At 74.4% G+C, this 57,671-nt stretch carries 46 protein-coding genes (1 of these 46 running past the window's edge); 12 read left to right on the top strand and 34 right to left on the bottom strand.

What is annotated here, in order from left to right:
* On the top strand, positions 1-899 hold the 3' portion of the coding sequence (locus AMK13_RS39820) for an APC family permease (RefSeq protein WP_049651684.1). It extends 505 nt beyond the left edge of the window; only the last 899 of its 1,404 coding nucleotides appear in the window; its start codon lies beyond the left edge, outside the window; its stop codon occupies positions 897-899.
* A gap of 69 nt (positions 900-968) precedes the next feature.
* On the opposite strand, the gene AMK13_RS39815 is transcribed toward AMK13_RS39820, so the two are convergent.
* The 6 genes from AMK13_RS39815 to AMK13_RS39790 form a co-directional block, all read right to left on the bottom strand.
* Positions 969-2,216 (bottom strand): hypothetical protein, encoded by a 1,248-nt coding sequence (locus tag AMK13_RS39815; protein WP_074006410.1) that lies wholly within the window; start codon positions 2,214-2,216, stop codon positions 969-971.
* 58 nt (positions 2,217-2,274) lie between these two features.
* A complete protein-coding gene (locus AMK13_RS39810) occupies positions 2,275-2,814 on the bottom strand; it encodes a SigE family RNA polymerase sigma factor (RefSeq protein WP_074006409.1) in 540 nt (179 codons plus the stop codon).
* Positions 2,815-2,957: 143 nt separating this feature from the next.
* Positions 2,958-4,193, bottom strand: coding sequence for a type VII secretion-associated serine protease mycosin (gene mycP / locus AMK13_RS39805; protein WP_241853233.1), 1,236 nt, complete (start codon positions 4,191-4,193; stop codon positions 2,958-2,960).
* Positions 4,194-4,291: 98 nt separating this feature from the next.
* A complete protein-coding gene (locus tag AMK13_RS39800) occupies positions 4,292-4,582 on the bottom strand; it encodes a WXG100 family type VII secretion target (RefSeq protein WP_049657362.1) in 291 nt (96 codons plus the stop codon).
* A 120-nt stretch (positions 4,583-4,702) separates the two neighbouring features.
* Positions 4,703-5,008 (bottom strand): WXG100 family type VII secretion target, encoded by a 306-nt coding sequence (locus AMK13_RS39795; protein ID WP_063780319.1) that lies wholly within the window; start codon positions 5,006-5,008, stop codon positions 4,703-4,705.
* 185 nt (positions 5,009-5,193) lie between these two features.
* Positions 5,194-6,876, bottom strand: a complete 1,683-nt coding sequence (locus AMK13_RS39790) for a type VII secretion protein EccB (RefSeq protein ID WP_049657366.1) — start codon at positions 6,874-6,876, stop codon at positions 5,194-5,196.
* Between the two features lie 186 nt (positions 6,877-7,062).
* Between AMK13_RS39790 and eccE the strand changes: the two genes are divergently transcribed.
* From eccE to AMK13_RS39775, 3 genes are all read left to right on the top strand, one after another.
* Positions 7,063-8,496: a type VII secretion protein EccE gene (gene eccE / locus AMK13_RS39785; RefSeq protein WP_079272941.1), complete on the top strand. Its 1,434-nt coding sequence runs from the start codon at positions 7,063-7,065 to the stop codon at positions 8,494-8,496.
* Positions 8,496-9,263, top strand: a complete 768-nt coding sequence (locus AMK13_RS39780) for a hypothetical protein (RefSeq protein WP_049657368.1) — start codon at positions 8,496-8,498, stop codon at positions 9,261-9,263. The genes eccE and AMK13_RS39780 overlap by 1 nt, the downstream gene beginning before the upstream one ends.
* A gap of 134 nt (positions 9,264-9,397) precedes the next feature.
* A complete protein-coding gene (locus AMK13_RS39775; protein WP_074006408.1) occupies positions 9,398-11,554 on the top strand; it encodes a MinD/ParA family ATP-binding protein in 2,157 nt (718 codons plus the stop codon).
* 75 nt (positions 11,555-11,629) lie between these two features.
* On the opposite strand, the gene AMK13_RS39770 is transcribed toward AMK13_RS39775, so the two are convergent.
* From AMK13_RS39770 to rimP, 10 genes are all read right to left on the bottom strand, one after another.
* The gene (locus AMK13_RS39770; RefSeq protein ID WP_074006407.1) at positions 11,630-12,574 is read right to left on the bottom strand and encodes a bifunctional riboflavin kinase/FAD synthetase; all 945 of its coding nucleotides are present in this window, start codon (positions 12,572-12,574) and stop codon (positions 11,630-11,632) included.
* 65 nt (positions 12,575-12,639) lie between these two features.
* A complete protein-coding gene (locus AMK13_RS39765; RefSeq protein WP_074006406.1) occupies positions 12,640-16,287 on the bottom strand; it encodes a hypothetical protein in 3,648 nt (1,215 codons plus the stop codon).
* Between the two features lie 190 nt (positions 16,288-16,477).
* The gene (gene truB, locus AMK13_RS39760; protein WP_074006405.1) at positions 16,478-17,407 is read right to left on the bottom strand and encodes a tRNA pseudouridine(55) synthase TruB; all 930 of its coding nucleotides are present in this window, start codon (positions 17,405-17,407) and stop codon (positions 16,478-16,480) included.
* A gap of 35 nt (positions 17,408-17,442) precedes the next feature.
* Positions 17,443-18,546 (bottom strand): DHH family phosphoesterase, encoded by a 1,104-nt coding sequence (locus AMK13_RS39755; RefSeq protein ID WP_079272940.1) that lies wholly within the window; start codon positions 18,544-18,546, stop codon positions 17,443-17,445.
* 2 nt (positions 18,547-18,548) lie between these two features.
* Positions 18,549-18,989: a 30S ribosome-binding factor RbfA gene (gene rbfA, locus AMK13_RS39750; protein ID WP_049658664.1), complete on the bottom strand. Its 441-nt coding sequence runs from the start codon at positions 18,987-18,989 to the stop codon at positions 18,549-18,551.
* Between the two features lie 153 nt (positions 18,990-19,142).
* Positions 19,143-19,439: a DUF503 domain-containing protein gene (locus AMK13_RS39745; protein WP_030289887.1), complete on the bottom strand. Its 297-nt coding sequence runs from the start codon at positions 19,437-19,439 to the stop codon at positions 19,143-19,145.
* 148 nt (positions 19,440-19,587) lie between these two features.
* Positions 19,588-22,731: a translation initiation factor IF-2 gene (infB, locus tag AMK13_RS39740; RefSeq protein ID WP_074006404.1), complete on the bottom strand. Its 3,144-nt coding sequence runs from the start codon at positions 22,729-22,731 to the stop codon at positions 19,588-19,590.
* Between the two features lie 229 nt (positions 22,732-22,960).
* Entirely contained in the window at positions 22,961-23,254 is a 294-nt protein-coding gene (locus AMK13_RS39735) for a YlxR family protein (protein ID WP_074006403.1), read from the bottom strand.
* A gap of 76 nt (positions 23,255-23,330) precedes the next feature.
* Complete coding sequence (gene nusA, locus AMK13_RS39730) at positions 23,331-24,332, bottom strand: transcription termination factor NusA (RefSeq protein WP_049659751.1); 1,002 nt, start codon at positions 24,330-24,332, stop codon at positions 23,331-23,333.
* 55 nt (positions 24,333-24,387) lie between these two features.
* Complete coding sequence (gene rimP / locus AMK13_RS39725) at positions 24,388-24,924, bottom strand: ribosome maturation factor RimP (protein ID WP_074006402.1); 537 nt, start codon at positions 24,922-24,924, stop codon at positions 24,388-24,390.
* A gap of 284 nt (positions 24,925-25,208) precedes the next feature.
* Between rimP and AMK13_RS46250 the strand changes: the two genes are divergently transcribed.
* Complete coding sequence (locus tag AMK13_RS46250; RefSeq protein WP_274538716.1) at positions 25,209-26,153, top strand: ferritin-like domain-containing protein; 945 nt, start codon at positions 25,209-25,211, stop codon at positions 26,151-26,153.
* Positions 26,154-26,520: 367 nt separating this feature from the next.
* Positions 26,521-27,438 carry an aminoglycoside phosphotransferase family protein gene (locus tag AMK13_RS39715; protein WP_074006401.1) on the top strand — a complete coding sequence of 306 codons (918 nt, stop codon included), beginning with the start codon at positions 26,521-26,523 and terminating at the stop codon, positions 27,436-27,438.
* 38 nt (positions 27,439-27,476) lie between these two features.
* Here the strand turns inward: AMK13_RS39715 and AMK13_RS39710 are convergent, their stop codons facing one another.
* From AMK13_RS39710 to dxr, 5 genes are all read right to left on the bottom strand, one after another.
* The gene (locus AMK13_RS39710) at positions 27,477-28,025 is read right to left on the bottom strand and encodes a GNAT family N-acetyltransferase (RefSeq protein ID WP_049651295.1); all 549 of its coding nucleotides are present in this window, start codon (positions 28,023-28,025) and stop codon (positions 27,477-27,479) included.
* 78 nt (positions 28,026-28,103) lie between these two features.
* A complete protein-coding gene (locus tag AMK13_RS39705; protein WP_049651309.1) occupies positions 28,104-28,979 on the bottom strand; it encodes a GNAT family N-acetyltransferase in 876 nt (291 codons plus the stop codon).
* Positions 28,980-29,187: 208 nt separating this feature from the next.
* Entirely contained in the window at positions 29,188-30,348 is a 1,161-nt protein-coding gene (ispG, locus tag AMK13_RS39700) for a flavodoxin-dependent (E)-4-hydroxy-3-methylbut-2-enyl-diphosphate synthase (RefSeq protein WP_049651296.1), read from the bottom strand.
* A gap of 143 nt (positions 30,349-30,491) precedes the next feature.
* The gene (locus AMK13_RS39695; RefSeq protein WP_049651297.1) at positions 30,492-31,796 is read right to left on the bottom strand and encodes a M50 family metallopeptidase; all 1,305 of its coding nucleotides are present in this window, start codon (positions 31,794-31,796) and stop codon (positions 30,492-30,494) included.
* 69 nt (positions 31,797-31,865) lie between these two features.
* Entirely contained in the window at positions 31,866-33,107 is a 1,242-nt protein-coding gene (dxr, locus tag AMK13_RS39690) for a 1-deoxy-D-xylulose-5-phosphate reductoisomerase (RefSeq protein WP_049651298.1), read from the bottom strand.
* Between the two features lie 68 nt (positions 33,108-33,175).
* On the opposite strand from dxr, the gene AMK13_RS39685 reads away from it, so the two are divergent.
* The gene (locus AMK13_RS39685) at positions 33,176-33,844 is read left to right on the top strand and encodes an NAD(P)H-binding protein (RefSeq protein ID WP_074006400.1); all 669 of its coding nucleotides are present in this window, start codon (positions 33,176-33,178) and stop codon (positions 33,842-33,844) included.
* Positions 33,845-34,081: 237 nt separating this feature from the next.
* Complete coding sequence (locus AMK13_RS39680; RefSeq protein WP_074006399.1) at positions 34,082-34,930, top strand: IS5 family transposase; 849 nt, start codon at positions 34,082-34,084, stop codon at positions 34,928-34,930.
* Between the two features lie 28 nt (positions 34,931-34,958).
* Here the strand turns inward: AMK13_RS39680 and AMK13_RS39675 are convergent, their stop codons facing one another.
* The 3 genes from AMK13_RS39675 to AMK13_RS39665 form a co-directional block, all read right to left on the bottom strand.
* Positions 34,959-36,401: an aldehyde dehydrogenase family protein gene (locus tag AMK13_RS39675; protein WP_049651300.1), complete on the bottom strand. Its 1,443-nt coding sequence runs from the start codon at positions 36,399-36,401 to the stop codon at positions 34,959-34,961.
* Positions 36,402-36,581: 180 nt separating this feature from the next.
* Positions 36,582-38,150: a PucR family transcriptional regulator gene (locus AMK13_RS39670; RefSeq protein WP_049651301.1), complete on the bottom strand. Its 1,569-nt coding sequence runs from the start codon at positions 38,148-38,150 to the stop codon at positions 36,582-36,584.
* A 153-nt stretch (positions 38,151-38,303) separates the two neighbouring features.
* A complete protein-coding gene (locus AMK13_RS39665) occupies positions 38,304-40,373 on the bottom strand; it encodes a hypothetical protein (RefSeq protein ID WP_074006398.1) in 2,070 nt (689 codons plus the stop codon).
* Positions 40,374-40,618: 245 nt separating this feature from the next.
* On the opposite strand from AMK13_RS39665, the gene gabT reads away from it, so the two are divergent.
* Both gabT and AMK13_RS39655 read left to right on the top strand, forming a co-directional pair.
* Positions 40,619-41,959: a 4-aminobutyrate--2-oxoglutarate transaminase gene (gene gabT, locus AMK13_RS39660; protein WP_049651302.1), complete on the top strand. Its 1,341-nt coding sequence runs from the start codon at positions 40,619-40,621 to the stop codon at positions 41,957-41,959.
* A 482-nt stretch (positions 41,960-42,441) separates the two neighbouring features.
* Positions 42,442-43,104 carry a phosphatase PAP2 family protein gene (locus AMK13_RS39655; protein WP_241853232.1) on the top strand — a complete coding sequence of 221 codons (663 nt, stop codon included), beginning with the start codon at positions 42,442-42,444 and terminating at the stop codon, positions 43,102-43,104.
* On the opposite strand, the gene AMK13_RS39650 is transcribed toward AMK13_RS39655, so the two are convergent.
* Complete coding sequence (locus tag AMK13_RS39650) at positions 43,077-43,409, bottom strand: DUF2218 domain-containing protein (RefSeq protein WP_049651304.1); 333 nt, start codon at positions 43,407-43,409, stop codon at positions 43,077-43,079. The two genes, AMK13_RS39655 and AMK13_RS39650, sit on opposite strands and share 28 nt — an antisense overlap.
* A 169-nt stretch (positions 43,410-43,578) precedes the next feature.
* On the opposite strand from AMK13_RS39650, the gene AMK13_RS46245 reads away from it, so the two are divergent.
* Positions 43,579-44,100: a MarR family winged helix-turn-helix transcriptional regulator gene (locus AMK13_RS46245; protein WP_049651305.1), complete on the top strand. Its 522-nt coding sequence runs from the start codon at positions 43,579-43,581 to the stop codon at positions 44,098-44,100.
* On the opposite strand, the gene AMK13_RS39640 is transcribed toward AMK13_RS46245, so the two are convergent.
* Positions 44,015-44,956, bottom strand: a complete 942-nt coding sequence (locus AMK13_RS39640; protein WP_074006416.1) for an EamA family transporter — start codon at positions 44,954-44,956, stop codon at positions 44,015-44,017. The genes AMK13_RS46245 and AMK13_RS39640 overlap by 86 nt on opposite strands.
* Positions 44,957-45,125: 169 nt before the next feature.
* On the opposite strand from AMK13_RS39640, the gene AMK13_RS39635 reads away from it, so the two are divergent.
* On the top strand, positions 45,126-46,031 hold the full coding sequence (locus AMK13_RS39635; protein ID WP_049651306.1) for a LysR family transcriptional regulator: 906 nt from the start codon (positions 45,126-45,128) through the stop codon (positions 46,029-46,031).
* Between the two features lie 90 nt (positions 46,032-46,121).
* On the opposite strand, the gene AMK13_RS39630 is transcribed toward AMK13_RS39635, so the two are convergent.
* From AMK13_RS39630 to AMK13_RS39595, 8 genes are all read right to left on the bottom strand, one after another.
* Entirely contained in the window at positions 46,122-46,886 is a 765-nt protein-coding gene (locus AMK13_RS39630) for a ZIP family metal transporter (protein ID WP_049651307.1), read from the bottom strand.
* 314 nt (positions 46,887-47,200) lie between these two features.
* Positions 47,201-48,967: a restriction endonuclease gene (locus tag AMK13_RS39625; protein ID WP_074006397.1), complete on the bottom strand. Its 1,767-nt coding sequence runs from the start codon at positions 48,965-48,967 to the stop codon at positions 47,201-47,203.
* A gap of 114 nt (positions 48,968-49,081) precedes the next feature.
* On the bottom strand, positions 49,082-50,878 hold the full coding sequence (locus AMK13_RS39620; protein ID WP_143204766.1) for a hypothetical protein: 1,797 nt from the start codon (positions 50,876-50,878) through the stop codon (positions 49,082-49,084).
* Positions 50,879-51,356: 478 nt separating this feature from the next.
* Positions 51,357-52,013 (bottom strand): YigZ family protein, encoded by a 657-nt coding sequence (locus AMK13_RS39615; protein ID WP_049659555.1) that lies wholly within the window; start codon positions 52,011-52,013, stop codon positions 51,357-51,359.
* Positions 52,014-52,184: 171 nt separating this feature from the next.
* Positions 52,185-53,474, bottom strand: a complete 1,290-nt coding sequence (locus tag AMK13_RS39610) for a DUF6986 family protein (protein ID WP_107418987.1) — start codon at positions 53,472-53,474, stop codon at positions 52,185-52,187.
* A gap of 109 nt (positions 53,475-53,583) precedes the next feature.
* On the bottom strand, positions 53,584-55,185 hold the full coding sequence (locus AMK13_RS39605) for a DUF2637 domain-containing protein (RefSeq protein ID WP_074006395.1): 1,602 nt from the start codon (positions 55,183-55,185) through the stop codon (positions 53,584-53,586).
* Between the two features lie 246 nt (positions 55,186-55,431).
* Positions 55,432-56,097 (bottom strand): response regulator transcription factor, encoded by a 666-nt coding sequence (locus AMK13_RS39600; protein ID WP_049659962.1) that lies wholly within the window; start codon positions 56,095-56,097, stop codon positions 55,432-55,434.
* Positions 56,049-57,458, bottom strand: a complete 1,410-nt coding sequence (locus AMK13_RS39595) for a sensor histidine kinase (RefSeq protein WP_241853231.1) — start codon at positions 57,456-57,458, stop codon at positions 56,049-56,051. The genes AMK13_RS39600 and AMK13_RS39595 overlap by 49 nt, the downstream gene beginning before the upstream one ends.
* Positions 57,459-57,671: the final 213 nt, after the last annotated feature.

Here is a 57,671-nt window from a genome sequence, read left to right as displayed (position 1 = left end):
TCCTGGTCCTGGAGGTCATCGCGGCCGGCGTGGTCTCGGTGCTCGGCTTCGCCCACACCAACAGCGACGCCCCCAGCCTGCTGCACGGCGTGGTCACCGGGGACGGCGGCGCCACCACCACGGTGAGCGTCGGCGCCATCGTCGGCGCGCTCGGCATCGCCCTGTTCATCACCCAGGGCTTCTCCACCGCCGTCTACCTGTCCGAGGAGCTGGAGAACCCGCGCCGCAACGTCTCGCGCACCGTGCTGTGGACGCTCGGCATCTCCTCCGCGATCATCCTGGTCCCGGTCGTCGCGATCACCGTGGGCGCCCCCGACCTGCAGACCCTGGCCTCCGGCGACATCTCCGGCATGGTCACCGCCTGGAGCAACTCCGCGGTCGGCACCTTCATCAGCCTCTGCGTCGCGCTGGCCATCATCAACGCCGGCATCGTCATGGTCATCCAGAACTCCCGGGTGCTGTTCGCCTCCGCCCGCGACAAGGCCTGGCCGGAGCCGGTCAACAAGGCCTTCGGCACCCTCGGCCGGTTCGGCTCGCCGTGGATCGCCACCCTGGCGGTCGGCCTGCCCGGCGCCGCGCTCTGCTTCGTCAAGGGCGAGCTGCTGAGCAACATCACCGGCGTCGCCGTCACCGGGATGTACCTGCTGGTCGCGATCGCCGCGCTGCTCTCCCGCCGCGGCCACCACAAGCACGCCTCCGCCTGGCGGATGCCGCTGTGGCCGGCCGTCCCGGTCGTGCTGATCGCCGTCCTGGTCTACGTGATGACCAAGCTGGACACCGAGCCCCTGCTGTGGACCGGCGGCATCACCGCCGCCGCCACCCTCTACTGGCTGTTCTACCTGCGCCCCCGGCAGGACACCCGCTGGGTGATCAGCCTCCCCGAGGACCAGCAGGACTGACCCCCACCCCTCCCCCACACGGCGGTGCCCCGGGCCTCCCCCAGGCCCGGGGCACCGCCGTCTCCCGCGCTACTTCTTCGGCGTCCACTGCGGGCTGGTGGCGACCGCCCGCAGCTCCGCCTCGGTCAGCAGCGGATCGCCCTTCGACACCAGCGTGACCAGGACCTCCACGCCGTCCGGCCGCATCGCGTCCACGACCTGCACCCCCTTCGGGACCTTGGCCGCCGCGCCGCGTGCCAGGAGCCTCGTCCCGTCCGGCAGGGTCTCCGCGCCCTGGTACGCCTCCGGCCCCGGCCGGTCGTCGGGGGCCTTCGCCCAGTTCTCGACCGTCAGCGTCAGGGTCCCGGTCCGCCCGCCCCCGGCCAGCTCGAAGTCCGCCCGCAGGTCCCGGCTCCTGCGGTCGGTCACGGTCACCCCGGCGGGCAGCAGCCCGGTCAGGACGGACTCGCGGTCCTGCAGCGACAGGCCCGGGTCGATCGCCTCGGTGTCGACGCCGTCGAACCTGAGGGCCGCGACGACCCGGTTCCAGGACGGGTCCGTGACGACGGCCTTCAGCTGGTCCGGCGTGAGCGGCGGGTTGGGCCGGCTGTCCGGCGCGTCCTTCTCCTGGGGCGAGTTCCACTCGCTGAGGCCGATCAGCCCGCCGTCCGGACGGGCCACCGAGGCGCGCCACTCCTTGGTGGTGGCCCGGTGGTCCGGGTACTCGTAGCCCTGGGTGAGCATGAGCTTCGACCCGTCCGGCAGCACGGTGACGGCGCAGGAGTCCAGCGAGGCGAGCTTGAGGTCCGTCGGGCAGGTCTGCGGCTGGACGTCCTTGGGGCGGTGCTTCTGGATGCTGAGGCCCATCAGCGACCGGCCCTGGCCGTCGTCGAACACCAGGTTGGCGTCCGCGTACATCCCCTTGTTCTCGTCGGTTCCGTGCCCCTTCGCGTCGGACACCTGGCCCTTGGGCAGCAGGGCCTGGAAGGTGGCGACCACCTCGTCCCCGGTGATCACCACCGGGGCGGAGGACTTCACCGAGGTCGGGGTGGCCGAGGCGGTGGCGCCTTCGCCGCCGGCGGTGGCCGCCGGGGCGGAGGCCGCGCTCACCGTGCCCGCGTCCCTCGCCCCCGGGAAGCCCAGGTACACCGCGCCGGTGCCCACCAGGGCCAGCGCCGCCGCCCCGCCCACCACGGCGGCGGTCGAGCGGCGGCGCCAGCGGCCGCGGCCGCGCCGGTAGCCGCCCGCGACCAGGTCGGCCTGGCCGGGGCGGAAGCCTTCGCCCGTACGGGTGAGGGCATAGAGAAGATCGTCCTCGAACTTGTCCGGTTCGGACATGGGTGTTCACCGTCTCCTTGCGTCGCGGGTGGTGGTGAGAGGTACCGGGCGGCCGGCCTCAGCGGGCGGCGAGCTCGGCCAGCGAGTCGCCGAGCAGGGTGCGCAGCCGGGCCAGGGCCCGGGTGGTGCGGGTACGGACGGCCCCGGAGGAGACCCGCATGGCCTCGGCGGTCTCCTCGACGCTGCGGTCCTCCCAGTAGCGCAGCACCAGGACCGCGCGGTCCTTGGGCGGCATCCGGCCGAGCGCGTCGAGGAGGGTCAGCCGCAGCGTGCGGTCGGCGTCCTGCCCCTCCGGCTCCGGCAGGGCGTCGCTGGGGCGCTCGCCGCTGGAGCGGCGGCGCTGCTGGGCGAGGAAGGTGCGCACCATCACGGTGTGGGTGTAGGCCGCCGGGTTGTCGATCCGGCCGCGGCCGGTGAAGGCGCTGCGCCGCCACAGCACGTACATCCGGCTGAGGGCCTCCTGCACGAGGTCCTCGGCGTAGTGGGTGTCGCCGCTGGTGAGCAGGCAGGCCGAGCGGTACAGGTGGCCGGTCCGGCCGGAGACGAGTTCCAGGAACTCCGCGTCCTTGGCCTCCCGGCCCGCCCCGATCCACCCCATGCGCCCTGCCCCCCGCGGTCCGCCGTCCCTGACACTTCATCGATGCGGCGGGCGGGCTGCGGTGTTACAGGGGTTCCGGCGGTTCTTCGACGCGCCGGCCCGGTCGGGCCCCGAGCTGGCGGGGGTCGGGCGTGAGTCGGGCGTCAGTCGGCGGACTTGCGGCGGTGGTCGCGCAGCACCGTGCCGCCGCCGATCAGCAGGGCGACCAGCAGCGCGCCGACGCCGAGGACGTACGTCGCGGTGCGGCCGTCCCGGTCGGCCTGGGTCTCGCCGAGACCCACCGGGCGCGGCACGATCGGCGCGGCGGCGAGCTGCACCGGGGCGTCCGGGGTGGGCGCGAAGGGCGCGTCGTCGGGGGCCTTGGTGACGGCCCTGACCGGGTCCACCACGCCCCAGCCGGTGAAGTTGTCCGGCTCGCGCTGGGTGCGCTGCGCGGTCTGCTCGATCCAGGCCCGCACCTGGGCCGCCTTCCAGTTCGGGTGGGCGCTCCACAGCAGCGCGGCGAGCCCGGAGACGTACGGGGCGGCGAAGCTGGTGCCGTTGTCCACGCACTGGCCGCTCCCGGGCACGGTGGACAGCATGTCGACACCGGGCGCGGCGACCTTCACGAAGCCGCCGTACTGGGAGAACGGCGCGCGCTCGTTGTTGCGGTCGGAGGCGCCGACGGCCAGCACGGTCGGGAAGGCGCCCGGGTAGGTGTCGCCCTCCTTGCCGTCGTTCCCGGTGGAGGCGACCACCACGATGTTCTTCGCCTCGGCGTAGTCGATGATGGCCTTCAGCTCCTGGTACCCGCCGAAGCGGGCGTCGCCCGCGCCGCGCACGTCCTGGGAGATGTTGATGACCTTGACGCCGGGCTGGTCGGCCGCCTTCCTGATCGCCGTGACCAGGGTGGAGACGTCGCCGTTGCCGTCGCTGTCGTTCTGCCGGATCGAGAAGATCCTGGCGTCGGGGGCCAGTCCGACGAAACCGGTGGCCTTCCTGGGGCCGGCCGCGATGATCCCGGCCACCTTGGTGCCGTGGCCGACCGGGTCCTCGATGGACTTGCCCGGGATCGCCTCCTTGGTCTCCCGGTTGACCAGCAGGTTGGGGCCCTCGTCGACCTTTCCGCTCAGCTGCGGGTTGTTGACGTCCACCCCGGTGTCGATGACCGCGACCGTCACGCCCGCGCCGGTGGTCTTCCCGCCCTGCCACAACTCGTCCAGCAGCAGGCGCTGCAGCGACCACGGCACGGTCGGCACGTCGGGCGCCGGCTTGGGGCAGTCGCCGGCCGCGGCCAGTCCGGGCCCGCCCTCGGCGTACGCCGGGGCGGCGAGCGGGCCGCCCAGCACCGCGAGCGCGGCGAGCGCCGCGGCCGCCTTCCGGTACCCGTGTCGGGACACCCTGCCACCCCTCATGTCGTCCACCCGTGTCGCGCGTCGGGGGCGGGTGCCCGGAATCCGGGTACCCGCCCCCTGCTGTTCCCTACGGAACCCGAACGTCAGCCCCAGAGCTTGGCGTTGGCGTCCTCGGTCGTCCGGTAGCTCTGCGCGGCCTGGTCCAGCGAGGTCGCGATCTGCGTGCAGGTCTTCTGCAGGTCGGCGGCGCGGGCGTCCCACTGGGCCTGGTGGGCCTGGTAGCCCTCCTGGGCCGCACCCTGCCAGCTGGAGGCGATGCGGGTGACGTTGCCCTTGAGGTCGTTCAGCAGGTGGTCGATGCGGCTCGCCGAGGCCTTGACCTCCTCGGACGCGTGGTGAACGGTCTCGAAGTTGACGAGAATGTGGTCGGACACGTTGTCTCCCTAGACGAGGGTGCGGAGCGCCACGCGGTCAGTGGCGGGCGCTCCGCGGAGCGGTGGATCGGGACAGAACGGCGGTCGGCGCGGGTGCGACGATCAACGCGGAAGCGGTGATCAGCCCTGGGCCGAGGAGAACATCGCCTTCTGCTCCTCTTCGGTGCTCGCGTAGTGCTTGGTGGTCAGCTCGATCGCGTGCTTGATCGCGGTCAGCGACTCCTTCAGCTTCGCGATGTCCTCGTTGACCCGGTTCTGCAGGGTCGTGTAGGCGCTCGCGGCCTGGCCCTGCCAGCCGCCGGTGATGCCGGAGACCGTGCTGATCAGCTTGGTCCGCTCGGCCTCGATCTTGCCGATGGCCTCTTCGATCTGCTTGGCGAACGCCAGCATCTCCTGCGCCGTCATCGTGAACTGACCCTGAGCCATGCTCCACCGTCCCCCATGAGACAACATTTTGCGTGCACGGAGGGCCCGCGAGGGGCCCCACCGTGCCATCACCCGTGTGATGTCCAGCAGCACTGTAGTCGGCACACGCAGCTCGCCCAACACCGAGCACAGAGTAGTTACCAGACCATGACACTGCGGCCAATTCGGTTGCCGCGCTTGGCCGGTCAGGCGTTCTGCGGCTGGGCGGCGCTCTTCGCGGTCAGCGGCGGACCGGCCGGAACCAGGTTCGACCACTCCTTCGGCACCGGCAGCGGCTGGACCCCCTGGTAGCCCAACCGGGCCTGGTTGCCGCCCGGTTCCTCCTGCTGGCCGGGCTCCTGGGACGGCGCCCCGGGGGCCGGCGTGGCCGTCGGCTGCGGCGTCGGCTGCTTCGGCGGGGCGCTCTGGCCGGGCTGCGGCGAGGCCGTGGGACGCTGGCCGCCGTCGCCGTTGGACGGGACGGAGTAGCGCAACCCGGTCTCGGTGATCAGGAAGTCGGTCCCGGAGCCGGCCGCCGCGTGGTCCAGCGAGCGGTAGAACAGCCCGTGACCGGGGGTCACGTAGGCGGCCCCGGCGCCGTTGTTGTACGGCGCGGGGTACGTCGTCCCGGCCCAGACGCTGCGCTTGGCGGTGGCCCCGTCCGCGGCGACGCCGTCGTAGGTGCTGCACACGACCATCCGGGCGTCCTGGCGGTCCTGCCAGTTGTTCACCGGCGCACCGGTCTTCAGCGGCCAGTCCGGCGCGGTGCCCTTCAGCGCGACGTCGCCGCCCCACTGGGCGTTGTCGGCCGGGATCATCTCGTCGCTGCGCGGCTTCTTGTCCTGGTCGTACTTGTAGAGCATCTGGTACGCCGGGTTCTGCCGGATCAGCTCCGCCTGGAACGGGGTGACCAGGAACAGCTGCTCCTTGCCGACCACGTAGTGGCGGTCCTGGTAGTGCACCAGCCGGCCGACCCGGCGGTCGGCCTGGTTGCCCAGCTCCACCTTGGAGTTGGCGCCCTGGCTGTCGGCCACGCCCTCGACCTGCGGGAAGGTGATCGGGGTGGCGGTCACCAGGGTGTCCAGCCAGTCCCGCTTGACCCGCTGCGGCACCGCGTTGGGCCCGAACACCGCGGTGATCAGCGCCTTGCGCTCCTTGTCGTCCGACTGCGGGGTGCCGATCTCGTGCTTGCGGCCCTGCGCGTCGACCAGGAACACCGCCGCACCCGAGGCGGCCGGCTGACCCGCCGCCGGCGCGGCCGAGATCTGCTGCTCGTCGGCCTGCTGCACCAGCATCAGCTGGTCCGGGCCGAGCATCCGGTCCTTGGCCGCCAGCGCCGTCGCGTCCGCCCCGGCCGCCACGAACACCGCCTGGTTGACGGTCTCCTGCTTGTCGTCCGAGCCCGGGCGGTCGCACACCGCCCACTTCATCGGCTTGTTCGCGTTGTCCGTGGTCGGCAGCTTGTCCGGCGCGTACGGGATGCCGATCGTCGGCCCGTGGTTGGGGTAGCGGTCGAGCACCCCGTCGTCCACCACCACGACCTTGGCGCCCGCGGGCAGCACCAGCCGCGCCGAGGACATGTTGAGGACCTGGTGCAGCCGCTTGGTCTTGTTGTCCTGGTCGGTGAGCACCACGTACCGGGTCGTCGACTGCTTGCCCTGGATGATGTTCTTGCCGTCGTCCCACTTCACCGGCGCACTCGGCTTGAAGACCCCCCAGAGCCCGAAGCCGGCCACCACCACCGCCCCGGCCAGCACACTCGGCAGCACCGCCTTCACCGGACGCGGCGCGTCCTCGTCGCTGCCGCCGCCGGCGGGCAGCAGGAAGGCGCCCACCGTGCGCTTGCGGGCGAAGGTGTACGCGTTCAGCTCGTCCCGGCGCGATGCCATACCTCGTCGTCCCCCTAGTCAGACGTTGTCGGGCGTTGTCAGACCGACCTGCCCCGTGGTCACCCGCCGGGCACGAACCGGCGCGAACCCTCTACGATGCGGCAGCAGACGGTGAGTACGGTACGGGTACGGTCCGCGACACAGCCAGCCGGGCCGCGAGAACGGATCAGAGAGGGCCACCGGGGGATGCCAAGCCAGACCGCTCCAGGACGCCGCCGCAGTGCGGGCGGCGGGAGGGCGCGCCGGGCCGGCCGGGCGCAGCACAGCACGCCGACGGCCGAGACCGGGACGGGGACAGGACCGGGGACGGGGCCCGACCGGCCGCAGCCGACCGGCACCGGGGGCGGCGGCGCCGTCCAGGTCCGGATCAACCCCCGACCGGGGCTGCTCGGCGGGCGGTTGAAGCTCCAGCAGCTCGTCCTGGTCGAGGTCGCGGCGGCCCTGGTCGCCGTCGGCTGGACGATCAGCCGGACGGTCGCGGCCGGCTTCGGCGCCGTCGCGCTGGTGCTGCTCGTACTCGCCCTCCTCCCGGTGCGCGGCCGCACCGTCCCGGACCTGCTGCGGGTCCGCGCCGCCCTCAAGTCCCGCCGCAGGCAGGCCCGGACGCTGCTGCCGCCGGCCGGCACCGACCCGGCGCTGGCGCCCGCGCTGGAGCTCGAACCGGGGCTGCGCACCTGCACCCACGCCACCGAGGCCGAGTTCGGCGGCCGCCCGGTCCGCCGGGAGACCGGCATGGTCGGCGACGGGACCTTCCTCACCTCGGTCCTGCTCGTCCAGGCCAAGGACCAGCCGCTGCGCCCGGTGCGCACCGCGCTGCCGCTGCCGCTGGACGTGGTCTGCTCGGCGCTCACGGTGGACGACATCACCCTGGAGTCGGTGCAGCTGGTCCAGCACACCCAGCCCGCCCCCGCCCAGCACCTGCCCGAGCAGTCGCTGGCCGCCCGCGCCTACCGCGAGCTGCCGGACGGCACCTCCACCCCCGGACTGCGGCTGACCTGGGTCGCGCTCAAGCTCGACCCGGAGCGCGCGGCGACCGCCGTCCGGGCCCGCGGCGGCGGCGAGGAGGGCGCCCGCAAGGCGCTGCAGCGGGTCACCGACCAGCTGGCCGGCCGGCTCAACAGCGCGGGCTTCAACGCGACCGTGCTGGACGAGCGCGAGCTGATCGCCGCGCTGGCCATCGCCACCTGCGCCAACCCGATCGCGGTGGCCGGCCGCCAGGGCACCGGCAGCGGCGGCGGCACCACCCGCCGCACCCAGGAGGGCAACCGGTTCTGGCGGATCGACGACCGCTGGCACACCACGTACTGGATCTCCCGCTGGCCGCAGCTCAGCCGCCCCGGCGGCGCCCCCGGCCGGATCGCCGCGCCGGACCTGGTCAACCTGATCACCGGCTCGCCGGCCCTCGCCAGCACCTTCAGCCTGACCGCCGGGCACGGCACCGGCGGCTCGGTGACGGTCAGCGGGCACCTGCGGGTGACCGGGCGCAACGAGAGCGAGGTCGGCCAGGTCGGCCGCCAGGTGGAGACCCGGGCCCAGAGCACCGGGCTCGGCCTCGTCCGGCTCGACCTGGAGCAGGCCCCCGGCATGCTCGCCACCCTGCCGCTCGGAGGGGCTTCCTGATGGCGTACCAGACCTATCCCACCGTCGGCCCGCAGCCCGGCGCCGAGCAGCGCCGCACCAGGCCGCGGATCCTGCCCGGCTTCGGACTGCGCGGCCCGCGCCGGGAGAAGCACGTCCTGGAGGCGGCCGACCTCGCGGCGCTGGCCTTCCCGGTCGGCGACGACGGCGTGGTCATCGGCGTCGACCCGCAGGGACTGCCCGCCGTGCTCGGCCTGTTCCGCCCCACCTCGTACGACCTGGTGCTCGTCGGCGGCATGTGGACCGCGCAGGTCATCGCGCTGCGGGCGGCCGCGATCGGCGCCCGGGTCGCGGTGGAGACCGCCCGCGGGCAGCTGTGGGGCCCACTGGCCCAGGCCGCCGGCGGCGGCCAGCCCTGCGTGACGGTCCACCAGGTCGGCCGGCTCGGCCCGCAGGGCGCCTCGGTGGCCTCGCCGGTCCTGGTGGTGCGCGACCTCGGCGCCCGCCCGCCGCGCAGCCGGCTCTCCGCCGCGCCCTGGCAGACCACCCTGACCCTGCTGCCCTACCTGGGCCCGAACGCCTCCCGGGTGCTGAACGCGGCCGACCTGGTCGGCGTGCAGCGGATCTCGCCGCAGGAGGCGGAACTGACCGGCCGGGTGCTCTCGCTGCCCCCGGAGGACGTGGCCGCCCTGCCCACCCTCGGCGACGACCTCACCCTGTGGGCGACCCGGATGCGGCGCCAGTACGTACGGGCCGTGGCCGGGCAGGCCGAACAACAGGTGCTCGGCGGGCCGCGCCGGATGGACTGAGCAGCGGCTCGCCGCACCGGGCGGGCCGTCGGGGAACCGAAGCCGCCTTCAACGGGGGTTGCCGTACGGCCTAGTCTTTGATGCGGCAACGGCACCGCTGAACAAGCGGCGGCGAACACGAGGGAGCCAGAAAAGTGAGCAGCGATCGGGACGGCGTCTACGTCGGCGACAACGCGGCGGAGGACGACGACGACTGGTCGGACGCGCCTGACTACACTCCCCCGTCCTGGTACGTGCAGACGGAGCCCGCTTCGGCTCCGGCCGCTGGGGCTCCGGCCGCTTCGGCTCCGGCTGCCGGGGCTCCGGCTTCGGCCGACGCCCCGGTGCCCGCCGCCGCTCCGGCGCAGACCCAGCAGGCCCCGGCGCAGCAGGCCGCTCCGGAGCAGCGGCAGGCCCAGGCTCCGGTGCCCGGCCAGGCCGCCGCCCCGGCGGCGGAGGCCGCGCCGGCCGCCGTCCCGGCCCCGACGCCCGCTGCCACGCCCACGCCCACGCCCGCCGCGCCGGTCCCGCCGGTGCAGGCCGAGGCGCAGCACGTCCCGTTCCCGGCGGCCGCCCCGGCTCCGCCGGTCGCCGAGCAGCCGCAGGCCGGTGCCCCGGCCTGGCCGACGCCGGAGGCCGCGGCGCAGCAGCCCGCGCCGCAGCCGTACCCGGCGCCCGCCCCTGCTCCCGCGCCCGTCGCGCCCGCGCAGCCGCAGAACTTCGCGCAGCCGCCGGTCCAGCAGGCCCCGCCGCAGCACCCCCAGGACCCGTCGGCCACCTGGGACCCGCAGGCCGCGTGGGCGGCCCAGCAGGCCCAGCAGGCCCAGCAGGTCCAACAGCCGCAGCAGCCGCTGCCGCTGCCGCTGCCGCCCCAGCACGCCGCCGCCCCGCAGCAGCCCGGCCCGGTGCCCCAGCCCGGCCCGGTGGACCCGCGCCAGGGCGGCTGGCCGCAGCCCGCCGCGTACCAGCAGCCGGTCCCGCCCCAGCCCGGCCCGCAGGCCCAGCCCGGCCCGCCGCTGCCGGGGCAGCCGCTGCCCGGCCAGCCGTGGCAGCAGCAGCCGCAGGCCCCGCAGCCCAGCGCGTTCCAGCAGGCCGCCGCCCCGCAGCAGACCGCGCACGGCGCGCCGCTCGGCTACACCGCCGCCGTCGAGCTGTCCTCGGACCGGCTGCTGCGCAGCCAGCCCAAGCAGCAGCGCCAGCAGCCGCGCTTCCAGTTCGGCGGCAAGGCCGCGGCGGCCGAGAAGGCCCGCAAGCTGGAGATCATCCGCACCCCGGTGCTGAGCTGCTACCGGATCGCCGTGATCAGCCTCAAGGGCGGCGTCGGCAAGACCACGACCACCACCGCGCTCGGCGCGACCCTGGCCAGCGAGCGCCAGGACAAGGTGATCGCGATCGACGCCAACCCGGACGCCGGCACCCTGGGCCGCCGGGTGAAGCGCCAGACCGGCGCGACCATCCGCGACCTGGTGACGGCCATCCCGCACCTGCGCAGCTACATGGACATCCGTCAGTTCACCTCGCAGGACCTGAACTCGGGCCTGGAGATCCTGGCGAACGACGTCGACCCGGCGGTCTCGACCACCTTCAACGACTCGGACTACCGCCAGGTGATCGACGTGCTGGGCCGCCAGTACCCGATCATCCTGACCGACTCCGGCACCGGCCTGCTGTACAGCGCGATGCGCGGGGTGCTGGACCTGGCCGACCAGCTGATCATCGTCTCCACCCCCAGCGTGGACGGCGCCTCCAGCGCCTCGACCACCCTGGACTGGCTCTCCGCGCACGGCTACGCGGACCTGGTCCAGCGCAGCATCACGGTGGTCTCCGGGGTGCGCGAGACCAGCAAGATGATCAAGGTCGAGGACATCGTCGCGCACTTCCAGACCCGCTGCCGCGGCGTGATCGTGGTGCCGTTCGACGAGAGCCTGGCGGCCGGCGCCGAGGTCAACCTCGACATGATGCGGCCCAAGGTCCGGGAGGCCTACTTCGAGCTGGCCACCCTGGTCGGCGAGGACATCATCCGGGCCCACCAGGCCGCCGCCGCCCAGCAGGCCGGCTGGCAGCAACAGGCCCAGGCCGGCTACCCGCAGCCGGGCGGCCCCCAGCCGTACGCCGACCCGCAGCAGCAGGCCCAGCCGTACCCGCAGCAGGTCGGCCAGCCCGCCCCCGGGGCGCCGTGGGCCCCGCCGCCCGGCCAGGCCCCGCCGCCCCCGCCCGGGTACGGCTACCCGCAGCAGCCCGCCCCCGGGGCGCCCTGGCCGCAGCAGCCGGGGCCGGGCTACGGCTACCCGCCGCCCCCGCCCCAGCAGTGACAGCGACGGAAGGGGCCCACCGACCTGGTGTCGGTGGGCCCCTTCCGTCGTCGTACGGCGCCAAGACGCCGTCGCTCAGATGCCGTCGGTCAGCTCGCGGGCCCGCTTGACGTCGTCGGCCATCCGGTCCAGCAGCGCGTCGATGGAGTCGAACTTCTCCATCCCGCGCAGGTAGGCCAGGAAGTCCACGGCCACGTGCAGCCCGTACAGGTCCAGGCCGACCCGGTCGATGGCGTAGGCCTCGACGGTGCGGGTGGTGCCGTCGAAGGTCGGGTTGGTGCCGACCGAGATCGCCGCCGGCATCCGCTCGCCGTCGGCGGTCAGCCAGCCCGCGTACACGCCGTCCGCCGGGATCGCGCTGTGCGGCACGGTGTCGACGTTGGCGGTCGGGTAGCCCAGGTCGCGGCCGCGCTGCGCGCCGCGCACCACCACGCCCTCCACCCGGTGCGGACGGCCCAGCACCTCGTTGGCGCCGGCCATGTCCCCGGTCTCCACCAGCCGGCGGGTCAGGCTGGAGGAGAACGGCTCGCCGTCCCCGGCCGTGCCGCACACCTGGAGGTCGACCACCTCGACCTCGAAGTCGTCCGCCCGGCCCAGCTCGCCGAGCAGCTCGACGTTCCCGGCCGCCCGGTGCCCGAAGCGGAAGTTGGGGCCCTCGATGACGACCCGCGCGTGCAGCGCGTCCACCAGTACCTGCCGGACGAAGGTCTCCGGGGACTCCTGGGAGAACTCCGTGGTGAACGGCAGCACCAGCACCGCGTCCACGCCCAGCTCCGCGATCAGCTCGGCACGGCGCGGGTGCGGCGCGAGCAGCGGCGGGTGGCTGCCCGGGCGGATGACCTCGCGCGGGTGCGGGTCGAAGGTCACCACGACCGCCGGGACGCCCAGTTCGCGGGCCCGCTCGACCGCCCGCCCGATGATCAGCTGATGTCCTCGGTGCACCCCGTCGAACGAGCCGATGGTGACGACGCTGCGTCCCCAGTCCCCGGGGATCTCCTCCAGGCCACGCCAGCGCTGCACCTGACCGCTCCTTGTTCCGTACGGCGCGTACCCTCTGTACGCTCAAACGCTCAAAACCCGAACCCCTATAGCGTGCCATGCGCCTGCCCCGGCTCAGGCACCGGAATACGGGTTGAGCCCGCCGAGGGCCCCGCGGCCCGCCCGGAGACGGCCCGCTCGGCCTCCGCGGCGGCGTACTGCGGGTCCCGTCCGGCCGCCGCCAGGGCCCGCATCCGGGCCAGCCGGGGGCCGTCCGGGGCGGTCGGCGCGGCCCCGGACGGCCACCGGGCGAGCAGCCGGGCGAAGGCCGCCGACCGCCCGGCACAGCGCACCAGCAGCTCGTCCGCGCCCGGCAGCCCGGTGCCGGCCCGGGCCAGCACCGCCCGGGCCCGGGCCGGGTTCTCGGCCGCGCAGTGCTCGGCGAGCCGCTCCACGGCGACGGTCAGCACCGCCGGGTCGGTCTCGGCGGCGAGCAGGGTGTCCAGCAGCTCGCAGCGCAGCGCGTCCGCCGCCGGGTCGGCCACCGGGACGGACAGCACCTCGGCGAACGGCCGCCGGACGGCCGCGCTGCGGGCCGCCAGCGCGGCGCCGATCAGCACCCGCAGCTCCAGCCGGTCGGCCGGGCCGGCGGCGGCGCACGCCAGCCGGCGGCCGAGGTAGTCGACGGCGACCGGGCCGGCCAGCCCCGGGTTCCCGCGCAGCAGCCCGGCGGCCAGCTCGGCGCCCCGCCGCACGGCCGCCGGGGCGGTGGCGTCGGCGAGCACCCGCAGCGTCTCGGCGGGGGCCGCGCCGGGGGCGGCCGAGCACTCGGCGAAGGCCACCAGGACGGGTTCCGGGTCGCTCTCCAGGGCCGGGGCGAGCGCCCGCGGGGTGAGGAAGGCGTCGCCGCCGGCCCGCAGCAGGGCGAGCGCGGCCGGCAGGTGCTCGGCCCGGGTCGCCGGATCGCCGACCAGCAGCGCCAGCGCGGCCCCGTGCAGACCGGGCTCGTCCTCGCGGGCGAGCAGGGTCAGCGCGGTGTACCGCAGCAGCTCGACCCCGGCTCCGGAGGCGTACGGGGCGGTCCGCAGCGCGTGCACGGCCGCCGCGACGTGCCGTTCGGGCCGCCGGTCGTGGCTCCAGCGGTCCACCGCGCGGCAGAGCGCGGACGGCTCCTCGGCGGCGAGCACGGTGAGCAGCGCGTCCGCCCGCGGGTGCGCGGCGGCGGCCAGCGCGTCGGCCAACTCGTCCAGGGCGAGCCGCCGGTGGGCGTACAGCAGGTCGTGGGCGAGGTCGGCGACGGTGCGCCCCGGGCGGCCCGGCAGGCCGCGCGGGTCCTCGAACCAGGCGCAGAGCAGCGGGAACACCCCGACCGGGTCGGCGCGCAGCCGCTGGGCCACCACGGCGAGGAAGCGCTGACCGGGGCCGTCGGCGGCCACCAGGCTGCGCAGCAGGGCGAGTTCGGCCTCGACGGGCAGGCCGAGGCCGGTCCAGAAGGCCGGCCCGAAACGGCCGAGCCCGGCCGCCGGGAGCGCCACCGCGCCCGTCCCGCCCGCCCGTTCGGCGATCCGGGCCGCCATCTGGTCGAGCAGCGCCCGGTGTTCGGCCGGGTCCGGGCCGGCGGCCAGGCCCTCGGCGAGCAACCGGGCCGCCCACCAGGCGGGTTCGCTGCCCGGCGGGCGCAGGTCCAGGGCGCGCCAGATCCGGTGCAGCCACGGGTCCAGGGCGCCGGCGCCCCAGGTCTCGGCCACCCGGCGCAGTGCGGCGGCGACCGGGCCGATCCGGTGCCGGGGGACGGCGTCCGCCCCGGCGGCCGTCTCCGCCGTCTCCGCCGCCGGGTGGCCGCCGGGCTCCGCCGGCTCGTCGGCGGGCCACGGCGGGGTGTCCTCGGCCTCGCCGAGCAGCAGCCGCAGCGCCGCGTCCAGGTCCAGGTGCCGGCCCTGCAGCCAGTCCGCGAACTCCCCGTGCGCGAAGCGGAACCCGGGCCCGGCCGGGACGAACAGGCCCTCGGCGAGCACCGCCGTGGCCCAGCCGCCCTCGACCGGGAACAGCTCCTCGAAGGCGGCCCGGTCCAGCCCGCCGCCCGACCGGCCGCCGAGCATCCGCCGGGCCGCCTCGTGCACCCGCCCGGCCACCGCCGCCGCGAGCCGGCGCACCCGCCGGTGCCGCGGCCCGGCCGGCCGCACCGCGCCCCGGCGGTGGGCGCCCGGGCGGCGCGGCCGGCCGTCCTCGGCCAGCCGCTGGGCCACCCGCAGGCAGCGCAGGTCCAGGAAGGCGTCGAACAGCTCGCCGCGGCGCACCGGCCCGTCGCGCAGCCCCTGGGCCCACAGCTCCCCGGCCAGCCGGACGGCCAGCGGGTGCCCGCCGTCCCCGGCGGCGGCCGGGTGGCCCGGCGGCAGCCCGTACCGGCGGCGCACCCGCTCGGCCGCCTCGGGGGGCAGCGGGCCGAGCCGCTGCCCGGCCAGGCTCGGCCCGTCCGGGCCGCGGCCGTCCATCCGTACGGTGGGGGCGCTGCCCAGGTCGCCGTCCGGGTGCGGTTCGGCGGTACGGCGGGGGCCGGGCGTGCCGCTCCCCCAGGTCTCGGCCGCGAGCCGCTCCCAGAGCTCCTCGCCGCAGGCGGTGACCAGCCGGGCGCCGCAGCCGGTCAGCCACTGGCCGGCGCCGCGCAGCCAGCGCGCGTCCACCGCCAGCGGGGCCTCCTCAGGGCCGTCCAGGACCACCAGCAGGGGCCGGCCCGCCGCCGCGCACAGCGCCGCCACCGGCTCCGGCGCAGGCGCCGGGGTGCCGAGTCCGGCCGCGGCGGCGGCCAGCGCCCGCTCCAGCGGCTCGGCGAGCGAGCGGTCCCCGGCCCGCAGGTCGGCGCCGCGCAGCCAGAGGGTGGGCAGCGGGTGGGCGCCGCCGTGCCGGCGGGCGGCCAGCGCGGCCAGTTCGGTGGTGCGTCCGCTGCCGGGGGCGCCGACCAGCGCGGTGACGGTCGCGGCCGGCTCGTCCCCGGCGAGGCCGTCCGGCCGGTCCACCCGGTCGGCGGCCAGGTCGGCCACCCGGGCCGGCCCGGCACCGGCGGCCGTCACCTGGGCGGCGGTCAGCCGCAGCACCCCGGCCAGGTTGAGCGCCGGGCCGTAGCCGGGCACCGCCGCCGCGTTGCTCGCCAGCAGCCCGGCCAGCACCCCGGCGGCCGCCGTCCCGTCCGCGGGGCCCGCCCCCACCGCCACGGCCGGCAGCGCCCCGCCGTGCCGGGGGTCGCGCAGGGCGGGCGCGGCCAGCGCGACCACCGCCCCGCTGCGGGCGTCCAGCACCGGCGAGCCGGCCGGCACCGCGACCCCGCCGACCACCGGCACGTCCAGCAGCAGCACCCCGCCCAGCCGGTGCCCGCCGTACGCCGCGCCGGTGACCCCGAGCAGCCCGCAGCGCAGCGCGACCACCCGGCCGTCCTCCCCCGCCAGCGCGGGCAGCAGCACCTCGTGCCCGGCCGCGACGGCGGCCAGCGGCAGCGGCGGCACCGGCAGCCCGCCGACCGCCTCGGTGCGCAGCAGGGCGAGCCCGTGCCCGGGCAGCGGCAGCACGGCGTCCGGGCCGAGCACCCTGGTCTGCCCGCCGGGGGTGTGCAGGACGACCCGGTCCAGTCCGGCCACGCTCTCGTGTGCCGTCAGCACGCCCCCCTGCGGGTCGGCGACGAACCCTAAGCCGTGCAGCCGCCCGTTGAGGTCGCGGATCCGCAGCAGGTACCGCCCCGGATCGCCCTCCAGAAACCCCGGCATCCCATGCCCCCTCGACCGTCGCTCGCCCGCCGCCCGGAGCCTGCCCGCGCGGGAGGCGGTCCGACCGCGCCCGCGCCGCTCACCACGGGCGTTCACTCCGCGCGCTCCCTCGTGCGGGTGAAAGGGGGTCCGGGAACGGGGAAGCCCCCGTCGGGACGATTCCCGACGGGGGCTCCGAACAGCGGGGGCGTCAGCCGACGAAGACCGCGACCGGCTTCGCCTGCCCGCCCTTCTCCTCGACCAGCGCGAGGAAGCGCCCGTCCGGCCCGAACACCGCGATCGGCCCGTCCACGCCCATCCCGGGCGCCTTCAGCCGGGCGCCGTGCGACAGCTTCTCCGCCGAGGCCTCGTCCAGGTCCCAGCGCGGGAAGGCGGCCGCCGCGGCCTCGCCGATCGGCAGCACCTCGAGACCCTTGGCGGACTCGCCGGTGACGTCGGCCTCCAGCTGCTCCAGGGTGCGCGCCGACTCCACCCCGTACGGCCCGACCCTGGTACGCCGCAGCGCGGTCAGGTGCCCGCCGACGCCCAGCCCGGCGCCCAGGTCCCGGGCCAGCGCCCGGATGTAGGTGCCGGAGGAGCACTCGACGGTGACGTCCAGGTCGATCACCGGCGTGCCGTCCTCGGCGACCGCCGCGCGCTGCCCGTGCACGGTGAAGGAGTGGATCGTGGTCGGCCGGGCCGCGAGCTCGAACTCCTCGCCCTCGCGCACCCGCGCGTACGAGCGCTTGCCGTCGATCTTGATCGCGCTGACCTTGGACGGCACCTGCATGATCTCGCCGGTGAGCGCCGCGATCCCGGCGTCGATCGCCTCCCGGGTGACGGCGTCGGCCGGGGCCGAGGCGGTGACCTCGCCCTCGCGGTCGTCGGTGACGGTGGTCTGGCCGAGCCGGATGGTCGCCTCGTAGGTCTTGGCGGTGAGCATCAGGTGGCCGAGCAGCCGGGTGGCCCGCTCGACGCCGATCACCAGGACGCCGGTGGCCATCGGGTCCAGGGTGCCGGCGTGCCCGACCTTCCGGGTCCCGGCCAGCCACCGCAGCTTGGCGACGACCCCGTGCGACGTGATGCCCTCAGGCTTGTCGACGATCACCAGGCCGTCCGGGCCGGTGCCTTTGCGCTTCATCGGGTTCTTTCTCTCAACAACAACAGCAGAGATGATCAACGTACCGGTCGCAGGGCGCCCCGGAACCGCTCGACCACCGCGGCCACGTCCTGCCGGACGCTGAATCCGGCCGCGAAGACGTGCCCCCCGCCGCCCAGTTCGGCACAGGCCGCGGCGACGTCCACCGCGCCCTTGGAACGCGAGGAGCCGCGCAGCGTGCCGTCCGGGTCCTGCTTGAGCACCAGCGCCACCTCGGCCTCGGCCGGGCGGCGCAGGATGTCGATCAGCCCCTCGATCTCCTCGACCGTGACGCTGAACAGCGCGAGGTCCTGGTACGGCACCCAGGTCCACACCAGGCCCAGCCCGTCCGCCGCCTCCGGCTCGTAGACGGCCCGGTCGAGCGCGCCCGCGAGCACCTTGAGGTAGCCGAAGGAGGAGGTGTCCCACAGCTGCCGGGCGATCAGGTCGTGCCGGATGCCGGTGGCCAGCAGCCGGGCGGCCAGCTCGTGGGTGGCGGGCGTGGTGGCCCGGTACTTGAACGAACCGGTGTCGGTGGCGACACCGGTGTAGAGGCAGGTGGCCAGCTCCTGGTCCAGCTCCACGCCGAGCCGGCGCAGCAGTTCGTCGACCAGCACGGCGGTGGCCGGCGCGGTCGGGTCGATCAGCTGGTGGGTGCCGAAGCCCGGGTTGGAGGCGTGGTGGTCGAGCACCACCAGGACGGGCGCGGCGAAGGCCTTGGCGTGCAGCAGGCCGAGCCTGCTCTCCGCGGCCACGTCGAAGCAGAGCACCAGTTCCGGCACGTCCGGCACCTCGACGGCCGGCACGATCAGCTCCTGGCCGGGCAGGAAGGCCAGCGACTCGGGCACGACCTGCGGGTCGTCGCCGAAGGAGACCCGCACCTGCTTGCCGAGCGCCCGCAGCGCCAGCGCCGCCGCCAGCGAGGAGCCCAGCGCGTCGCCGTCCGGGCAGATGTGGCAGATCAGGTCGATCGAACGGGCCCGCCCGATCTCCGCCACCACCTGCTGCCAGAGCAGCTCGAACCCGCTCTCCTCGGCCCGCGGGCCCGGAAGCGCCACGAGGGCACCCTCCACCGTGCTGGTGGAGGACGCCCCCGTGGTCGATCCGGCTCGCGAGGCGGCCTGCGCCGGCTCACCCGCCATGACTACTCGTCCTCGTCGTCACGCTCGGCCGCCGGAACCCGGTACGGGTCCGCCTCGCCGGCGTAGCTCGCCCCCGCGGCCCGGGTGCGCACGGCGGCGTCCGAGTTGCGGGCCCGGTCGAGCAGGTCGTCGATGTTCCGGGCGTTGTCCGGCAGCGCGTCCGCGACGAAGGTCAGCGTCGGGGTGAAGCGCACCCCGATCTTGCCGACCTCGGAGCGGATCACGCCCTTGGCGCTCTCCAGCGCGGCCGCGGTGGCCTCGCGCTCGGTCTCGTCACCGAAGACGGTGTAGAAGACGGTGGCCTCGCGCAGGTCCCCGGTCACCCGGGTGTCGGTGATGGTCACGAACCCCAGTCGGGGGTCCTTGATCCGCCGCTCCAGGGTCTGGGCGACGACCACCTGGATGCGGTCGGCGAGCTTGCGCGCCCTAGCGGTGTCGGTCACGTTGCCTCCTCGTGCAATGGGCCCGGTACCCGGGAGAACTGCGCACCCGTCGGGGCCCACGCCCCAAAGTACCGGCCCGCGCCCGGCCTTGCGGGCGCTCTCGGTCCTGATCCGTGTGAGAACGGCGACTTCCGTCGGCCGGCTCCACGGTCCTCATTCGTCGTCGTCGTTGTGGTACCGCCGCCTCGCGGAGAGGAGCTGTACCTCGGGGCGGCCGGCGACCAACCGCTCACAGCTGTCCAGGACCTCGGTGACGTACCCGGCTTCGCCGGAGACCACCGCGAGGCCGATCTCGGCCCGGCGGTGCAGGTCCTGGTTCCCGGTCTCGGCAGCGCACACGCTGTACTTGCGCTGCAGTTCGGCCACGATGGGCCGCACGATCGAACGCTTCTCCTTGAGCGAGTGGACGTCGCCCAGCAGCAGGTCGAAGGTGAGTGTTCCCACGAACATGTATGACAGGTCTCGCCGACCTGGAAGGCCTCGGGGAGCAGCCCGGAAACGGGCTGGCGCCACTGTGTGACTACCCCGGACCCTACACAGCGAGACCGGGGCCGGTCGACGGAAATACCACCCGTCGACCGGCCCCGGCTGACACCGACTAGGCGCGCGGCTTCTCGCGCATCTCGTAGGTCTCGATGATGTCCTCGACCTTGATGTCGTTGAACGACCCCAGGGTGACACCGGCCTCGAAGCCCTCGCGGACCTCGGTCGCGTCGTCCTTGAAGCGGCGCAGACCCTCGATGGTGAGGCTCTCCGCCACGACCTTGCCGTCGCGGATGAGGCGGGCCTTGGCGTTGCGGCGGATGATGCCGTCGCGGACCAGGACACCGGCGATGTTGCCGAACTTGGAGGAGCGGAAGACCTCGCGGATCTCCGCGGCGCCGAGGCGCACCTCCTCGTACTCCGGCTTGAGCATGCCCTTGAGGGCGTTCTCGATCTCCTCGATCGCCTGGTAGATGACCGAGTAGTACCGGACGTCCACGCCTTCCTTGTCGGCCGCGGCGCGCGCACGGCCTTCGGCGCGCACGTTGAAGCCGATGATGATGGCGTCCGAGCCCATCGCCAGGTCCACGTCGGACTCGGTGATGGCACCCACACCGCGGTGCAGGACCCGGAGCTCGACCTCCTCGCCCACGTCCAGCTTGACGAGGGCGTCCTCGAGGGCCTCGACCGAACCGGAGACGTCACCCTTGATGATGAGGTTGAGCTGCTCGATGGAGCCGGCGGCGATGGCCTTGTCCAGGTCCTCCAGGGACACCCGGACCCGACGCTGCGCGAAGGCGGCGTTGCGGTCGCGGGCCGAGCGCTTCTCGGCGATCTGACGGGCGGTGCGGTCCTCGTCGACGACGATGAAGCTGTCGCCGGCGCGGGGCACCGAGGTCAGACCGAGCAGCAGCACCGGACGGGACGGGCCCGCCTCGGCGAGGTTGTTGCCGTTCTCGTCCAGCATGGCGCGGACGCGGCCGTAGGCGTCGCCCACGACGATCGAGTCACCGACGCGGAGGGTACCGCGCTGGACCAGGACGGTCGCCATGGCGCCGCGGCCCTTGTCCAGGTGGGCTTCGATCGCAATACCCTGCGCGTCCTGCTCGGGGTTGGCCCGCAGGTCCAGCGAGGCGTCCGCGGTCAGGACCACGGCCTCCAGCAGCTGGTCGATGTTCAGGCCCTGGCGCGCGGAGATGTCGACGAACATCGTGTCGCCGCCGTACTCCTCGGCCACCAGACCGAACTCGGTCAGCTGACCGCGGACCTTGGTCGGGTCGGCGCCCTCGACGTCGATCTTGTTGACGGCGACCACGATCGGCACACCCGCGGCCTTGGCGTGGTTCAGCGCCTCGACCGTCTGCGGCATGACACCGTCGTTGGCCGCGACCACCAGGATCGCGATGTCGGTGGACTTGGCACCACGGGCACGCATGGCGGAGAACGCCTCGTGACCCGGGGTGTCGAGGAAGGTGATCGGGCGCTCTTCGCCGTTCACCATCGTCGCCACCTGGTAGGCACCGATGTGCTGGGTGATGCCACCGGCCTCGCCGGCCACCACGTTGGACTTGCGGATCGCGTCCAGCAGGCGGGTCTTACCGTGGTCGACGTGACCCATGACGGTGACGACCGGCGGGCGCGGGGCCAGCTGGTCCTCGTCGCCCTCGTTGGCACCGAAGTCGATGTCGAACGACTCCAGCAGCTCGCGGTCCTCGTCGTCCCGGCTGACGATCTCCAGCTGGAAGCCCATCTCGCCGGCCAGCAGCTCGAGGGTCGCGTCGGAGACCGACTGGGTCGCGGTGACCATCTCACCGAGGTTGAACATGACGGAGACGAGCGCGGCCGGGTTGGCGTTGATCTTCTCCGCGAAGTCCATCAGCGAGGCGCCGCTCGACAGGCGAACGGTCTGGCCGTTGCCGCGAGGCAGCATCACACCGCCGACGGACGGGGCCTGCATGGCCTCGTACTCCTGGCGCTTCGCCCGCTTCGACTTGCGACCGCGAGCCGGGCGACCGCCCGGGCCACGACCGAAGGCACCCTGCGTGCCACCACGGGCACCCGGGCCACCGGGGCGACCGCCGAAGCCGCCGGGACGGGGGCCGAAACCGCCGCCACCACCGGGGGCGCCGCCACCCGGACGCGGACCGCCGAAGCCGCCGCCACCGGCCGGACGCGAGCCCGGACCGGCCGGACGACCCTGGAAGCCGGGACGGGCACCGCCGGCGCCGCCCGGACCACCCGGACGGCCGCCGGGGCCACCCGGACCACGGCCACCGGGGCCCGGACGCGGGCCGGCCGGACGCTGCGGCATCATGCCCGGGTTCGGGCGCGGCATGCCGGACGGGGACGGCGCGCCGGGGCGCGGACCGGCCGGACGCGGCATGCCGTCGGGACGCGGGGCGCCACCCGGACGGGGGGCACCGGCACCCGGGGCACCGGCGGGACGCGGACGGTCGCCACCGGGACGCGGCGCACCGGCACCCGGAGCGCCGGCGGGACGCGGACGGTCGCCACCGGGACGCGGCGCACCGGCACCCGGGGCACCGGCGGGACGCGGACGGTCGCCGCCCGGACGCGGACGGTCGCCACCCTGGGCACCACCCGGACGCGGAGCACCGCCCTGACCACCCTGACGGCGGTCGCCGGGGCGGCCCATGCCGGTGGCGCTACCCGAGGTGAACGGGTTGTTGCCCGGACGCGGACCGGCCGGACGCGGGCCCGGACGGGCACCGCCGGAGGCCTGGCCGCCACTCGGGCGCGGGGCCTGGGCGGCGGGACGCGGGGCCTCGGCCGGAGCCGGCGAGGAGAACTCGGCCGCGGGCGCGGCCGGAGCCGCCGGAGCGGCGGGACGCGCGGCCGGGCGCGGGCCCGGAGTCGGCGCGCCCGGCTTCGGGGCACCCGCTCCGGCCGCGGGGGCCGCAGGGGCGGCAGCCGGCGCGGAAGGCGCGGCGGCAGCCGGGGTCGGACGGGGACCAGGGGTCGCGCTGGGGCGCGGACCCGGGGTCGGAGCGCCCGGCTTCGGGGCACCCGAGCCGGCCGCGGGGGAGGGCGCCGCGGGCTTCCGCGGGCCCGGCTTGGCAGCGGAACCACCACCGGTGGGGGCCACACCAAGCGCGTCAGTCAACTTGCGTACGACCGGCGCCTCGATCGTCGAGGACGCCGAACGGACGAACTCGCCGAGCTCGGTGAGCTTGGCCATGACGGCCTTGCTCTCCAAGCCAAGCTCCTTGGCGAGTTCATAAACCCGGACCTTAGCCACTTCACTCCTGTCTATGAGTCCGGGGGTCTCGTCCGCCGGACTGTCGCTACTTCATGGGCGTACCCATCGCGTACTCATCGCGTACTCATCGAGAGCTCATCGCAATCTCGACCTACTTCCACATCGCGAGGTACCTGACTGGTGGCACGGCGCGCGGCTGCCCGAGCGCTGTGCTTGTTGCGGTGGTTCTCCGCCGCGCGAGCGGCGAGTGTCGCGGGAGGCCGCCCGGCTAGGGGGCTCCGCCCACCAGCTCCCCGATGAACCCGCGGAGCCGCTCGGTGTCGAGCGCGCCCTGGAGCCGGAAGGCCCGGGGGAACGCCCGACGGCGGACCGCGAGGTCGAGGCAGGCCGGATCGGGGTGCAGGTGAGCTCCCCGGCCCGGGAGTGCGCCGCGGGGATCAGGGACGCACTCGCCCTCGACCGCCGTGACACGCAACAGCTGGTGCTTGGCCGCTCGCTTGCGGCAGCCCACGCAGGTGCGTTCCGGGCGTGCTCGGACATGCGTCCGGCCAGACGAAGGCAAGTCTACCCCTCCGAAGCGACATGGCGCCGCCCCGCCGATCCCGGAGGACCGGCAGGGGCGCACACGACAACGATGATTACCGGGCCTGCGATTCCTCGGCGGGGACCTCGGTGTCCGGCCGGATGTCGATCCGCCACCCGGTCAGGCGCGCGGCCAGGCGGGCGTTCTGCCCCTCCTTGCCGATCGCCAGCGACAGCTGGTAGTCCGGCACGATCACCCGGGCGGAACGCTGGGCGGCGTCCACGATCTCCACGCTGGTCACCCGTGCGGGCGACAGGGCGGCGGCCACCATCTCCCGGGGGTCCTCGGACCAGTCGACGATGTCGATCTTCTCGCCGTGCAGCTCGCCCATCACGGCGCGCACCCGGGAGCCCATCGGGCCGATGCAGGCGCCCTTGGCGTTCAGGCCCTGGCGGCGCGACCAGACCGCGATCTTGGTCCGGTGGCCGGCCTCACGGGCGATCGCCGCGATCTCCACGCTGCCGTCCGCGATCTCCGGGACCTCCAGCGCGAACAGCTTCTTCACCAGGCTGGGGTGGGTGCGCGACAGCGTCACCGAGGCCCCGCGCACGCCGCGGCGCACGGCCACCACGTAGCACTTCAGGCGGGTGCCGTGCCGGTAGTCCTCGCCCGGGACCTGCTCCTGCGGCGGCAGGATGGCCTCCAGCTTGCCGATGTCGACCAGCACGTTCTTCGGGTCGTTGCCCTGCTGGACGACACCGGTGACGATGTCGCCCTCCTTGCCCGCGTACTCACCGAAGGTCTGGTCGTCCGCGGCGTCGCGCAGACGCTGCATCATCACCTGGATGCCGATGCTGGACGCGATCCGGCCGAAGCCGCTCGGGGTGTCGTCGAACTCCTTCGGCTCGACGCCCTCGTCCAGCTCCGCCGGGTCCTCCATCGCCCACACGGTGACGTGGCCGCTCTTGCGGTCCAGGTTCACCCGGGCCCGCCGGCGCGAGCCCTCGGTGCGGTGGTACGCGGTGAGGAGGGCGGACTCGATGGACTCGACCAGCAGGTCGAAGGGGATGTTCTTCTCGTTGACCAGCGTGCGCAGGGCACTCATGTCGATGTCCACGGCTACGCCTCCTCGTCTTTCGTCACGTTCGTCATGGTCGTACGGCACCGGGGGTTCACTCGGCGCCGTCCTCCCCCTCGTCGAAGTCCGCGGCCTCGTCCAGGAGCTCGTCGTCCTTGCGGTTGAACTCGACCTGGACGCGCGCCCGGGCCACCTCCGCGTACGCCAGACGGCGCTCCTTCGGACGGCCGCGTCCCTTCACCGGCTGCACCTCGACCAGTGCGCCGTCCTCGTCGGCCTCCAGCACCCGGGCGACGATCTCCCCGCCGTCCTCCAGGTGGATCTTGGCCAGCCGACCCTCGGCGCGCTGCCAGTGCCGGGGCAGGACCAGCGGACGCTCCGCACCCGGCGAGCCGACCTCCAGCAGGTACGCGTCGTCCCCCATCAGGTCCGACTCGTCCAGGGCCTCACCGACCACCCGGCTGAACTCGGCGATGGCGTCCATGTCCACGCCGCCGTCGGTGTCGACGTCGATCTGCACCTGCCGACGGCTGCCCGCCCGGGTGACCCTGACGTCCTCCAGATCCAGTCCGGCCTGCTCGGCCAGCGGCTCCAGCAACGCTCGCAGCCGGTCGGTGTGGGTGGTGCTCATCCGGGTGGACTCCTCGGCCGCGTCTGCTGTTGTCAGAAGGTCGCCCCGCGCCCCCGGTGTGCCACACCGGGTCACGGCAGCTCGGCCCAAAGCCTATCCGGTCAAGCCCCCAACCACCGATTCCGGACCTCCGCCGACCACGCCCACGCCACCCACTGCGAGCAAGCTCACACCCGGCACGGCATCCCCGAACCGCACCCGGGAACGTGGGGATTCTGTAATCATTCACGCCAACGAGGGCAGGCGGGGAGGCCGTCCTCCCGTACCCGCCCGGAGTGATCCCGATGCAGCCGCCCAGCCGACGGACCTTCCTGGCCCTCGGACTGCTCACCACCCTCACCGCCTGCACCGCCGACCCCCACGGCGCCCACCCGGCCAGCCCCACCCCACCCCGCGACCTCGACACCCCGGCCCGCCTGCGCGCGATCGCCGACACCGACCTCCTGCTCGGCGCCTACGACAGCCTGCTCACCGCCCCGGGCGCCCAGACCGCCCTGCTCCAACCGCTGCGCGACGACACCGCCCGGCACCGCGCCGCCCTCGCCCAGGGCCTGCCGAGCGCGAGCCCCTCCCCCACCGGCACCCCGTCCCGCGCCCTCCCCACCCTCCCCGAGCTGGCCCTCATGGAGCACCGGACCGCCGAGTCCCACCTCCAGGGCCTCGACGAGGTCAGCCCGCCCCTCGCCCGCCTGCTCGCCTCCGTCTCCGCCGGCAACGCCCTGCACGCCGCGGCCCTCGGCGACCAGACCCCCGTCAAAACCCCCGACGGCACCACCACCGCCGGCAGCACCACCACCGAACGCGCCGCCGACGCCAACGCCGCCGTCCCCGCCCTCCAAGCCGCCCTCAGCGCCGAACACGCCGCCGTCTATGGCTACGGCGTGGTCGGCGCCCACCTCCCCGACGACCCCCAGCGCACCGCCGCCCGCACCACCCACGCCGCCCACCAGGCCCAACGCGACGCCTGGCAACGCCTCCTCACCTCCGTCACCGCCGCCCCCACCCCCGCCGCCGCCGGCTACCAGCTCCCCTTCCCCGTCACCTCCCCCACCGACGCCGCCAAACTCGCCGTCCACCTGGAAACCCGCCTGACCACCACCTACGCCGACCTGCTCCTCACCCTCCCCACCCCCTACCGCCCCTTCGCCGCCACCGCCCTCCGCGAAGCCACCCTCCGCGCCCACACCTGGGGCGCCCCCACCCCCGCCCTCCCGGGCATCCCCACCTGACACCCCCTTCTGGCACCCCCCTCTGACACCCCCCTCAGCGGGCGCGCCGGGCGAAAGCCCGCGCGCCCGCAACACCCCCCCCCCCCCCAGCCCCCACCTCCCGCACCAAGGCCCCCTCCCCCACCCCCACCCACCCGCCCCTCCCCTCTAGCGAGAGGGACGCGCTGCGGGAGGGGGTGGCGCAGGGGGTGGCCGCGGAGAGGGGCGTGACGGGTGATTTTCAGACTGCCAACGATCTGAACGCCCCACCTCCAGGGTCGGCAGTCTGAAAATCATCCAGCCCCCGGAGCGACCACCCCCGGAGCCACCCCCCCCCCCCCCCCCCCCCGAGAGCCCACCCCCCACCCCAAACCCCCACAATGGACCCATGTCGGGAGCCGAACCCACCATCACCGTCCCCACCTGGCTGACGCACAGCGTCACCGCCACCCAAGGCGAAGCCGCCCACCCCTGGCTCGCCACCCTCCCCGCCAGGACCGCCGCCCACCTGGCCGCCTGGAACCTCACCCTGGAACGGGTCCTCGACCCCGGCGGCAGCCTCAGCCTCGTCGCGTACGTCCACCGCGACGACCTCTCCCCCGCCGTCCTCAAGGTCGGATTCCCCACCCCCGAGACCATCCACGAGCACACCGCCCTGGCCCACTGGGCCGGCCGCGGAGCCGTCCTCCTGCTCGACTCCGCCCCCGCCGAGGGCGTCCTGCTGCTCGAACGCCTCCACGGCGGGATCCCGCTGCGCTCGCTCGCCGAGCCCAAGGCCATGCTGGAGGCCACCAGCCTGCTGCACCGCCTCTGGACGGAGCTCCCCGAGGGCCACCCGTTCCCCGCGCTCTCCCAGCGGGTCGACGCCGCCGCCCGTCTCGCGGAACTCCCCCACCCCGTCGCCGCCGAGGCGCGGCAGCTGATCGCCGAGGCCCTGGACACCGCCCGGGACCTGGCCGGCTCCGCCGAGGAGTCCTTCCTCCTGCACGGCGACTTCCACCACGGCAACGTCCTGGCCGCCGACCGCGCCCCCTGGCTGGCCGTCGACCCGCGCCCGCTGGCCGGCGAACGCGCCTACGACCTGGCCCGGCTGGCGCTGGACCGCGCCGACACCCTGTTCGGTTCCCCCGGCGCCCCCGCCGCCGTCCGCCGCCGCCTGGGCCGGCTCTCCGAAGCCCTCGAGGTCGACCAGGACCGCCTCCGCGGCTGGACCCTCTTCCGCGCCGTCGACCTCGCGCTCCGCGCCCTCACCGCGGACCGCCGCGAGGACGCCGAGCTCTACCTCGAGTTCGCCGACACCCTCTGACCCGCGGGGCCCGCCAACTCCCCCCGCCTCGACGGCAGTTACCCCCCGGCCCCCCGCAGGGGCAACGGCGCCCCCATCACCGCGTACAGCCGGTCCGTCGCCGGGAAGCGCACCGCCCGCGCCAGGTCCCGGTACCCCAGCGCCCGGTAGAGCCGCCGCGCCGGCGTCTCCGCGTCGATCGCCGAGAGGATGCTCCGCTCCAGCCCCGACCCCTCGCACAGCGTCCGGATGATCCGCGAGCCGACCCCCTGCCCCTGGAACTCCGGCAGCACGTGCAGTTCGGTGACGGCGAAGACCCCGTCCAGCCAGTCCCCGTACCCGCGGGCGGCCAGGTAGGGCTCGATCACCGTGCTCCACCAGTGCTCCCGCTGGTTGGGCATCCCGTACCCGAACCCGACCAGCCGCCCCCCGCTCATCGCCCCGAGCGCGATCACCCCCGGCTGCTGGGCGTGCCGCCCCACGATGTGCAGCCGTACCGCGACCTCCTCGGGCGTCAGCCCGAACGCCACCGCCTGGACCTCCAGCGCCTGCGGCGCCCAGTCCGCGAGGTCGATGGCCCCGATCGTCACCCCGGTCAGCTGATCCATGCTCCGGACGTTACTACCAGCGGCCCCGCGGCGCGGCCGAAGATCCCAACAGCGCCCCGCGCGGCCCGAACGGGCCGCTCAGAACAGCACGCTCATGAACGCCCCGACCTCCTGGAACCCCACCCGCCGGTACGCGGCCCGGGCCCGCAGGTTGAAGTCGTTGACGTACAGCGACACCACCGGCGCCACCTCCCGCAACGCGACCTCCAGGACCGCCGCCATCCCCGTCTCGGAGAGCCCCCGCCCCCGGTGCTCCGGAGCGACCCAGACCCCCTGGATCTGGCAGGCCCCCTCCGTCACCGCCCCGATCTCCGCCTTGAAGACGACCTGCCCGTCCTCGCCGAACCGCGCGAACGACCGTCCGGTGGACACGAGTTCGGCCACCCGGGCCTGGTAGAGGAGCCCTCCGTCCCCGGCGAGCGGCGACACTCCCACCTCCTCGGTGAACATCGCCACGCAGGCCGGCATCAGGGTCTCGACCTCGTTGCGCCGCACCCTCCGCACCAGCGGATCCGGCGCGATCTCCGCCGACGGCACCGAGGTCGCCATCAGCGGCTGGTGCGCCCGTACGTCCCGGGGCGGGCCCCAACTGCGCTCCAGCAGTGCCCAGAAGGCCGCCGTGGCCGCCGCCGGCCCGACGATCGAGGAGCAGCGCCGCCCCTGGCGGCGGGCCCGTTCCGCGAACGCCGCGACCGCTTCCGGCCCGGCGTCGACCAGGACCAGGTTCGCCCCGGCGTAGCAGAGCGCGCCCAGCACGCCGTCCCCGTCGTACCAGCCCCACATCTCCCCGCCGAGCCGCCACGGGTCCAGCCCGACGGCCTCGACCCTGGTCGCGACGAAGGCGTTGGCCACCGGGTCGCGGTGGAGGATCTCCAGGGCCTCCGGCAGGTCCGGCGGCTCCAGCACGCGGGTGGTGGCCAGGGCCCGGGCGGCCTGGAAGGAGCTCGGGAGCATCACACCGCGATCGAGCATCGGGACAGCACCTCACTGAGACGACTCTGGCCGCACCCTACTCCGTGGCCCCACCCGGCTACGGCCGCGGGGCCGTCCGCGAACGGACGGCCCCGCTTCCGGAAAACACCGCGCGGACGCTCCCGCACGGTCAGGACAACCTACGGCTGTCGGAAACACGCTGCGCGGGGGCCGCTCCCCCCGCGGCCCCTCACTCCCCGGCGACCACGGTCGGCGCCCCCGCCTCGACACCCGCCGCCTGCATCTGCTCGGCGAGCTTGAGGGCCTCCTCGATCAGGGTCTCGACGATCTTCGACTCCGGAACGGTCTTGATGACCTCGCCCTTGACGAAGATCTGGCCCTTGCCGTTGCCGGAGGCGACCCCGAGGTCGGCCTCCCGGGCCTCGCCCGGGCCGTTCACGACGCAGCCCATGACGGCCACCCGCAGCGGCACCTCCATGCCCTCCAGCCCGGCGGTGACCTCCTCCGCGAGCTTGTAGACGTCCACCTGGGCGCGCCCGCAGGACGGGCAGGAGACGATCTCCAGGCCGCGCTCGCGCAGCCCGAGCGACTCCAGGATCTGGTTGCCGACCTTGATCTCCTCGGCCGGCGGGGCGGAGAGCGAGACCCGGATGGTGTCGCCGATGCCCTCGGCCAGCAGCGCGCCGAAGGCGACCGCCGACTTGATGGTGCCCTGGAAGGCCGGCCCGGCCTCGGTCACGCCGAGGTGCAGCGGGTAGTCGCACGCGGCGGCGAGCTGGCGGTAGGCGTTGATCATCACGACCGGGTCGTTGTGCTTGACCGAGATCTTGATGTCGCGGAAGTCGTGCTCCTCGAACAGCGAGCACTCCCACAGCGCCGACTCGACCAGCGCCTCCGGGGTGGCCCGGCCGTACTTCTCCAGCAGGCGCTTGTCCAGCGAGCCGGCGTTGACGCCGATCCGGATCGGCACGCCCGCGTCCTTGGCGGCCTTGGCGATCTCGCCGACCTTGTCGTCGAACTGCTTGATGTTGCCCGGGTTCACGCGCACCGCGGCGCAGCCGGCGTCGATCGCGGCGAAGACGTACTTCGGCTGGAAGTGGATGTCCGCGATGACCGGGATCTGCGACTTCTTGGCGATGATCGGCAGCGCGTCGGCGTCGTCCTGCGTGGGGACGGCGACCCGGACGATCTGGCAGCCGGACGCGGTGAGCTGGGCGATCTGCTGCAGCGTGGCGTTGATGTCGGAGGTGACCGTGGTGGTCATCGACTGCACCGAGACCGGGGCGTCGCCGCCGACCGGCACGTTGCCGACCATGATCTGCCGGGAGTAGCGGCGCTTGGCCAGCGGCTTGAGCGGCAGGGACGGAATACCGAGCGAGATCGCGGTCATGTGCGCAGGGTTCCCCGGGGTTGAGGTGTGGTCGACCGCCCGGCCGTGACACGGCCGAGGCCGGGCGCGCTGACGATCGCGCACCCGGCCTCCACGGTACGGCACCGCAACGGCGCCCAGCACACCCGTGGTACCCGAACGCCCTAACTGATCTTCACCGGGTTCACCAGGTCGGCGACCATCACCAGGAGCGTGAAGCCGATGAAGATGCTGGCCACCACGTACGCCACCGGCATCAGCCTGGCGACGTCGAACGGGCCCGGGTCGGGCCGCCTGAACAGCTGTGCGAAGCGGCGCCGGACCGCCTCCCAGGCCGCGCCGGCGATGTGCCCGCCGTCCAGCGGGAGCAGCGGCAGCATGTTGAAGAGGAAGAGCGACAGGTTGATGCCGGCCAGCAGGTTCACGAAGAACGCGATCCGCTGGGTGGCGGGCAGGTCGAGCGAGAAGACCTCACCGCTGACCCGGGCCGCGCCGACCATGCCGACCGGGGAGTCCGGGTCGCGCGGGGCGTCGCCGACGACGGCGTTCCACAGCCCGGGGATCTTGCCCGGCAGGGCGGCCAGCGACTTCACCCCGTTCTCGGCCATGTCGTACATCCGGTCCACCGACTGCCCGAAGCCGAGCTGGACGGTTTCGCTCTTCGGGGTGAACCCGAGGAACCCGGCCTGCACGGTCTGGCCCTTCAGCGGCACGCCCTTGCCGTCGTACTTCTGCACGTCGTTGACGGCGATGGTGGGCGTGAAGGTGAGCCGCTCGCCACCGCGCTCCACGACGATCGCCACCTGCTTGCCGGCCGACTTCCGGATGTCCGCCTGGAGCTGGTCGTAGTCGCGGATCCGGTCGCCGTCGAAGGAGAGCACCTTGTCGCCCTGGCGCAGCCCCACCTCGTTGGCCGGGGTCTTGGGCGCGTCGGCGGGGCAGGTGTCGGTGGGCTGACCGGCCTTGACCACGCACTGGGCGACCGAGCCGATGGTCGGCACCGTCATCGAGACGCCGAAGCCCATCATGACGGTCAGGAAGAGCCCGAACGCCAGGACCAGGTTCATGAACGGCCCGGCGAACATCACGATCATGCGCTTCCACGGCTTGCGGGTGTAGAAGAGCCGGCTCTCGTCACCCTCCTGGAGCTCCTCGTAGGAGGCCTCGCGGGCGTCCTCGATCATGGTGCGCCAGGGCGAACTGCTGCGCTTGGTGATCCGGCCGTCCTCGCCCGGCGGGAACATCCCGATCATCCGGATGTACCCGCCGAACGGGATCGCCTTGATGCCGTACTCGGTCTCGCCCTTCCGGCGCGACCAGAGGGTCGGGCCGAAGCCGACCATGTACTGGGGCACCCGGATGCCGAACAGCTTGGCCGTGGAGAGGTGGCCGAGTTCGTGCCAGGCGATCGAGACGAGCAGCCCGATGACGAAGACCAGGATGCCGACCACCGTCAAAACCGTTGCCACCGCTGGTCCTCCGTCATGCCGCTCCGCTCATCGTCTCGTCCTACCGCAATCGGGGTCGTCGGTCGACCGTCAGCCGGCCGCCAGCTCGCGGGCCCGGGCGCGCGCCCAGTCCTCCGCGTGCAGGACGTCCTCGACCGTCAGGGAAGTTCCCGCCGCCGGAGCGCCGTCCCGCTGACCGTGCTCGGCCACGACCTTGGCAACAGTGTCCACGATTCCGGTGAAAGCGAGGCGGCCCTTCAGGAACGCCTCCACACACTCCTCGTTGGCCGCGTTGAACACCGCCGGGTTGGTACCGCCCAGGGTGCCCACCTCACGGGCCAGCTCGACCGCCGGGAAGGCCTCGTCGTCCAGCGGGAAGAACTCCCAGGTGGCGGCCCTGGTCCAGTCGCAGGCGGGGGCCGCGTCCGGCACCCGGTCCGGCCAGCCCAGGCCCAGCGCGATCGGCATCCGCATGTCCGGCGGGCTGGCCTGCGCCAGGGTCGAACCGTCGGTGAACTCCACCATCGAATGCACCACCGACTGCGGGTGGACCACGACCTCGATCCGGTCGAACGGCACGTCGTACAGCAGGTGCGCCTCGATCACCTCCAGGCCCTTGTTCACCAGGGTGGCCGAGTTGATCGTGACGACCGGGCCCATCGCCCAGGTCGGGTGCGCCAGCGCGTCCTGCGGGGTCACCCCGGCCAGCTGCTCACGGGTGCGGTTGCGGAACGGGCCGCCGCTCGCCGTGACCACCAGCTTGCGCACCTCGGCCCGGGTACCGCCGGCCAGCGCCTGGAACAGCGCCGCGTGCTCGGAGTCCACCGGCACGATCTGGCCCGGCTTCGCCACCGCCTTCACCAGCGGACCGCCGACGATCAGCGACTCCTTGTTGGCCAGCACCAGCACCCGGCCCGCCTTCAGCGCGGCCAGCGTCGGCCGCAGGCCGATCGACCCCGTGATGCCGTTCAGTACCGAGTGGCACTCCAGGGCCGCCAGCTCGGTCGCCGCGTCCGGGCCCGCCAGCACGGTCGGCAGCGCACCGCCCGCCGCCTTCGCGGCCAGCGCCTCGCGCAGCGCCGGGACGGCCGCCGGATCTGCCACCGCCACGGTGTGCACGCCCAGCCGCACCGCCTGCTCGGCCAGCAGCTCCACCCGACCGCCCGCCGCCGACAGGGCGACCACCCGGAAACGGTCCGGGTTGCGGAGCACCACGTCGATGGCCTGGGTGCCGATCGACCCGGTGGAACCCAGGATCACCAGCTCCCGGGGGCCGGAGGGGTCCGCCACGGTGGGCGTGAAACGCAGCTGCGGGTGGGCGAGCGAAGTCATGCGCCCATTGTGTCCTGTTCGCGGCACTCCCCAGGACGACTTCCGACCCTTCGGACTACCGTCGGACCATGCGTACCGTCATCGCCGGGGGCCACGGACAGATCGCGCTCCACCTGGAACGGCTGCTCGCCGCCCGCGGCGAACGCCCCGCCGGGATCATCCGCCGCCCCGAACAGGCCCAGGACCTCGTCGACGCCGGCGCCGAGCCGCTGCTGCTCGACCTGGAGGCCGCCACCGCCACCCGGCTCGCCGCACTGCTCACCGGCGCCGACGCGGTGGTCTTCGCCGCCGGCGCCGGACCGGGCAGCGGCGCCGCCCGCAAGAACACCGTCGACCGGGACGCCGCCGTGCTGCTCGCCGACGCCGCCGAACTCGCCGGGGTCCGCCGGTACCTGATGGTCTCGGCGATGGCCGCCGACGCCCAGGCTCGCTTCCCCGCCGACGAGGTCTTCGAGACCTACCTGCGGGCCAAGGGCGCCGCCGACGACGCCGTCCGGGCCCGCACCGCGCTGGACTGGACGGTGCTGCGCCCCGGACGGCTCACCGACGGCCCCGGCACCGGCCTGGTCCGGCTCGCCCCCTCCGTCGACCGCGGCGCGGTGGACCGGGCCGACGTCGCCGCCGTCCTGGCCGCCCTGCTGCGCGAACCGGGCACCGCCGGGCTGACCCTGGAGCTGGTCGCCGGGAACGCCACCGTCGAGGAAGCGGTCGCGGCGGCCGCCGGACACGACGGCTGAGCCCGCGCCGGGGCGCGAACGCGAAGAGGGCCCGGTTCGGCGAACCGGGCCCTCCCGCCTACGACGACACCGCGTCGGTCAGGGGCCTCACAGCCCCGGCGATCTCAGAGGTCTCTGAGGTCTGAGAGGGCGTTCGATAGGGGAATCCCCCCAACTGTCCGGCTTCCAATGGCGCGGCACGGACTCGGTTCCAGGATCTCGTAGCGGCCGGGCCCGCGTCAGCGGTATTGATCAATCGTGACGCAACGACGCCGGTACCCCTCGGACCTGAAGGACGACCAGTGGCAGCTCATCGAACCGATGCTGCTGCGCTGGCGGTCGGCTCGCGCCGAGGGGCGCGAGCCGACCACCGAACTGCGTGAAGTGGTCAACGCGATCCTCTACGTCGCGCGGACCGGCATCGCCTGGCGCTACCTGCCGCACGACTTCCCGCCCCACACCACGGTTTACGGCTACTTCAAGGAGTGGGAAGGCGACGGCACCGCCGAGCAGATCCACGACACGCTCCGTGACCAGCTCAGGGCGAAGAAGGGCCGACGGATCCTGCCGAGCGCGGCGATCATCGATGCCCAGTCGGTGAAGGCCTCACCGAACGCCCCGGCCGACAGCCAGGGCTACGACGGCGGGAAACGGGTCAAGGGCCGCAGGCGCCACATCGCCACCGACACCCTGGGCCTGCTCCTGGTCCTGATCGTCACCGCCGCCGGAGTCCAGGACTCCGCCGGAGGCAAACAGGTCCTGGACACCCTCGCCGTCCGGTGGCCCACCGTGACCAAGGCGTGGGTGGACGCCGGCTACAACAACGCCGTGGTCAAGCACGGCGCCGCCCTGTCCATCGACGTCAAGGTGGTCGCCCGCGACAAGGAGCAGAAGGGCTTCGTCGTCCAGCCGATCCGCTGGCGGGTCGAGCAGACCTTCGGGATCATGTCCCGGTACCGGCGGCTCCACCGCGACTACGAGGAACTGCCGGACCGGTCGCGCTCAATGATCCACTGGGCCATGGTCAACTCCATGACCACCCGCCTGACCGCCAGCCCCGACAAAGTCGGGCAATACCTCCGCCCGAAACCGCCTGCGGCGGCCTAAATCAGTATCGAACGCCCTCTGAGAGGCCTCAGAGGTCGAGACCGGTCAGGACCATGACCTTCTCGACGGTGTAGTCGTCCATCGCGTACTTGACGCCCTCACGGCCGACACCGGAGTCCTTGACGCCGCCGTACGGCATCTGGTCGGCACGGTAGGACGGCGCGTCGCCGATGATCACACCGCCGACCTCCAGCTCCCGGTGGGCGCGGAAGGCGGTCTGCAGGTCGTGGGTGAACACGCCCGCCTGGAGACCGAACGCCGAGTCGTTGACGGCCGCGAAGGCCTCGTCCACGCCGTCCACCCTGTGCAGCGACAGCACCGGGCCGAACACCTCGGCCTTGGCCAGGATCGCGTCACCGGGCAGGTCGGCCAGCACGGTCGGGGCGTAGGTCGCACCCTCACGGGTACCGCCGGTGAGCACCTTGGCGCCCTTGGCGACCGCGTCCTCGACCCAGGACTCGACGCGCTTCGCGGCGTTCTCGTCGATCAGCGGGCCGACGTCGGTCGCGTCGTCGGCCGGGTCACCGGTGACCTGCGCCCTGACCTTGGCGACGACCTTCTCCGCCAGCGCGTCGTACACCGAGGCGTCGGCGATCACCCGCTGCACCGAGATGCAGGACTGGCCGCCCTGGTAGTTCGCGAACATCGCGATCCGGGTGGCCGCCCAGTCCAGGTCGGCCTCCGAGGACCAGTCGGCGAGCACCACGGCCGCGGCGTTGCCGCCGAGCTCCAGGGTGCAGTGCTTGCGCGGCACCGAGTCCATGATCTGGTAGCCGACCTTGTCCGAACCGGTGAACGAGATCACCGGCAGGCGCTCGTCCTGCACCAGGGCCGGCATCCGGTCGTTCGGCACGGTCAGGATCGACCAGGAGCCGACCGGCAGGTCGGTCTCGGCCAGGATCTCGCCCAGCACCATCGCCGACAGCGGGGTCGACGGAGCCGGCTTCAGGATGATCGGGGCGCCGACCGCGATCGCCGGGGCGACCTTGTGGGCGACCAGGTTCAGCGGGAAGTTGAACGGGGCGATCCCCAGCACCACACCGCGCGGGAAACGGCGCACCACCGCGAAACGGCCCACGCCGCCCGGGTCGGTGTCCAGCCGCATGGTCTCGCCGTTGGTGCGGCGCGCCTCCTCGGCGGCCCAGCGGAAGACCGACACCGCGCGGCCGATCTCACCGCGGGCCCACTTGATCGGCTTGCCGTTCTCGGCACTGACCAGCTGGGCGAGCTCCTCGGTGCGCTCGGTCAGCCGCTTGGCCACGTGGTCCAGGGCGGCGGCACGCTGGTGCGCCGGGGTGGCGGCGAACACCGGCAGCGCGGCCACGGCGGCGTCCAGCGCCTCCTCGACCTGCGCCTCGGTCGGGATGCTCACCTTGCCGACCAGACGGCCGTCCCAGCTGTTGTGCACCTCGAAGTCGGCGTCACCGCTCGCCCGGCGGCCGGCGAGCCAGAAATCGTACGTGGTGGTCACCGTGGTACCGGCCCTCTCCTCGTCTGTCCTACGGCCCACGGACGTGGGACCCGGTTTTGAGGGTAGGCGCGGCGGCGCGCCGACCGGATTGGCCGACTAGGAGCGTTCGCCCCCGGGGCCACTCCACCGCGTCCTACCGGCGCCCCGCGGGCCGCCGGAACCCCACGCCCCGCCGGCGCCTCACTCCTCGCCGGAGCGCAGCGCCAGCCACAGCTCCATCCGCACGTCCGTGTCGTCCAGCGACCGGCCCAACAGCTCCTCGACCCGGCGCATCCGGTAGCGCAGCGTGTGCCGGTGCACACCCAGATCCGCCGCCGCCGCGTCCCACTGGCCGTGCCGCGACAGCCACGCCCGCAACGAGGCCACCAGATCCCCGCGGGCCGTCCGGTCGTGCTCCCGCAACGGCCGCAGCAGCCCCTCCGCGAAGGCCGTCACCGCGTCCTCGCCGAGCAGCGGCAGCAGCGACCCCGCGCCGACCTCCTCGTGGTCCACCGACCGGCGGCCACCGCGCAGCGCCACCGCCAGCGCCCGCTCCGCCTGCGCGTTCGCCGTCCCCGCCTCCTCCAGCGCGGCCGGCGCCGAGACGCCCAGCGACAGGCCCTCGTGCTCCTCCACCGCGCCCAGACAGGCCCGGTGCACCGCGCCGTTGTCCAGCGCCAGCACCATCAGCCGCGGCCCGTGCGCACCGTCCTCCCGCGCCACCAGCAGCTTCTCGCCCACCCGGGCACCCGCCTGCTCGGCCCGGTCGCCCAGCTCCCCGAGCGCCTCCGCGGCATCCGCGTTGGCCGGACCGGCCCCGGCCACCAGCACCCGTATCGTCCCCTCCGGCAGCCCCCCGAACAGCCCCACCGCCACCTGGCGGGCCGTCGCCACCTCACCGGCCAGCACCATCCGCAGCAGCGCCGCGCCCATCCGCTCCTCGGCCTGCCGCAGCTCCCGCGAGCGCTCCAGGGTGAGGGTCAGCAGCGCCACCGCCGCGTTCAGCACGTACCGCTCGGTCGGCGTGATCCGGTCCTCGGTCCCGACCGCCAGGAAACCCCGGGCCCGCCGGTCCGCCCCCAGCGACTGGACCACCACGTAGTCCTCGTCCGCCGTGTCTATCCCCGGCGCGCGCCCCTGCAACGCCGCACTCGACGGCGCCGGACGCCGACGCAGCCGGTCCACCTCCGCCGCCAGCCGCCCCGCCCGGCGCGCCGCCCAGTCCGGCGCCACCACCGACAGCGCGCCCGACCCGTCGTACAGCGCCGCCCAGCCACCCAGCCGGGCCGCCAACCGGCGCACCACCGCCGTCGTGCCGTCCTTGCCCAGCGCCGCCCGGGTCAGCTCCTCCTGCGCCTCGAAGCTGGTCGTCACCGCCTCGTACTGCTCCGCGGCCAGCGCCGCCGACACCACCTTGCTGATCGCGATGAACGGCGTCGGCTCCGGCACCCGCAGCAACGGCAGCCCGCGCTGCGCCGCCGCGTCCACCAGCGGCTGCGGCACCTCCGTGTGCGACAACCCCACCCCGAGCCCCAGCCCGACCACCCCCGCGTCGGCCAGCCGGTGCACGTACGCCTGCAACTGCGCCGCCGTACGGCCCAGCTTGATACCGGTGGTGAGCAGCAGCTCACCACCCTCCAGGAACGGCGTCGGGTCGTCCAGCTCACTGGTGTGCACCCAGCGGACCGGCCGCTCCAGGTGATCCGCACCGGCGAGGACCGTCAGATGGAGCGACGTGTTGCGGACGACGGAGGCGAGTGTGGGGGGCATGGCACCTTCGAAGGATCGACCTGACCGCGCCGTTGCGGCCGGGCGAGGAGAGGGACGTGGGACTGGTGAGGGTCTCTCCCCTTCATTATGGACGCCCCGGACAACCCGCACTGCCGAATCCACCTCGAAGGCGACTTCCCCCGCCGCCCGCCCTCAGCCCCTGAGGTCCACCAGCAGCGGCGGAACCTGCTCCCCCGACACCGCCGTCAACGACACCACCGCATGCCCCGCCGGCAACGCGTGCGCCAGATCCGACGGCGACCACCGCAACCGCTCCACATCCCGCGTCGTCACCGACTCCGTCTGCGCCGTCGTCCCCGACAGCGCCTTCCGCCCGACCCGCCCCGCCCGCCGTATCACCCCACCGGAGGTGTCGGGGGTGTGGGTGACCGCGGTCTCCTGCACCAGGTGCGTCCCCCAGGCCTCCGAGAACAGCTTCCCGTCCCACGGCGCGATCCCCGGGAACGCCATCCGGCAGCCGACCGCGCCGAACAGCGGCGCCCGCAACGCCTCGGGCAGGTCCACCAGCGTCCGCAGCAGCAGCACCGCGCCCGCGTTCGCCCCGCGCATCCGCTGCAGCCCGCGCACGGCGGCGGCGTCCAGCGCCGCCGAGGCGTCGTCCACCACCAGGCCCGCGAACAGCGAACGGTCCTCGCGGGCCCCCGCCGCCTGCACGAACTGCCCCACCACCAGCCGGGACAGCATCCGCGCCGCCTCCGGGTGGCTCCGCTCCGGCAGCTTCACCCGCACCCGCAGCGGGTGGTCCAGCACCCGCATCGCGAACGGCGGCCGACCGGTGCCGTCGGTCGCGAAAGCGCCCTCGAAGGCGGGCCGCTCCAGCAGCGCCAACCGGTCCGCCAGCAGCGCCCCGGGGTCGTCCGCCCGGTCGCGCTGCCGCTCCCGGTACTCCAGGTCCCGCTCGTGGACGGCGAGTCGGCCCGCCACGCCGAGCGCCTTCACCAGCGCCGCCAGCACGTCCGGCTCACCCGCCAACAGCGCCCGCAGCTCCCGCACCCCCGGATAGCGGCCGTACGCCGCGTGGAACGGGCCCACCACCTGCTGCAGCGCGGTACGGGCATGCTCCGCGCGGGCCGTCAGCTCGTCCGGCAGCAGCGCCTCGGCCAACCGGGCGGCCGCCTCGTCCGGGTCCCGCGCGGCGCCGTAGAGGTCCAGCCCGTACAGCGAGGACGGGTCGCCGGGCGCGATCACCACGTCGTACCAGGAATCCGGGCCGAGATCGGCGTCCGCCGCCCCGACCACCACCGCACAGGCCGTACCGGACAGCGCCTGCAGGCACAGCGCCTCGGCCACCGGCCGGGCCAGCCGCGCCGTCTTCCCCGTCCCCGCCGGACCCACCGCCAGCAGCGAGGTGCCCAGCACCGCCGGGTCCAGCGCGAAACCGGCCGCCCGGTGGCCCAGCGGATTCTTCGGGACGTCCTGCGCCGTACCGAGCCGGACCTGGCCGAGCAGCAGATCGTGCCGCTCGGCGCGGCCGGGCAGCTCGCGCGCCTCGGAGGGATGGGCGAAGGCCGCCGCGCCGCGGCTGGCCACCTGCTCAGTGAAGGCGGGCACGAACACCGGGTCCGCCTGCGCGGACTCCCAGGCGCGCCGGATCCGCACGTAGTCGACGTCCCCCACGGCCTCGCCCTCCAGCCGGACGGCCGCCTCGGCCGCACCGCCCCGGCGCAGCCCGTCCCACGGGTCCTGCCCGCGCACGGCCTCGACCGCCCCCGGGGCGTCCTCCTCGACGGGCTGCTCCTCCGTCACCGTGCGCGACAGCAGCGGCGCGACGTAACGGCGCCACACCTCGGGCCAGCGGCCCATCCGGCCGAAGATCTTGATGACGGCTGCGGCCACCAGCACGTTCACCGACAGCCCGACGACGGTCACAAGGGTCTCGCTGGGGTGTTCGACCCAAACGGTGATCACGATCAGGTGAAGCACCAGCTGTGTGCCGTAGACAAAGGCGAACCACGCCACCACCGCGTTGAGCCCCGCCCGCAGCAGCAGCGGCCAGGTCGCGACCTTGGCCGCCTCCGCCCGCTCCGGGTCGACGCGGCGGTAGCCGAGCCGGTAGACGCCCGGGTCGGCGTCGGGGCGCGGGGCGCAGGCCCAGGCCGCGAGGTCGAAGGAGGAGGTGCCCGCCGCGGGCCGTTGGTGGGGCAGGGGGGTCGGGGGTCTGGTGGTGGTGCGCTCGCCGTGGTGTGCCCCGTCCTGTGCCATGTACGGTCCCGTTCCCTCGCCCGCCCGCCCGGCCCGACCGCCGTCGGTGCCGCCATACCCATGCCGCCGTACCGGCGACACGCCCGCGCTCAGGGTAGTGGAGCGCGGCCTGCGGGTAGTCGCGCCACCCGCGCTGGCCGTGCCGGACAAGTCGGACGGCGCACTGCTACCGAGTGGCGCGTGCCGGGGTGGGGAGGGCGGCCGTAGCCTGCGAAGCACCGAGCCGAGAAGTCTGGAGATACCCCATGAGCGCCGCAACGCCGCTCCCGCAGGAGCGCCGCCTGGTCACCGCGATCCCCGGTCCGAAGTCGCAGGAGCTGCACGCCCGCAAGCTGGGTGCGGTGGCGGCCGGTGTCGGCACCACCCTGCCGGTGTACGTGTCCCGTGCCAACGGCGGCGTGCTGGAGGACGTGGACGGCAACTCGCTGATCGACTTCGGTTCCGGCATCGCCGTGACCAATGTCGGCAACAGCGCCGAGGCCGTGGTGGCCCGGACGACCGAGCAGCTGGCCAGCTTCACGCACACCTGTTTCATGGTGACCCCGTACGAGGGTTACGTGGCCGTCGCCGAGCAGCTGAACGAGCTGACCCCGGGTGACCACGAGAAGCGCACCGCGCTGTTCAACTCGGGCTCCGAGGCCGTCGAGAACGCGGTGAAGATCGCCCGCGCCTACACCAAGCGCCAGGCCATCGTGGTGTTCGACCACGGCTACCACGGCCGCACCAACCTGACGCTGGCGCTGACGGCGAAGAACATGCCGTACAAGCAGGGCTTCGGTCCGTTCGCCCCCGAGGTCTACCGGGTTCCGGTCGCCTACCCGTACCGCTGGCTGACGGGTGCGGAGAACGCCGCCGCCGAGGCCGCCGCCCAGGCGATCGACACCATCAACAAGCAGATCGGTGCCGAGAACGTCGCCGCGATCATCATCGAGCCGATCCAGGGCGAGGGCGGCTTCATCGAGCCGGCCAAGGGCTTCCTGCCGGCGATCGTGGAGTTCGCGAAGGCGAACGGCATCGTGTTCGTCGCGGACGAGATCCAGACCGGCTTCTGCCGCACCGGCCAGTGGTTCGCGTGCGAGGACGAGGGCATCGTCCCGGACCTGATCACCACCGCCAAGGGCATCGCCGGCGGTCTGCCGCTGTCCGCGCTGACCGGCCGCGCCGAGATCATGGACGCCGCGCAGACCGGTGGTCTGGGTGGCACCTACGGCGGCAACCCGGTGGCGTGTGCCGCCGCGCTGGGTGCCATCGAGACCATGAAGGAGCAGGACCTCAACGGCAAGGCGCAGCGGATCGGCGAGATCATGCTGGGCCGCCTGCGGGCCATGCAGGAGAAGTACGAGATCATCGGCGAGGTCCGCGGCCGCGGCGCGATGATCGCCGTCGAGCTGGTGAAGCCGGGTGGCAAGGAGCCGAACGCGGAGGTCACCGCGGCCATCGCCAAGGCGTGCCACGCGGAGGGCCTGGTCGTGCTGACCGCCGGCACCTACGGCAACGTGCTGCGCTTCCTGCCGCCGCTGGTCATGCCGGAGCACCTGCTGAACGAGGGCCTGGACATCCTGGAGGGCGCGTTCGCCGCTCTCTGAGCGGTGTCGCCCGTCAGGTCGTGAACCCCCTTCCGGAGGGTTGTCCGGACAGCGCTGAACGGCCCGTGGGGACCTCTGGTCCGCACGGGCCGTTCGGTTGTCCGGGCGCGTCGCGCGGGCGGCCGGGGCATGATCGACGGGGCGCCTCCGAGGTTGCCCCGCGCAGGGTGAAGATGGTGTGCGGAATCGCTGAAGGCGCTCGGCGCGGAAGGGCTGTTGACGTAGTGTCATCGCAGATGGACAGCGAGCCTCAGCCATGGGCGCGGCCGTCCGCGGGGCCCCCTCCGGGGCCGGTTCCGCGGGTGCCGGACGAGGACGACCAGGTCGGCCCGGGAGGGCCGGCGCACACCGAAGGCCGATCGACCGACCGTCCGACCCACACCCCCCGGGGCGCACGGAACGGCGATCATCAGGGCCGCCCCGGAGCTCTCCCCCCTGCTCCGGGGCGGCTGTCCGTCGTCCTGGGCCGGGCGGCCCGGTCGGTGGCCGTCCCGGTGACGGCGGTGGTGCTGCTGGTGGTGGTGTCCTGGCAGGTCGCGGTGGAGGGGCCGCTGCTCGGCGTGGACCGTTCGGTCCGCCGGGCCGTCCGTACGGCCCACCGGGACGTCCCGGACGCGCTGCTGGACCGGCTCGGCCACTTCCTGTCGGACCTGGGCGGCGGCGTCCCGGCGGTCCCGGTGCTGCTGCTGGCCGGCGCGTCGGCGGCCTGGCGGGGGCGCCGGGCCGGGGCCGGGCGCTGGTGGCTGCCGCTGCCGGTGGCGGCGCTGACCTCGGTGCTGATCCCGCTGCTGGTGGTCCCGGCGAAGTCGGCCTTCGCCCGGCCCGGTCCGCTCGGGGAGCCGCTGACGGCGGGCCAGTGGGGCTGGTACCCGTCCGGGCACACCGCGACCGCGGCGATCTCGTACGGGGTGGCGGCGCTGCTGCTGGCCCGGGTGGCGGGGCCGCGCGCCGCCCGGGGGCTGGCGGCGGGTGCGGCGCTGCTGTCGCTCGGGGTGGGCGCGGGTCTGGTGTGGAGCGACTTCCACTGGCTGTTGGACGTGGTGGCGAGTGGGTGCCTGGCCGTCCTGGTGCTGTGGCCGCTGGCCCGGTGGCTGCCCGGGCCGGGTGCCGGGGGCGGTCAGGCCTCGGGGTCCTCGTTGCGGTGAACCAGGCCGGGCTCGCCGTTGTCCCGGTGCCACTCGATGACGAGTTCGTCGCGGGCGCCGAAGCGGACCAGGTGGCGGCCGACGACGTCCTCCAGGCCGGGCAGCTTGTCGCGCTCGCCCTCGACGGTGAGCAGCAGCGCGTCCGGCTGGGCCTCCAGGGTGGCGGTGCCGGCGCCGAAGACCATCGTGCCGCGGCCGGTCTCCTCGGAGTAGACGGCCTCGATCTTGCGCCCCATGTGGGCGGTGAGCTGCTTGGCGTAACGGCCCGGGCGGTCGGTGGCGACGCGGGCTTCGGAGCGGGGCATGGGCCCTCCATTGGTCGGGGACGGGAACTTAGGGTTCCCTCACTTGGGAGCAACGCTAACCCAGATACTGAGCCAAGCTCAACATATTTCCGCGATCGTCTTCCGCCGCCCGCCACGGGCCCCGGACCGACGGCTACCCTTGGGCGGACGCCAGCCGAGGAGACCGCCGATGACCACCACGCCGACCGACGAACCGGCGGACCCCTCCCCCGGCCCCCGGCCCGGCACCCCGGGCACCGCCGCCGAGCTGGCCGACGCGATGACCAGGGCGATCAAGCGGATCCGCCGTCAGACCGGCTGGCGGCTGGAGCCGTACGGCATCACCCCCGGCCAGGCCCGGGCCCTGCGCACGCTCGCCCACGTGCCCGGCTGCGAGACGCCGGACCACGCGATGCGGCTGAGCGACCTCGCCGACAAGCTGCACATCGCCCCGCGCTCGGCGACCACCGTGGTCGACGCGCTGGAGGAGGCCGGCCTGGTCGAGCGCAGCCCCGACCCGGCCGACCGGCGGGCGGTGCGGATCCTGCTGACCGAGGCCGGACGGGCGGCGGTGGAGCGGATCGGGCAGGTCCGGGACGAGGTGGCCCAGGAGTACTTCGGCGAGGTCAGCCCCGCCGACGAGGAGGTGCTGCTGCGGGTGCTGCGCTCCGCCGAGGCCCGCTTCCTCGCAGCCGGGCCGCCACGCCGCTAGCGGCACCGGGACGCAGCGCGGTGATCCCGATCCCGGTGATCACCAGCAGCGCGGCCGCGGCGGCCGTCGGGCTGATCCGCTCGCCGAGCAGCAGCCAGGCCGAGGACATCCCGAACACCGGCACCAGCAGCGAGTACGGCGCGACGGCGGTCGCGTCGTAGCTGCGCAGCAGGAAGCTCCAGGCGACGAAGCCGAGCAGGGTGGAGACCAGCCCGACGTAGCCGATCGCCCCCAGTCCGGCCGGAGTGATGTCGCGCAGGGCGCGCAGGTCCGCCTCGGGGCCCTCGACCAGCAGGGACAGGCCCAGCAGCGGCAGCGGCGGGACGGCGCTGACCCAGACCATCCAGCGCAGCGCGTCCGGCGGCGCGGCCCTGCGGGTCAGCACGTTGGCCAGCCCCCAGGCGACGGCGGCCAGGACGACCAGGGCGAAGGCCCCGAGCGGGCCGCCGGCGCCCTGGTCCCAGGCGCTCAGCGCGATGCCGGCGAAGGCGACCGCCAGGCCCGCCAGCCGCTGCCCGCCGGGGCGTTCGCGCAGCAGCACGGCGGCGAACAGCGCGGTGAAGCCGGCCTGCCCCTGGAGCACCAGCGAGGAGAGCCCGGCCGTCATCCCGGCGTGCATGCCGAGGAAGAGCAGTCCGAACTTGACCACCCCGAGGACCACGCCGACCGCCAGCACCCAGCGCCAGGCCACCTTGGGCGGGCCGACGAAGAAGACCGCCGGCACCGCGACGACGGCGAACCGCAGGGCGCAGAAGAGCAGCGGCGGGAAGTTGTCCAGGCCGACGTGGATCAGGACGAAGTTGAGGCCCCAGACGGCGGCCACCAGGACGGCCAGGGCGATGTGGCGGGGGCTCATGCCGCCCCGGCCGCCGGTACCGCCCGTGCCGGTCGTGCTGCCCGTACTGCTCATGCTGTTCCGGCCGCTCGCAGCGGCGGCGGTTGTCGCGGTCATGGGTCGAGCATGGTGGCGCCGGACCGTTCAGCACCAGCGATGAATTCTGAAGAGGACGCTTTAGTATCGCTGCATGATGGACCTGGGGCGCCTGCGGGCGCTGCACGCGGTGGCGGTGCACGGCTCGGTCGGCGGGGCGGCCGCGGCACTCGGCTTCACGCCCTCGGCGGTCTCGCAGCAGATCGCCAAGCTGGAGCGGGAGACCCGGACGGTGCTGCTGGAGCGGCAGGGCCGCGGCGTGGTGCTGACCGACGCGGCGCGCGAGCTGGCCGTGACCGCGCAGACCGTGCTGGGGCTGGTGGAGCAGGCCGAGGTGCGGCTGGAGGAACAGCGCGGCCAGGCCGTCGGGCGGCTGCTGGTGGCCGCGTTCCCGTCCGGTGCCCGCGGACTGATGCCCGGGGCGCTGGCCGACCTGCGGCGGCGCTGCCCGGAGCTGGACGTCCGGCTGCTGGAGCGCGACCCGTACCCGGCGGCCGAGCTGGTGGCCCGGGGCGAGGTGGACCTGGCGCTGGTGCAGGACTGGCCGACCGTGCCGCTGCCGGTGCAGGAGGGGGTCTCCCGGATGGACCTCGGTACGGACCCGGTGGACCTGCTGCTGCCCGCCGACGACGACCTGGCCGCGCTCGACCCGGTGCCGGTGGAGCGGCTGTGCGGGCAGCGCTGGATCAGCGTGCCACCGGGCAACATCTGCCACGACTGGCTGGTCCGCACCCTGCGCGAGGCCGGCGAGGAACCGGACGTGCGCTACCAGGTCGGGGAGTTCGAGACGCAGATCGCGCTGGTCGCGGCCGGTCTGGGGATGGGCCTGGTGCCGAGGCTCGGGCGGGGCCCGCTGCCGCCCGGGGTGGCGGCCCGCCGGGTGGCGCCGGAGCCGGGCCGCCGGGTGTTCGCGCTCTGGCGCTCCCAGGCCTCCCGGCGGCCGGCCATCACCGAGGCGCTGGCCTCGATGCGGGAGTGCTGGGGGCGGCTTCCGGGCTGAGGGCCGCGGCGGCCGGTCGCCCGACCGCCGGGCTGATCGGTCCCGGTCGCGGTCTCGGGGCTGGGACCAGGGCGAGGACCGGTGCGGGCCTCAGCCGGCGAAGCCGATCACCAGCCACATGAAGCCGACCCCGGCCACGGTGCAGAGCAGGGTGCTGCGCGAGGGGTGCGGGCTGTGCGCCTCGGGGAGGATGTCGGAGGTCGCCAGGTAGAGCAGGAAGCCGGAGAAGAAGCCCAGGTAGAGGCCGAGCAGGTGCCCCGGGATGGTGAACGCCAGGGTGATCGCCGCGCCGGACACCGGGGCCACCGCGTCCGCGGCGAGCAGGGTCAGCGCCCGCCGCCGGTTGTTCCCGTACAGGCGGGTGATCGTGTACGTGTTGAAGCCGTCGGCGAAGTCGTGCGCGACCACGGCGATGGCCACCACCGTGCCGACCGTGGTGCCCGCCTGGAAGGCGGCGCCGATCGCGAAGCCGTCCATCACGCTGTGCCCCACCAGGGCCAGTGCGGCGGTCAGCCCGACGCCCTGGTGCCCGGCGGAGCGGGCGTCCCCGTGGTGGTGGCCGTGGGAGTGCGCGGCGTACTCGCCCTCGTGGCCGCGGTGGATCGCGACGGCGCGCTCGATCACGTGGATGGTGAGGAAGCCGGCCGCGAACAGCAGCAGCGCCTGCGGCACGCCGTGCACCTCGCCCGGCGCCTGGTGGAGCGCCTCGGGCAGCAGGTCGAAGGCGACCACGCCGAGCATCAGTCCGGCGGCGAAGCCGAGCACCAGGTGGCGGCGGTCGCGGGTGCGCTGGGCGACGAAACCGCCGATCAGGGTCATCAGGAACGCCGCGGCGGCGACCAGTACCGCGGTCATCGGTCCGGCTCCTTCACAGGTCCGGCCGAGTCGCCGGGGCCTTCGCCGGGTGGTGCGCCGAGCGCTCTGCCCATTCCTCTCCCCCTGGGATCCGCCCGTGGCCGGGCCGACCGCCGACCGTACCGGACGCCCGTTCGACGGTGATCACCCGGGGGTGCCGGGGCCGGGGTGCCGTTCCCCCAGCCTCGGCCCGGACCTGCCGGGGCGCCCGACGGATGGGCCGTTCGGGTGAGGCCGGAGACGGGCCGACCCGCCGGGACGGGGCGGTGGGCAAAGGCTGCCGAGCAGGGCTGATGTGGCGAGCGGGCGGCGGGTCAGCCGCCGGTGGCGAGCGGCAGGCCGAGGTGGGTGTGGGCGAGTTCGCGGACGCCGTCGCCGTCGATCAGGTGGATGTGCCGGCGGCCCTCCTCGGCGGTGAGGTCCAGCACCTCCTCGGTGAACCGGCCGGTGGTCAGCCGCAGGCCGCGCTCGGCGGACTCCTCCCCGACCGCCTCGGCCAGGGTCTCGATCTGCTCGGCGCCGATCGACCCGGTGTCCCGGGAGGCCCACACCACCCAGCGGCCGGGCAGCGAGGTGCCGGGGGCGCCCTCGCCGGTGGCGACCAGCCCGGCCGGGCCGCGCAGCCGGACGCTCCACTGCGCGATCCCGCCGCGGGTCAGCAGGTCCCGCACCAGCTGGGCGAACTCGTTGGCGGACAGGTCGGCGGCGGCCGGCACGGTGGCCCCGGCCTGGGCGGCGGGCCGGACACCAGCCCGGTCGTACGGGTCCGGGGTGACGGCGGCGCCGAGCTGGCGCAGCCGTACCAGGGCCTCGTCCTGCTCGGCGTCGGCGTAGACGCCCTCGTCGTCGCGCTCCTCGTACGGGGTGCCCGGCGGCAGCAGCCGGGTACGGGCCAGTGCGTCTCGGTCGGCGTCCACGCTGACCAGGCAGAGCGGCTCGGCCGCGGCGGGATCGCGCAGCCAGCCGTTGAGGACGACGCCGGCGAGTATCTCGTCGGTGTCCACGGCATCGGCGGCCTGCAGGGCCCGCAGGGCGAGCCGGGCGACCAGCCGCAGGTAGTCGGTGGCCCGGTCCGCGGGCGGGCGCGGCACCGGGAGGATGTCGCCGTCCGGGGCGAGCCGGTAGCCGGCGAGCGAGGGCACCAGGTCGAGCGGCGGCAGGTCGAGGTCCAGCACGGCGGTGCGGGTGAGCGGGCGGAAGACCGCCCGGCAGGGGGCGGGCAGGTCCTGGGTGGCGGTCTCGGCGGCGGCCAGCGCCCGTTCCAGCAGCGACTCCACGGCGGCCGGCTCGGCCAGCCGGTAGGCCCGACGGCACTCCTCCAGGCTCTCGTTGTACTCGCGCACGGCGCGGGCCCGGGCCTCCTCGGCCGCCTCGTGGGCGCGCCGGGACTCGTCGGCGGCCGGGCTGCCGGCCTCGGCCCGGCGGGTGCGCCACTCGCGCAGGGCGCGCTGGTGGGTGAGCCGGGCCTGGGCCAGCTCGCGCTGGTAGCCGGAGTCGAGCAGCCGGCGGGACGGGCCGCCCTCCGGGTCGGCCACGGGCGGCTCGGCGGGCGCGAAGTCCTGCCAGCGGGGCTCGGACTCCTCCTCGGCGCCGCCGCCGGGGCCGTCGGCCGGGTAGGGGCGGGGCTGGTAGTGGCGCAGCTGGCTCTCGAAGTCCATGGCGGAGACGGGCAGCGCGGCGCGGCGCAGCAGGTCGGCCAGCCGGTCGTGCTCGGCCTGGACGGCGCGGGTGCGGTGGTGGGTCAGGGTCGCGGCCCGGGCGTGCGCCGCCACGGCCTCGTCCGGGTCGGCCTCGCCGGGGCCGGGCTCGGACGGTCCTTCACCGGTCGGTCCGTTGCCAGTGGGGCCGTTGTCGGTGCGCCCGTTGCCAGTGGGTCCGCTGTCGGTCGGTCTGTCACCGGTCGGCCCGTCGCCGGACGGGCCGTCACCGGTCACACCGCCACGGGGGCGGTCGGCGGCGGCGCCGTCCGGCTCCTGGCCGTTCTCGGCTCCGAGGTCGCGGAAGACCGAGGCAAGGAAGCCCGGCCGGGGGAACTGGACGGTGGCGGTTCCGTCGGACTGGCCGTCTGCTGAGTCCTGCATCGGTCGTCGTTCCCCCATGCTCGTCCGGCGCCTGCCCGGGGCGATCGGCGAACCTGTGGGCCCGCCCCTGCCGGACATTGTCCCCCGAACGGGCGCGGCGGTCAGCCAAGCCGCTCAGTTGGTCCGGGTGTTGGTGAGGTGCAGGCCGATGTAGCCGACGTAGATCCGGCCGCTGCCGGAGCAGTCGTCCAGGTAGTGCAGCCGGGGCGCGGTGCGGCCGCCGCCGATCCGCAGGTGCGCGCCCATGAACGCGCGCCGGGAGGAGTCGACGCATTCCGGCACCGGCAGCATCCGCTCGCGCTTCCACTTGGTGTGGCTGAACACCGTCCGGGACTCCCCGCGGACCGCCTTGCGGGGCGGGAAGCGGTGACAGCCCTCGGGCGTGCGCTCGCACCACTGCTTGAAGTCCCCGCCGGCCGCACCGCGCACGGCCGCCTCGGCGTACTCCTGGAGTGCCGTCAGCCCGTCCCAGGCGAGCCGGGCCCAGCCGGCGCCGGCGCACTGCAGCTCGTCCAGGGCGAGCGCGACCTTCTGGTCACCGGTGAAGGTCACCAGCGGGAACTCGCCCAGTCTGGCCATGAGTTCGGTGAAGGTGTCGGGCGTGCCGCAGCCGTCGGGGGGCTGGACCACGGAGTGCGGCCCGCCGACCGGTCCACCGCCCGGTGCCACGCAGTGGCGCCCGGTCAGGGCGCGGGCTCCGGAGCGGAGACGGCCCTCCCGGACGTCCCGGCCGTCGCGGCCCTCCCGGCCCTGGCCGCGTTCCCGGTGTTCGCGGCGCTCCACCCGCAGGGTGTGCCGGACCCGCTCCAGCTCGTCGGCCCTGGCCTGCTGCTCGGCGCGGTCCTGTTGCTCCTCCCGGGCGAGCGCGGCCAGCTCCACGCCCTGGTACGGGGCGGCCGGGCCGGAGGTCCGTTCGACGACCTGCTCGACGGTCTCCTCGGCCACCTGCACGACGGCCTGATCCGCGCTCGGCTCCACGGTCCGTTCTGCTGCCTGCTCCGCGTCCCGGCGGAGCTGCGGCGGCGGGACGCGCAGCACCGGGACGGCCGCCAGCGGCTGTGGCAGCGGCTGCTCCGCGGCCAGGCGGCGCGGCTCGCGGGCGAGCAGCCCGGCGGCGCGGCGCAGGTCCTCTTCTATTCGGCCCCGGGCGAGTACCGGATGTCGGGCGCTGTCCTGCCGGGAGGCCGGGTCGACCTCGGGCAGGTAGGTGCGCACCGCCCCGCCGTAGACGGTGTGGTACTCCAGCGCGACGTTGAACCCGGTGCGGGCGCCGGGGTCCAGCACGTAGGCGGTGGCGAGGCCGGGCAGCTGCTGGCAGAGCGGGGCCACCACGTCCCGCACCCAGCTGTCGAGCGGCAGGTTCACCGGGACGCTGGCCACCACGGTGGGCAGCCTGCGCTCGGGGTCGCACAGCTCGTCGATCAGGGCGTCGACCTCGTCGGCCGTGATCACCCGGGGGCCGGAGTGCACGACGGTCGGGCCGTCGGTGGCGTCGAGCAGCGGGAGGAGCGTGCGGGCGAGTTCGGGCACCGGCACCCGGCACGGGGTGCGCACACCGCTGCCGGTGCTGTGGGTCTCGGCCTCCAGCCGGACCCAGGTGGGGCCGTCGGAACCGGTGGCCACGGTGAGGGTGAGCTGCTGGGTGCCGTGCGGGGCCGGGGTGCGCAGGCGGCGGCGGTCGTACCGCCCGGCGCCCGGGCCGCCGCGCAGCGGACCCTGGTCGCGGTCGAGCAGGACGCGCTCGCCCAGGCGGAGGCGCTCGGCGGTGGGAGCCGGCTCGGTGCCCTGCTCGGCGGGGGCGCGGTGGGCCGGCGGGGGCTCCTCGAAGCCCTCCTGCTTCAGCCAGCAGGCCAGTTGTTCGTCGGCCAGGGCGACGGCCTCGGCGTGTGAGAGGGCCGTGGTGACCGTCATCCGGTAGGGCGTCGCGGGGCCGCGGGGACCGGGCAGGTCTGCGGCGGCGTGCGAGCGGACGCGGTTCGGGGCGGGGCGGTTCGCGATCGGATGGTTCGAGGTCGGACGGCTCGTCGGGTGGTTCGTCGAGTGGCTCGTGGGGCGGTTCGAGGTCGGGTTCGTCGCGGACTGGGAATTCGAGGTCGATCGATCCGAGGTCATGCGCATACCTCCGTGGTGCGGGGTGGGGTCCTGTGTCCTCCATCGATGGTTTCGTCCGGTTCTGCCGGAGCCTTGCCCAGGAAACGCCACGGCCCGGAGCGGAAGTTCCAACTCCGGGCTACGACACTACGTTCGGGTGAATCTGCTCAAGCGGTCTTCCGCGTGGCGCGGGGCCTGGGCTACGGGAAACGGCCGGTCACGGGCCGTCCGACGGATCGTCCGACCCCCGGGGCCCAGGAGCTACCCCCCGCCCCGGCGACCAGAGCGGCACCTCGGGTCAGACCGGCACCTCGACGTACGTGCGGCCGGCCGGGACCGCCACCGCGGTACCGCCGGTCGCCTCGGCCAGCCAGGTGTGGAAGTCCGCCACGTCCGGCTCCGGCACCCCCACCTCGATCCGCACCCCGGCGGCCTCGTAGGCCAGGTCGCTCACCGTGTACCCGGCCGCCCGCAGGTCGTTCTCCACCCGCCCGGCCCTGACGTGGTCCACCGTCACCGCGAGCAGCGCGACCGGCCGGCGCTCCAGCAGGCCGACCTCGTCCACCGCCTCCGACACCGCGTTCCCGTACGCCCGCACCAGGCCGCCCGCGCCGAGCTTGATCCCGCCGAAGTACCGGGTGACCACGGCGACCGTGTCGGTCAGCCCGCGTCGGCGCAGCACCTCCAGCATCGGCACCCCGGCCGTGCCGCCGGGTTCGCCGTCGTCGCTGGAGCGCTCGCGGCGCTGCTCGTCGCCGACCACGAAGGCGGTGCAGTTGTGCCGGGCGTCCCAGTACTGCTTGCGGATGCCCGCGATGAAGGCCTGTGCCCCCTCCTCGTCGGTGACCCGGGCGAGGTGGCAGATGAACCGGGACTTCTTGATCTCGGTCTCGTGGCTGCCGGCCCGCCGGATGGTGAGGTACGGCCTGGCGGTGGGCTCCGGCGTGGCGGACATGGCGCGGGGGTCCTCCCGAGGACGGTGAAGGCTGACGGCGCGCGCCCCGGGACACCGGGGCGGCACCGCCAGCCTAGTTGGCGCACGACGGGAGGGATCAACGGCCGGGGGCCGGGAACCGGCCGAGCCGGAGGATCGACGGCCGGGACCCGACTGTCGGACGCGGACGGGTCAGCGGCCGGCCAGGGTGTTCAGCCGCCCGCGGTCCAGGCCGGTCAGCGCGGTGACCTCGGTGAGGTCGACGGCGCCGCAGTCCAGTCCGCGCAGCAGGTAACCGCTCAGCGCCCGGGCGGTGGCCGGCTCGTCCATCACGTCGCCACCCGCCTTGGCGACGTACGCGGCCAGCCGTGCGGCGGCGGCCGCCAGGCCCTCGCGGTAGAAGGAGTAGACCGCGACGTAGCGGGTGGGCAGGTGCGCCGGGTGCATGTCCCAGCCCTGGTGGTAGGCGCGGGCCAGCGAGCGGCGGACCAGGCCGTGGTGGAGCTTCCAGGCGGCGTGCACCTGTTCGGTGGAGCCGGTCGGGACGACGTTGGTCGAACCGTCGGAGAGCCGCACCCCGGTGCCCGCGGCCGCCACCTGCATGACCGCCTTGGCGTGGTCGGCGACCGGGTGGTCCATGCTCTGGTGGGCCGCGCTGACGCCACATGCGGCGCTGTAGTCGAAGGTGCCGTAGTGCAGGCCGGTGGCGCGCCCCTCGGCGGCCTCGATCATCCGGGCGACGGTGGCCCGGCCGTCCGGGCCGAGGATCGCCTGGGTGGTCTCGATCTGGATCTCGAAGCCGATCCGGCCGGCGGGCAGCCCGGCCCGGCCCTCGAAGTCCTCCAGCAGCCGGACCAGCGCGGTGACCTGCTCGGCGTAGGTCACCTTGGGCAGGGTCAGGACCAGGCCTTCCGGGAGCCCGCCGTTGGCCAGCAGGGTGGCCAGGAACAGCTCCAGGGTTCGGATGCCGCGGGCCCGGACGGCGGCCTCCATGCACTTGGTCCGGATGCCGAGGTACGGCGGGGCGCCGCCCTCGGCCACCGCCGCGGTGACCAGTTCGGCGGCGCGGACGGCGGCCGCGTCCTCCTCGACATCGGGGCGGGGTCCGTACCCGTCCTCGAAGTCGATCCGCAGGTCCTCGACCGGCTCGCGCTGCAGCTTGGCGCGGACCCGGGCGTGCACGTCGGCGAGCAGCGCGTCGTCCGCGACGCCGAGGGCTCGGGCCAGTTCGGCGGGGGTGGCGGCGTGGCGGTCGAAGGCCTCCAGGGCCCGGCGGCCCCACTCCCGCACGGTGTCGGCGCCGAAGGCGTCGGCCGGGACGTAGACGGTGTGCACCGGCTGCCTGGTCCCGGGCTCACCCGGGTAACGGCGCGCCAGATCGGCGTCGACCGGGGCGAGCAGTGTCTCCACGGCGGCGCGGGCCCCGGTGGAGAAGGAGGCCCCGTCCGCCGGCCCGTTTCCGTCGACCCCGACCCGTGTCATCCGCACTCCCCATGCCGAACCAGCCCTTCAACAGTTTGTTGAGGCGAAGGTAGCTCCGGCGGGATCGGGCGTCAATGGCCGCCCGAGCCCTGGACGGTGGCGGCGGCGGTCAGTCCCGCCCGGCGGCGGCGTAGCGCTCGTTCAGCTCCGGGTAGAGGTCGGCGACCTCCTTGGGGTGGACCGATCCGTCCGGTCCCTTGCCGGTGACGCCGTACTCCCTGGTCAGCCAGTCGGCGAGGCGCTGGGGGTCGGGCTGGTGGCTGTGGGCGTCCATGTACGAGACGAGCGCCGCGTAGGCGACGTCCGGGTCGAGGCGCGCGGGCGCCGGGGAGAACGCGGACTGCTCGGCGCGGGCCGACTCGGCGGCCGGGACCGGCTGCGCCAGCTCGGCGGGCTGCGCGAACTCGGCGGGCTGCTCGGGCTGCTCGAACTGCTCGGACCGCTGCTGCGGGCCGACCGGGTGCTGGGCCTGCGGACCGGGCGCGGGCACGGGGGCCGGGCCCGGGGCGACGGCTGCGGCGGGGGCGGGCTCCTCGGCGACCGGGCGCGGGGGCTTGAACCAGGGCGAGGCCTGCCCGGGCACCCGACCGCCCGGGGCGGCGTCGGTCGGGTGGCCGGTGGTGCGGACCGGGCGCTCGGTCCAGACGTTCAGCTCCTCCCCGCGCGGCTGCGGGGCGGCCTCCGCCGCCGCGTCCGGCTCCTGGGCGGCCCGCAGCCGGACGGCGGCCAGCTTCGCGAGCATCGGCGCGGCGACCTCGGCGGACAGCGGGGCGACGGCAGCGGGCGCCTGCGGCTGCGGCTGCTCGGGCTGGGCCTGCGGCTGCCCCTGGACCTGGTCGGGCTGGGCCTGCTGGGCGTGCTGGACCTGCGGGGCGGCCGGCTGGACGGCCTGCGGTGCCTGCTGCGGGTGCGGGGGCTGCTGGGCGTGGGCCTCGGCGGCCGGGGCGATGGCCGCGGCGACGCGGTTCTCCTGCGGGGCCACCCCCGGCGTCTCCTGCTCCGCCGGCACCTCCTTGACGTCGCGCGCCCGGCCGTCGTCGTCGAGCCGGTCGAGCAGCGCCGGGTCCAGCGGCACGCCGAACTTGGCGAGCTTGAGCGGCAGCAGCGCCTGGATCGGTGCCGAGCGGCGCCAGCCGCGGCCGTACCGGAAGCGCAGCTGCGCCCGGTAGACCAAGCGGTTCTGCTCCAGGCGGATGACCTCGTCGTAGGAGCGGAGCTCCCAGAGCTTCATCCGCCGCCAGAGCCGGAAGGTCGGCACCGGGGAGAGGAGCCAGCGCATCACCCGGACCGACTCCATGTGGCGGTCCGCGGTGATCGCCGCGATCCGGCCGACCGCGTGCCGCGAGGCCTCGACCACGACGACGAAGAGCACCGGGATGACGGCGTGCATCCCCATGCCCAGCGGGTCGCCCCAGGAGGCGGCCGCGTTGAAGGCGATGGTGGCGACGGTCAGCAGCCACGCGGTCTGCCGCAGCATCGGGAAGGGTATCCGCAGCCAGGTCAGCACCAGGTCGAGCGCGAGGAGCACGACGATGCCGGCGTCCACACCGATCGGGAAGGCGTAGGAGAAGGCGCCAAAACCCTTCTGCTCGGCCAGGTCGCGCACCGCGTTGTACGAACCCGCGAAGCCGATGCCCGAGATGATGAAGGCACCGGCCGCGACCAGGCCGAGCAGGCCCCGATGGGCCTTGGTGAGCGTTGGGCGTGCCATTACGTCTATCAACCCCTGGATGTCGGCTGCTGCCGTACGCTGCCTCGGCTGCCGGGTCCCGTTTGGTCGGGCCGCCGGACTCCGTTGGTCGGGCCGCCGGACGGCTGGGCAACCTCCGGGCTCGGCTCACCGGAGTTTACTCGTACACGTGTTTAGCGTGCCCACAGCCTGGGGTGTCACAGTGCGGCGGCCCGGGCCCCGGCGACCGGCACCACGCGGGGTCGGAGCGGAGGCGCCGCTGGATCGTCAGCCGGTCTGCCCCGCCGTGCCGTTGAGGTAGGTCAGCACCGCCAGCACCCGGCGGTTGGCGTCCTCGTCGGGGGCGAGTTCGAGCTTGCCGAAGATGTTGGCGATGTGCTTGGCCACCGCGCCGTCGCTCACCGAGAGGCGGGCGGCGATCGCCGAGTTGGAACAGCCCTCGGCCATCAGTTCCAGCACCTCGCGCTCGCGCGGGGAGAGCCGCAGCAGCGGACCGGGCCGGCGCGAGGTGGTCTGCATCAGCTTGGCGATCACGTCCGGGTCCATCGCCGTACCGCCCGCCGCCACCCGGCGGACCGCGTCGATGAACTGCCCGGCGTTGAACACCCGGTCTTTCAGGAGGTAGCCGATCCCCCCGGTGCCGTCGGCCAGCAACTCCCGCGCGTAGAGCTGCTGGACGTGCTGCGACAGCACCAGCACCGGCAGGCCCGCGATCTCCCGACGGGCCTTCAGCGCCGCCTGCAGGCCCTCGTCGGTGAGCGTCGGGGGCAGCCGGACGTCGACCACGGCCACGTCCGGCCGGTGGGTCAGCAGCGCGTCCAACAGCTCGGGCCCGGTCTCCACCGCCGCGGCGATGGTGAAGCCGTGCGCTTCCAGCAGCCGGATCAGGCCTTCGCGAAGGAGGTAGAGGTCCTCGGCGAGGACAACTCGCACGGCAACTCCAAGGTGATGGTGGTGGGTCCGCCCGACGTGCTGTCGATGGAGAGGACACCGTCGAAGGTACCCAATCGCTTCTCGATCCCGCGCAGTCCGGTCCCCCGCGAAGGGTCCGCCACCCCCACCCCGTCGTCCGTCACCGTGACCCGCAGGAAGCCGGCCCGGTAGAGGATGTCCACCCACACCTGCTCCGCCTCCGAGTGCTTGGCCGCGTTGGCCAGCAGCTCGCAGATGCTGAAGTACACGGCGGCCTCCACCGGCGCCGGCGGCCGGTCCGGCAGGCTCACGCACACCTCGGTCGGCAGGGCGCTGTCCAGCGCCAGCGCCCGGACGGCGTCGCCCAGCCCGCGCTCGGCGAGCACCGGGGGGTGGATGCCGCGCACCAGGTCCCGCAGCTCCTGGAGGGCCCGGGCCGAGGACTGGCGGGCCTCGGCGAGGAGCTCCCGCGCGGCCTCCTGGTCGGTGTCCATCAGGTGCTCGATGGTGCCCAGCGTCATCCCGATCGCGACCAGTCGCGCCTGGGCGCCGTCGTGCAGGTCCCGCTCGATCCTCCGCAGCTCGGCGGCCTGGTTGCCGACCGCGTCCGCCCGGGTCTCGGTCAACTCGGCCACCCGCCTGGTCAGCTGGGCGTTCGTCGCCCGGCCGTCCTGGTCCAGCACCCGGCGGGCGGCCTCCACGTACCCCCGCACCGCGTACGGTGCCGCGAGTATGCCCGCGACGATCATGGCGGCCCCGAGCACGGCGCTCAGCAGGACGGCCACCATCCGGCTGCTCAACGGGCCGAACCCGTCCGCCGGCACCGGCCCGGCCAGGATGTAGGCGACGCCCAGCCCGAGCAGAACGGCCACCGGGCCGGCGAGGGCCACCACGAGGAACGGGTTCGCCAGCAGCCAGAGCAGCTCGGCGCGGGTGGTCCGGTCCCGCAGGCCCCAGTGGACCACCTGGACGTACTTCGCCACCGTCCGCGACCGGTGGTAGGTGTAGCCCGTCCACCAGTGCCCCCGGCCGTCCAGCTCCAGCTCCGGCCGGGGCTCGTAGACCGCCGGCAGCCGGATGCCGAACCAGCGCTCCAGCTGGCCGCGGGTGCGGTTCGCGGTACGGCGGATGCTGGCCGCGGCCACCACGGCGCCGACCGTCGCTGCCACCAGGAGCGAGAGGAAGACGCCCAGGTCGTACGACTGCAGGAGCCGGGCCGTGACCGCCCCCGAGCAGATCGCCGCGCCCACCGGCAGCACCACTCCCGGCACCGCGGCCAACACCACCACACCGAGCCGCGCCAGCCCCTCACCGCCGGCCTTGAAGGCCGCCTGGGCCTGAGCACGTACGGACGCGCCGCTCGTACGACTCACTGTTGTCACGGGAAGCTCCTGATGCCGGTACCGATCGTCCTCCATCAGTCTTCACGAACCGTCCATCACCCACACTGGCCATGGCACCCCAAAACCGAGGTAGACCTAGGACCACCTGTGAGTGGAGGAAGTGACACCGACCGATGAGACAGTCTGAAAACGCGAAGAACCCCCATCCGGGTCCCGGATGGGGGTTCTTCTGAAGAATTGTTCGGCGGCGTC

This window comes from Streptomyces sp. CB02056, from assembly GCF_001905545.1.
Classification (GTDB): domain Bacteria; phylum Actinomycetota; class Actinomycetes; order Streptomycetales; family Streptomycetaceae; genus Kitasatospora.
The sequence above is the reverse complement of the archived record's forward strand: the minus strand, read 5'-3'. Positions and strand labels throughout refer to the sequence as shown.

Excerpts from the sequence above, each read along its gene's own strand:
- AMK13_RS39815 (WP_074006410.1), bottom strand. The coding sequence starts at position 2,216 with ATGTCCGAACCGGACAAGTTCGAGGACGATCTTCTCTATGCCCTCACC.
- AMK13_RS39810 (WP_074006409.1), bottom strand. The coding sequence starts at position 2,814 with ATGGGGTGGATCGGGGCGGGCCGGGAGGCCAAGGACGCGGAGTTCCTG.
- AMK13_RS39795 (WP_063780319.1), bottom strand. The coding sequence starts at position 5,008 with ATGGCTCAGGGTCAGTTCACGATGACGGCGCAGGAGATGCTGGCGTTC.
- AMK13_RS39790 (WP_049657366.1), bottom strand. The coding sequence starts at position 6,876 with ATGGCATCGCGCCGGGACGAGCTGAACGCGTACACCTTCGCCCGCAAG.
- eccE (WP_079272941.1), top strand. The coding sequence starts at position 7,063 with ATGCCAAGCCAGACCGCTCCAGGACGCCGCCGCAGTGCGGGCGGCGGG.
- AMK13_RS39780 (WP_049657368.1), top strand. The coding sequence starts at position 8,496 with ATGGCGTACCAGACCTATCCCACCGTCGGCCCGCAGCCCGGCGCCGAG.
- AMK13_RS39765 (WP_074006406.1), bottom strand. The coding sequence starts at position 16,287 with ATGCCGGGGTTTCTGGAGGGCGATCCGGGGCGGTACCTGCTGCGGATC.
- truB (WP_074006405.1), bottom strand. The coding sequence starts at position 17,407 with ATGAAGCGCAAAGGCACCGGCCCGGACGGCCTGGTGATCGTCGACAAG.
- AMK13_RS39755 (WP_079272940.1), bottom strand. The coding sequence starts at position 18,546 with ATGGCGGGTGAGCCGGCGCAGGCCGCCTCGCGAGCCGGATCGACCACG.
- AMK13_RS39745 (WP_030289887.1), bottom strand. The coding sequence starts at position 19,439 with ATGTTCGTGGGAACACTCACCTTCGACCTGCTGCTGGGCGACGTCCAC.
- rimP (WP_074006402.1), bottom strand. The coding sequence starts at position 24,924 with ATGAGCACCACCCACACCGACCGGCTGCGAGCGTTGCTGGAGCCGCTG.
- AMK13_RS46250 (WP_274538716.1), top strand. The coding sequence starts at position 25,209 with ATGCAGCCGCCCAGCCGACGGACCTTCCTGGCCCTCGGACTGCTCACC.
- AMK13_RS39715 (WP_074006401.1), top strand. The coding sequence starts at position 26,521 with ATGTCGGGAGCCGAACCCACCATCACCGTCCCCACCTGGCTGACGCAC.
- AMK13_RS39710 (WP_049651295.1), bottom strand. The coding sequence starts at position 28,025 with ATGGATCAGCTGACCGGGGTGACGATCGGGGCCATCGACCTCGCGGAC.
- AMK13_RS39705 (WP_049651309.1), bottom strand. The coding sequence starts at position 28,979 with ATGCTCCCGAGCTCCTTCCAGGCCGCCCGGGCCCTGGCCACCACCCGC.
- ispG (WP_049651296.1), bottom strand. The coding sequence starts at position 30,348 with ATGACCGCGATCTCGCTCGGTATTCCGTCCCTGCCGCTCAAGCCGCTG.
- dxr (WP_049651298.1), bottom strand. The coding sequence starts at position 33,107 with ATGACTTCGCTCGCCCACCCGCAGCTGCGTTTCACGCCCACCGTGGCG.
- AMK13_RS39685 (WP_074006400.1), top strand. The coding sequence starts at position 33,176 with ATGCGTACCGTCATCGCCGGGGGCCACGGACAGATCGCGCTCCACCTG.
- AMK13_RS39670 (WP_049651301.1), bottom strand. The coding sequence starts at position 38,150 with ATGCCCCCCACACTCGCCTCCGTCGTCCGCAACACGTCGCTCCATCTG.
- AMK13_RS39665 (WP_074006398.1), bottom strand. The coding sequence starts at position 40,373 with ATGGCACAGGACGGGGCACACCACGGCGAGCGCACCACCACCAGACCC.
- gabT (WP_049651302.1), top strand. The coding sequence starts at position 40,619 with ATGAGCGCCGCAACGCCGCTCCCGCAGGAGCGCCGCCTGGTCACCGCG.
- AMK13_RS39650 (WP_049651304.1), bottom strand. The coding sequence starts at position 43,409 with ATGCCCCGCTCCGAAGCCCGCGTCGCCACCGACCGCCCGGGCCGTTAC.
- AMK13_RS46245 (WP_049651305.1), top strand. The coding sequence starts at position 43,579 with ATGACCACCACGCCGACCGACGAACCGGCGGACCCCTCCCCCGGCCCC.
- AMK13_RS39640 (WP_074006416.1), bottom strand. The coding sequence starts at position 44,956 with ATGAGCCCCCGCCACATCGCCCTGGCCGTCCTGGTGGCCGCCGTCTGG.
- AMK13_RS39635 (WP_049651306.1), top strand. The coding sequence starts at position 45,126 with ATGATGGACCTGGGGCGCCTGCGGGCGCTGCACGCGGTGGCGGTGCAC.
- AMK13_RS39630 (WP_049651307.1), bottom strand. The coding sequence starts at position 46,886 with ATGACCGCGGTACTGGTCGCCGCCGCGGCGTTCCTGATGACCCTGATC.
- AMK13_RS39625 (WP_074006397.1), bottom strand. The coding sequence starts at position 48,967 with ATGCAGGACTCAGCAGACGGCCAGTCCGACGGAACCGCCACCGTCCAG.
- AMK13_RS39620 (WP_143204766.1), bottom strand. The coding sequence starts at position 50,878 with ATGACGGTCACCACGGCCCTCTCACACGCCGAGGCCGTCGCCCTGGCC.
- AMK13_RS39615 (WP_049659555.1), bottom strand. The coding sequence starts at position 52,013 with ATGTCCGCCACGCCGGAGCCCACCGCCAGGCCGTACCTCACCATCCGG.
- AMK13_RS39610 (WP_107418987.1), bottom strand. The coding sequence starts at position 53,474 with ATGACACGGGTCGGGGTCGACGGAAACGGGCCGGCGGACGGGGCCTCC.
- AMK13_RS39605 (WP_074006395.1), bottom strand. The coding sequence starts at position 55,185 with ATGGCACGCCCAACGCTCACCAAGGCCCATCGGGGCCTGCTCGGCCTG.